The sequence below is a fragment of the Effusibacillus dendaii genome (genome assembly GCF_015097055.1).
Classification (GTDB): Bacteria; Bacillota; Bacilli; order Tumebacillales; family Effusibacillaceae; genus Effusibacillus; species Effusibacillus dendaii.
This window is the reverse complement of the sequence record NZ_AP023366.1, coordinates 3101029-3158280: the sequence shown is the minus strand read 5'-3', so window position 1 is coordinate 3158280 and position 57252 is coordinate 3101029. Positions and strand designations below refer to the sequence as shown.

The following is a 57252-nucleotide window of genomic DNA, read 5'->3' as shown; positions in this document are numbered from 1 at the left end:
CCAGTTGGTCTCGAACGCTGGCAGGGGAACCGGCAACAATAAACCCTTCCTCGATAAGCTCTTTCCATCCCATTCCGTCTTTTAGCATTTGTGCGGCACTTTTTTGGGTTCCATCAAACTGCGACCGCAGTCCTGCTCTCAGACTCTTCACGGTACGGTACCCAGGCGCTTCCGCAATGCGGGGATCGATGTGCAGACATTTATTGAAGAAATAACGGACATGTTCTTCGTAATCGGTTTGCGCCCGTTCATCCGTTTCCGATACGCAGATGATCTGGGCGTAACCGGCCTTATAAGGATTTCGATCCGCGCCAAGTTCATCATTTCGCTGCCAGAAAGGTCCCATAACCTTTTTCGCGTATTTGTGTCCGAAATAGCTGAGATAGGAGAAGGAGTAGTTATGTTTGATGGAAAAATCGTATGTTTCAACACTGCCACCACCTGGAATCCAAACAGGCGGATGGGGACGCTGCGCCGTCCGCGGCCATGGGTTGATATAACGGAACTGGTTGTATTTGCCGTTCCACATAATTAGGTCATCGCTGTTCCATGTCTTCATAATCAGATCATGTGCTTCATAGTACCGCTCACGAAGCTCCGCAGGGTTTATCCCGTACGCATAGTTTCCGTCCATCGAAGTGCCGACGGGAAAACCGGCAATGAATTTTCCACCGGACAGCACATCTAACATGGCGAATTCCTCCGCGACCCGAATGGGAGGATTATAAGCGGCAAGGCTGTTTCCAAGCACCATCAAACTGGTTTTGTCACTGCGGCGAACCTTTCGGGAAAGGATGGACGCCATTAGATTTGGCGACGGCATCATACCGTAGGCGTTGCTGTGATGCTCATTTACCCCGACCGCATCATAGCCCAGGTCAATACTGAATTCCAGCTCATCCAGATAATCATGATACATGCGATGACCCTTCACCGGATCAAATAATGTTTTTGGCGGCGTGACCCATACGCTTGGGTATTTTCCCTCAAAATCCGCCGGCAGCTCCCGATACGGCATTAGATTGAAAGAGACGAATTTCACTCCCGCATCCCCCTTACAATTGGATTTGTTTATCCGCCAGCAATCCAGGCTGCTTATTGCGGTGTTATATCAATGCTTTCCTACAGAATTACGTCGTACATCTGACACGCCATGCATACAATTAGTCCGAATTTTCGTAAAGTAGTGTATAGATTGCGTACGTTGTGGTTCAGAAAAAGTGAGGAGCAACTATGGATAACTGGAATGGCTGCGTGTACCGATCCATTCAACCACCTACCATTTCTCCATTTTTGGACCATTTCCGTATTATTATATTTAAATATTCTGATTTATATTAAAATTTATATTTTTTATGATCATACATGTCTTCGAGAATCTTTGCATAACATGAAAAGTTAGGCAACAACCCAGCTGAGACAAGTAGTATAAATTCGAGGATACGGCTTCTGTACCGGTTTCGGGATCAGGGAAGCGTCCTTAATCTAAGCCCACTTGCAGTCTTCCATGCGATATCATTTGATTTCATAACTATGAAACAAAATCTGAATCATACATCAACTATGCTGGTTGGAATGATTTTTTACTCAGGTATTTAACATATTCTTTGTATCTGTCGCCTTATGCCATTGACGTTGTGCCCACCCGTGACATCTACAACCCATCCAAACATCTCAATGGTAACCCAGTCACCGTATCTGGTTACGGCGCAGGACTGCCAATTAAAATGTATTGTACTAGGTACCTACCCAAAATACCGACATAAAATATAGAAATCGCTAAAAGTAAGGGAGTGTGTACCCACCATGTATCCTTATTTTTATCATTACGCGCCGTACGAACCTGACCAAAGTCTGCTCAGTGATATTGTTAAAGCTATCAATGGACAATACAACGCAATAGCTTGTTACGAACAGTTAGCCCGAATGGCCAAAAATGTCGTAGAAAGAGACCGGATTCTTGAAATCCGACAGGACGAGATTCGGCACTTTCAAGTATTCTCACAGCTTTATATAACTTTAACGGGCAGGCAAGTATACCCGCACATCATTGAGAAATGTCCAACCGATTATAAAAATGGATTGCAATTTGCGCTGGAAGATGAACAGGAAACCGTCGATTTTTATTTAACTGTCGCGGATAAAGCCCATGATAGTTACATTAAAGAGAGTTTTCGTCGTGCAGCAGCTGACGAGCAAAACCACGCTGTATGGTTTTTGTACTTTTATACCAAGCTATGTTGTGACAACACGTAAACCTTCGCAACGCAAGAATGGCATAGAAGAAGGAGTTTGCATGGACAAACTCCTTATTTGAAACCATTTTCTCACTTCAATTCTAATTCGACGTCTGACACCCCAAACTTTTGAAGCGTTTTCCGCAGTGCTTCTTTCATCAAACTCTCATTCAAATCCTTCACCTGTTCAGGAATTTTTAAAAATACTCTGGCGAGACTGCCATGAAACTCAATCAACTCCAAACGTGTACCTGGTGGAAAGGGATTGTAAAAACCCTCCAAATTCGCTTTTATAAGCTGTTGGATTGCTGTGATGCGAGGTGCTTTTACAGATGATTTGTTTTCATATGAGACTTCACATGGTACCAATTCCTGATTTTGATACAGAAAAATTTCATATTTTTCAATCGTAGTGGAATTCTCTTCGTATTGAGTTTGTAAGAAGATCTCCCCACTGTTTATCCGATCAATGATTTGCGTCATTTCATTTGTTTCTTTAAAACCTTCCACACGATACAGTTCATGCCCTTTATCGTTTATAAACAGCGTGGTTGGATTCTCTTTTATTCGAAACAAATTGGTTTCCTCTATCATAACATCGATGTATTTGGTTTCCACTTTGATCTGCGGATGAGATAATGCTAATTCCCGCAAAACGGTACCCATACTTCTCCCTGTAGGACAAGCAGAAAAGGTAAATAAAATGAGTTTGTTCACTCTCTGGTTCATAACGCTTCTCCCCTTAATTAGTTATTTGAAGAATTAATTGTTTGAAGCTGTTACTCTTTGAAGCAGCGAATCCAGCTGTTGCTCGTTCATAGCCCCGGGAGCCGTGTACACAATTTTCCCGTTTGCGTCAATCAGAAACGAGGTCGGGATCCCCTGTACTTGATAGAGCTTTGCGACTGTTCCATCTGTATCCATTAAGTTGGGATAGGGTACTCCAAATGATTGAAGAAAGGACTTCGCGTTTTCCGGTTCGTCATTCACCGTTAAATTAACCCCGTAAAAGCTCACTTTCCCTTCATATTTCTTTGCCATTTTCACTAAATCAGGCATCTCCGCTTTACAGGGAGGACACCAAGACGCCCAGAAATTCACAAATACGGGTTTTCCCTTGAGTTCGCTAAGAGTCGCTTTTTTCCCCTCAAAGTCTGTCAATGTAAAATCGGGAGCATGAAATCCCACAACCGGTGCGGCATTTTGTTTTTGTGTGTGTTTATTTTCCACGGCATTCGCACCAGTTGACTTGCCCGCACCGACTTCCGTTTTTCCGGTACTGTTTGCAAAAAGTATCCCGGCCGCCACTACAAGAATTCCTGCAGCACTAACGATCAATGTTGTTTTTCTACTCATAATCGTCCAACACTCCTCATAATTCTAAAATCCTACAAAACCGCCGAACAATCCTATTAACCATACAGTTAATCGGCTGATCCAATTGGTAAAGAGTAAAATGCCCATGGCGACCATCAGCCAACCTCCGATTCGACTGATTTTATCCGAATATCGGAGTATCCACCGCAAAGACCCGAGTGTATACGCGAGTATTAAAAATGGAAGGCCAAATCCCAATGCATAAAAGAACATTAATATCATTCCGCTCGAGGGATTGGTTGCGGCCAACACAAGTACGGATGCCAGGATTGGACCGACACAAGGCGTCCAGCCCGCCGCAAAGCTTATTCCAACCAGTACGGAACCAAGATACCCGGCCGGTTTTGAACGGATGACCCATTTTTTCTGCCGGTATAAAAAATCAGCCTTGATCACACCGGCAAGAAACAACCCCATAAGAATCACCAAGATCCCACCGACCTGTCGGACCTCATTCTTGTAAATCACAAACAATTGTCCTATCGCGCTGGCGGACATTCCTAAGGCCATAAAAATGATGGAAAACCCAACAACAAAGAAAACAGAATGAAGCAAAGCCTTTTTTCGTATTTTTTTGCGGTTTTCTGCTGATTTCATTTCGTCAAACGATACGCCGGTAATGTATGATATATAGGACGGATAAAGAGGCAAGCAGCACGGTGACACAAATGACAACAATCCAGCGACAAAAGCCAAATAAATAGTAGGAGTCGACATGTTTTTCCCCTTTCATATTAATGGTCGCCCTTACTATAGCCTAAAGATTTGTGTTTTTTTTGTGATTTCCTAGTACTTCCCCGCACTGATGACACATAGTCCAATATTCCAATGCTTTCGTCCCGCAATTTGGGCATGTTCTTTTTTTTCTTTGCATGAATGTATATATTGTTCGGCCAGCAAGCCCAAACAAGGTTGCGATTGCTAATATAGTGAGAATCCGAATGAAAGGTGGGATCCAACAAAACTTCCCATTTAACGAAAACCCCCACGGCCCATTAGCGGTGATACTTAAACAAACCGCACCTGCAACTATAAACAGGACACCGGCAAGACTGATCCATCTCCTCATAGGCGTTCCTCCGTTTGACTGTCTGTCCTATCGGGACGATACCTGGGGAGCACAAATGATACCAGTGTCCCTTCTCCCGGCTGACTGGTCATTTGAATTTGCCCGTTATGGGCTTCGATAATCTGTTTCGATATAGGTAGACCTAACCCAGTTCCTCCCAACGCACGATTTCTTGATTTTTCCACTCTATAAAACCTTTCCCATATTAACGAAAGCTCTTGTTGCGGAATACCCGGACCATTATCTTCTATAGATACAAATACCTGTTCTTCGGAAAACCGTGTTTTTATATCAACTCGACAACCCACGTCAGAATACTGAACCGCATTATGCACCAGGTTAAGCAATACCTGTTCTATACGATCCTTATCGACATACACCTGAGGAAGGTGTGGTGTTCCATGATACGTCAAAACCATCTGTTTTTGATTTGCAAATGGTTCCAAAGTGTGCAACGTCTTTTTTATTAGAGGAACGAGTTCTACGGGGGTTGGACGAATTTCCAATTTGGCTTCCTCAAATCTGACAGGGCTCATTAGGTCATTTAAAATCCCCTGCAGCCTCCCTATCTCATCCTGAATAATATCAAGGTATTTCTGCCTTTCTTCTTCCGATGCGGCTAGTCCTTCTCTCACAATTTGCGTATATCCTTGAATATAACTCAGTGGAGTGCGGATTTCGTGGGAAACGTTACTCAGAAACTCTGCACGCGATTCCTGCAGTATTTTCAAGTGAGCAGCCAGCTGATTCAGAGAACTGCCCAGTGTGGATAGTTCATCCGTTCCGGAAACCTTTGCTTTTTGTGAAAAATCGCCCCTCATAATTGCTGAGGCAACCTCTTGCATTTGTATTAACGGACGAGCCATTCGTTCCGAAACAATCAAGGCAGCTCCTAATGCAACCAGCAGGGCACCGACAACCCCAAATCCCAATACTTTATTTAACGTTTGAATCACCTGATCTCCCGTCGCAGCCGGCTCTAGTAAAAAAACCGCCCCGCGAACAGGAGCCCCCAGAGGAATCCCTGCCAAAAACACTGATTCATTTGAGGCAGAAAGAACGGTTTTAATAAGCAGGCGTTGTCCTTGCAAAACTTTTTCCTGACCGGGAATGGATTTCCCCTTTTCGAGTAGTCTCATGTCACCTGTTTGATACCTTACGTTTCCGGAAGAATCGATCACCATTAAGCTTTGTGATTCTCCCAGTTGAAGTGCCTTTTCTGACGGAGGATGAAAGTGGGGTGTTTGCTCGATTATCCTGGCGTATTGTTCCGCACTGTTACTTAAGTTTTCTAGTCGTTGACTCGTAAATACCGTCGTGAACAGATGAGAAAATGTAATCGCAAGAGAGAGAATCACCACAGCCAACAGGACCACTAAAATCAACAAAATTTTTCCTCGGATCTCTTTTTTCATTTCTCGCTGCCTCCGAACCGGTATCCCACCCCCCATACTGTTTCGATCGGGGAAAACGTGATATGTGCCTTCCTAAATTTTTCCCTGATATTTTTGACATGTGTATCAACCACCCGCTCATCTCCATCGTGTTCATTTCCCCATACCTGAATTAATAGCTCGTCGCGGGTAAATACACGTTCGGGACGGTGAAACAGGATATCAAGAATTTCAAATTCTTTTGGGGTTAGGATCATTTCCTTTCCTTGAACGATCAATTTCCAGGTATCACGATCAAGAAGGAAAGTGCCCATCGGCCGCTCCATTTCCATGTTCCCATTTGAGCGTCTTACAAGAACCTGGATACGTGCAACCAGTTCTCTCAAATCAAAAGGCTTTGTTAAATAATCGTCAATTCCGAATTGGAATCCACGCAGTTTGTCTTCTGTTTGCGACTTGGCGGAAATGACCAGTATCGGAATTGTACCTGTATACTGCTCCAAAAAAGCAAATCCGTCCATAACGGGCATCATAATGTCGAGGATAATCACGTCAAAATTCCCTTGCGCCAAAATTTCTTTCGCCTGTGAGCCATTTTCGGCTTCTATAACCGATATTCCATTCGCTTGTAAATAAACTTGAAGCATTTGCCGAAAGTTTTCTTCATCTTCCACTAAGAGCGCTTTTATTGTCATTTTTCACCCCGATTTAATGTCGCCTCACGTAGCTGTCTCATAAACAAAAAAATCCCCACAACAGCAATAATAAGGTACGCCCACTGCATGGGAGCCAAATAAAGCCAGAGATACTGATTATACTCACCCAATGAAATTAGTAGGCCCCCTGTCCCAAATGCCAGTAACCCTAGTGAACCTCTGCTTCCACAAGATTGCAAACGTATTTTTGACAAAAGGATACCTCCGCTGACTGCAAAAAATATTGCCCTATAGAGTTTGACAGGATGAAACTTTTCCCCTTCCATTATCGTTCCCCAAATCAAATCGGTTCTGATCCGTAGTCTGCCACGATTATTGAATATGCGCTCACGCCTAACAGAAATGGCGGAACTACAATATCAAGCAGGGTCATCAATGGAATCCGGTATTGAAAGATTCGAATTACGAAATAAAGCATTCCAACTCCGCTTCCAATCCATGAAGACAAACCGATTCCCGCAAACAATCCGATCCACTTTGAGGAAAGGGTCAAAAATCCCGCTTTACACGGCGGACACCATGAAACCCAGAAATTCAGCAGCAGCTTTTCCCCTTTTAACTCGCTTATCTTTACCTGCTTTCCATCCAGATCGTTCAAAACAAAATCAGGAGCCCTATTAGCCTGGTCGCGGCAAAACGGCAATCTCTGATTGATTTGTGTCGGTTTCAGGACTTCCAGAAGCCATGTCTTTTTTACCCTTTTGTGAATTTACAATCCCTGCGAGAATCCCTAGAGCAAGGATTACGACAAAAATGTGTGATTTTTTTGAAGAACAATTGGATAAATTATTCAGGAACCTTTGATCCTGGGGGGAACATAGTTGAAGCCTATTTATCAAAAAATACTCCTGTTGATCTTATCCATTATTTGCTTCTCATCTGATGGACTGCCTGTCTACGCAAATCGAGCCCCCGATTCCTTTGTGATTTATGAGGTTAAAACCGGGGACACGTTAACCAAAATTGCCAACGTGTATCACCAGTCTGTGGCTGCGATCAAGACAACAAATGGACTCTCTGGCGAGCGGATCGTTCCCGGACAATCATTAATTCTTTCCGGCAATGAATACATCCTTGCTGCCGGTGATTCCATTTGGAAGATAGCTGAACGACACGGAATTTCTCAAGAAGAGATTATCAGAGTCAATAATGTTCAAAACCCTTTGAACACCTGGACTGGGACTAAAATTGTGGTCCCCCAACCGCAAAAAACGAGTATTATGACTGGAGCCTATATGGTTCCAAAGAACAAGCTTTCTGATTTATGGCTTTTACGTCAGTATAGTCCACTGGTCACTCAAATTGGCATATTTGAATACCATCCAGACCATAACGGAACATTAAGCCCTTTGTATGCAACAACAGCAATTAAGGAAAGCTGGAAGCAACATTCGGAACCGGTTGCCGTAGTGACCAACTTGACTCAAAAAGGATTCGACCCTGAGCTGGCCCATCGTCTGTTAAAAACACCGAAACTTAGACGAAAGCTGATTCAAAACATCGATATCTTGCTGCGGACCCAAGGCTATAAAGGGGTTAATATTGATTTTGAACAATTATACCCTCAGGATCGGGAGTTTTTTAATCAATTCATGAACGAGCTCGCTCAGAAATTGAAACGTAACCATTTTACATTGTCTATCGCTGTGCCCGCAAAACAAGGAGATCAGACCCCCAGCTATCTGGCAGGTTACGATTATGCTGCCTTGGGTAAAGTAGTGGACTATTTTTTCCTCATGACTTATGATTGGCATTGGTTGGGAGGACCTGCAGGTCCAATTGCACCGATTCGGCAAGTTCGCGCAACACTTAACTATGCCGTAACCAGAGTTCCTAAACAAAAGCTGTTCCTAGGTATACCCATGTATGCATATGATTGGACCCTTTCACCAAACGGTAAAACGTCCGGAAAGTCCTACGCACAGAGCCAGGCCATCGAACTGGCAATGGATCACGGATCCCCCATACAATATGACAAGGAGAGTGAATCTCCTTATTTTTACTATACAGATGCTTCCGGCGGAAAACACGTAGTATGGTTTGAAGACGCCCGAAGCATCGTTAAAAAATATCGTTTGATTACAAAATATAATATAAAAGGTATGGGAGGCTGGAAATTAGGCCTGTCCTTTCCTCAAGCAGAGTCCATTGCCAGTCGAATGTTCCAAATAGTAAAACCCTAACCTATCACTTTGTCGGAAGGAACGCCTAAAAAGGTGCTCCTATCTTACATTAAATATCCCATCAACAATTACCGGACCTATCATTTCTGTTGATTTCAAATCCTTTACCTAGCCAAGAGCTCTTATAATTAATGTTTAATCCTTCCATGTAAGGGGATAATCCAGAATTATAAACAAATCGAATTCCATCAATTTCAACTGTCTGGTCATGTTCATCTGTTGACTCCTCCGGAGCCATTCCGTAAGACGGCCCCCCTCAGCCAACTCCCGCAATATATAACCGAATCATGCTGGCTTTTGGAAAATTAAGCAATTCCTTGAGTTTTGAAATAGCGTCATCTGAAACATGCAGCATTGGGTGTCCTTCCTTTCTTTAGTGCCTTCACTCATGTCGCCCCGATAGTCGTGCGTGTTATCCTCAACGAGAAGAAAATTGCTCCATACGTGTTCTTACCTGTTCAAGCGCCTGATCCGGAAGAGGCTTCTCTCCGCCAATCAGTCGAGCCTTTAGGATAAGCTCCGCTGCTTCATCCAGTGTCGCAATCAGTTGCGCTGTTTGTACTGGATCCTTCCCAAAGGCAAGAACTCCATGATTTGCCAGCATTACGGCCGGCACACCCGGGCGGTCGGTTACAATATCGACAATCCTCGAAACAGATTCTTGCGAACCTCTTGGAGCCCAGGATACCACCGGAATCGGTTCAGTTACGCCAAAACGAAGCAGGGGCTCATACGCAACAGGAAGAGGTTCTTTTGCTACTGCAAACACCGTTACGTTTGGCGCGTGGTTGTGAATGACCGCTCCCACTGTTGCCTTTGCACGGTATACGGCAGCATGCATATGAATCACTTCCGCTGTAACTGGATCCACTTCTCCTTCCACCACGGTTTCATCGAGCCGGACTACAGCAAAGCTGTCCATCGTAAGGTGACTAATATTCCCACCTCGAGTCATTACCATAGAGTCATCCCCTACACGAGCAGACAGGTTTGCATGCTCTCCTCGAAACATCACTCCGGCGGAAGATAACTTTTCGGCCGCTGCTATGAGTTGTTGTTTTGCTTGGTTCACTTGTTCGCGTTGCATCCTTCCTCGTACCTCCTGTTTGATTCATCTTCTGTGGATTTCAAATTCAATTTCGCAGGGAAGCTACCAATCGATGCGGATGGGTCAATAGTTCAAGTGCATTTCGCATATCCCTGACTACAATGTCGCTTGCCAAGAGTGCCTTTGGTGAACAGCCTTCGTCGGCAAGTACACAAATCGCCACATCAGCGGCATTGAACATTTTTACGTCGACAACGCCGTTACCGATAGCAATTGTGTGATCTCTTTGCGTTTCCTGCATTATCCGAGCCTTTTGTTCATCTTGTTCGCTAGCGGAAACGATCCGCACCTTGACTGGCAACCCCTTACACTGATTCTGGACCGTTCCATTATTATCTGCAGTGACAATAATAATCTCCAAGATTTCCGACAATTCAGAAAGTAATGGTTTCAGCGGTTCAGAAATGATGCCATCAGTAGCAATAGTTCCGTTGAAATCAATAAAAACATGAGAAAAATGAAACAGTCCCCGTCCTGGAATCTGAACCTCCAGCATTAGCGTGCGCCTCCCGTAATCCATCACTACTATGTCACTTAGGCCTGTTCATGTTCATACACGTTGGAAATCCAAAGGTCTGCACCATGTCACACTGCAAAAACCGTTTAATGGGATTCCGGAAAGCAGTGTATGATGTATGCATTACATCATTTATCGTTGCAACAACTGCTGAGTAATCCAAAAAGCACTATAACCGACTCCTAACAAGAGCAGTATTTTTTGTGATAGTCACAAACTTTTCCAAAATCGTTTCATATTTTTTCCTTTCCATTTAGCCGAGTCAACAACTCGGTGAATCATTGTCTTTTAGCGACTCTTAACCAGTAAATCGACTGCTTCTCTTATTACATTATCTGGCTGGTTGCCTTTTTTTAGTTCCATACGAATACATGATTCTAAATTGCTTGCTACCAACAGTCCAATTGTACGATCAACAGCAGATCGAATCGCTTGTAGTTGCGTCACAACATCTTTGCACTCTTTTTCCGAATCCATCATTGTGTAAACGCCTCTTATTTGGCCTTCAATTCGGCGAAGCCGGTTTTTAATTGCATCGTCGTACTGCATTGATCTCACTCTCCTTTAATGTCCCCAAATCCCCCCTCCAAATAGATAACAAGACGCCCAATGCCGGGCGTCAACTGTTATCCTTCAAGATATGACTTAATAGCAGCCTCCGGCTGAAATCCAACCAGTGGATTTTGGGGGTTCCCTTGTTTGAAAAGAATTAATGTCGGTAAACCCAAAACTCCATATCTTTGCGGGAGACTCGGTTGATCATCCGAATCCACATAAACAAAATGAACTTCTGGATATTGACTTTCAAGCTTTTCTACGACCGGAGCCAGTCGTTTGCAATAAGGTCACCAATCTGCGGTGAAGAAAGCGAGTGTAGGCCGGTCAGATTGAAGCAGTTGGTCAAATTTGGATTCATTTACAGATTCCATGTCAATCCCACCTTATCTTGTTATTTGACATCTTAATTATTTGGCGTCGTTAATGGCTTGAATTAACGTATTTTCCACTTCTTGAGCAATTTCCTTCAGGCCGGGGTCATTGACAACATCCACCAGAACGGTAGGCTTCGGAAGGCCAATTTTGGTTTTTCCGTTCTCTTCGTAGACAACAACTTTGCAGGGAAGGAAATATCCCATTAACCCGTTCTGTGACAATACTCTTGCCGCTTCCACAGGGTTGCACACTTCAAGCACCCGATACGGTTGCGTAAAATCAACGCCTTTTTCCTGAAGCTTGGAGGTGATGTTAAAATGCCACAGCACGCCGAACTTGTACTTCTTTAAGCTCTCCTCCACCGCTTGCACAGCATCCTCCACACTCTTACTGGTTTCCACTGTATAATGGAACATCCCAATCACCTCATTATTGTCCTTTTTTTACAAAAAACCGATAGACTCCGTTGTCTTCTTCCATCTTGATCATTTCATGCTTGGTTTGTTTCACCCAGCTCTGAAAATCATTGACTGATCCTTTGTCAGTTGCTTCCAACTCCATAATTTGTCCCGGCTGAAGCGCATCAATAGCTTTTTTGGCTTTTACAATCGGCATCGGACAGGACAGCCCTTTTGCATCTACAAAAACATCCGTGTTCATCTTTTTCAAAACCTCCTCCTATTTTCTTTATTAGCTATGGTGAACAGCACAACGATTTGGTCCAATTTCCAACTCCGTTGCTTTATCGGCTGTAACCTCCACAGTTCCACGGTTTATTTCTACTATCTCCTCGTAATTAGGCGGTGTAGCCGCTCCCGCTGTACCAGCCACTTTTTCCGTAAACTCTTCACGGTCTTCTGTACGCATGATTTCATTGCTTTGGCGAATTTCTCCCAGCGTTGCCCCGACAAAGCCGCCTTCATTAATTTCTTTGATATCCGCATAGTGCGTTGGGAGAACCATCGTGTCATCCGACAATCCAGCAATCGTTTGGAACACTGTATCGTACAACGATTGAGCCCATTCCCGAGCTTTTCCTCCGAGGTCAGGTCTTCCCAGCCCACCTACAAAAATGGTATCCCCTGACAGAAGAAATTTGTCGTTTACCAAGAAGGACACGCTTCCCGGTGTATGACCGGGGGTTGGAATCGCCAAAACTTTCACTTGCACATCTCCAAACTTGATTTCTTTATGACTTTCCAGTGGTTCATAAGGGATATCGCTTCCCTGCATCTCACTGGACGAAATATAGTAAGTAGCCCCTGTTTGTTCCGCCAGTTCCTGACCTCCGGAGATATGGTCAGCATGGAGATGCGTATCCATAATATGCATGATTTTTGCATTCTCCCTTTCCGCCAGTTCCAGATACTCATTGATGTGACGGTTAGGGTCTACAATCATGGCGTTCCCTTTAGAAATTACCATGTAGGACAAGCATCCCTTTGCCAAACGATTTACTTGAATCAACTTCATGTCTTCCCCTACATGAATCGTTACCGGATGATAGAAACGGCTCCATTCGAGCATCCCTTCTTCCAGGTAGCTTACGTCGTAGCCTTTTTCATCAAGAATTTCCGCGACCATCAAGGCTGCACCGCCTTTTGCGCAAACCACTGCAATTTCAGTATCCTTGGGCAGGTGCTTATAGTTTTTTTCATCCTCATCCAAGAAATCAAAGTAGGGAATGTTTATCGATTTAAGTTCTTTCCCTTCGATTTTCCAGTCGTTATATTCATCCGGGTTTCTTACATCCAGAATAAATACGGGATTTCCTCCATTTATTCTGCTGTGAAGTTCTTTCGCAGTTATGGTTTTTACTGCCATGTTTTCGTCACCCTTTCCGTGGTTATTTTTTATTTATCGGACCGCTCCATTGTGACATGCCAGGCATTACGTTTTTTACGTTCTGAAAGCCTTTTTCCGTAAGAATTTGACAAGCTACGTCACTTCGAGTTCCCGTACGGCAAATTACATGAATTTCTGTCTCACCAAGAGCTCTTAACTCTTCTATTGTTTCCTCAAGCCGACCAAACGGGATGGATCTGGCTCCCGGGATATGCCCGAAAGCGTACTCGGCAGGTTCGCGAACGTCTATAATAACGGGGTTTTCCCCCAACTTTTGCTGAAGTTCCTCATTCGTAACTACATGAGGGTGATTCCGTTCCGGTTTCACTTCACTCGGGTCCGATTTTCGGATATAGTGCTTAAATACTTCTTCGTGTTGTTCCGTTCCAATGAACTGATGTCCGGTTCTTTCCGCCCAGCTTTTAACATCTGACACAGAACCAGGGTCTGTAGCCTCGACTTCCAACACCTGTCCGGGAAGAATTTCTTCCATTGCCTTCTTGGTTCTTACAATCGGCATCGGACAAGACAAACCTTTACAATCTATGCTTTTGTCAACTGCAATGGTGCTCACAATGCTTACTCCTTTCTTTAGCTGAACAGAATATCAATCCATATTTTTACGGTTGTCGCTACAATCAGTAGCGACAAGATCACCTTAAGGATTTTTGTATTGACCCGTTTGCTCAATTTCGCTCCGAGCGGCGCTGCCAAAACACTGGCAACAACGATAACAACTGTAGACCAAAACGGAATATGGCCTGCCATCAGTTTTCCCACCATGGAACCAATTGATGAAATAAAGGTTACGGCGAGCGAGGAGGCAATTGTTACACGAGTCGGAATTTTAAGGATCACCAGCATGATCGGCACTAGAAGGAAGGCTCCTCCAGCCCCCACAATCCCGGAGGCAGCCCCTACTGCAAATGCCGAAATGATTGCCACAATTCGGTTAAATTGCAGCTCTTCAACTGATTCATCTTCCATCCCTTTCTTTGGAATAAACATCATGACTGCAGCAATCGTGGCCAGCACTGCATAAACCAGATTGATTGCATGACCGGAAAGGAATTTTCCCCCGTAGCCCCCCAAAAAGCTTCCCACAATGATGGAAATCCCCATGTATGTCACAAGCTTGAAATTAATCAGTTTTTCTTTCCTAAGCGCCAATACGCCTGAAAGAGTAGCGAAAAACACTTGTACCGCAAGAATGCCGGAAACCTCATGAGCCGTAAAACTCCCTACCCCTAACGCTGCCGGAATGTATAGCAGCATGGGGTAATTGATAATCGCTCCCCCTATCCCCAACATTCCTGATAAAAACGAACCGATAAACCCCAGAACGAACAACGTAATAAACAATCCGGTCGTCAAGCCCTTGATCCCCCTCTCCAAGAAGGGTGTAGAGGCAGTTAAGCTCCCCGTGGCGCATTAGAATGTTACAGTTGCATCCGCGTCATATGCAAAGTCCAAGAATGTAACGGCGCCTCCTACCTCAACCCCTTCGATAAACATGTCTTTGGTCATACCTGTTACGTCCATTGTCATTTGACAAGCGATCATCTTGACTCCGCTTTCCATTGCAATCTGCAACAGTTCTTGAATGGAAGGTACGTTTGCACGCTTAAATCCTTCCATGTAATGCTCTTTGCCAGGTCCCATGGTAAGCATGGCGGCAGAGTCCTTGTGAATAATAGCAAGCGCTTCAAAAGTAAAGAAAATGGCCACCTCTGCATCTGTTGCCGCTGCTGCAGTTGCAATGTTTAATACTTTGTACGCAGAATCCAATCCACCGTTTGATGCAATAATTGCCACACGACGTGCCATAATACAAATCTCTCCTTATCATTTTTATTTGAGAAAATTTTTGGGACGTTATTCAACATCGCCTTCCCAGGCGTTCATACCGCCCATCATATTTTTCACATTGCGATATCCTTGATTCATAAGAAATTCACAAGCTTTTGCGCTGCGGTTTCCGCTTCGGCATACCATAATCGTCTCAACATTTGGATCGATCTCATGTAATCGTGAAGGAATTTCCGAAAGTCGAATATGCTTGGCACCGGGAATTTTCCCTTGAGCGACTTCCTCGTTCTCACGAACATCGATGATGTTTACCTTTTCTCCTTTTTTTAGCTTTTCCTTTACATCCAAAGGAATGATGTTTATGATCCTGGGACTTGTTCGAAACATTGCAGGAATTGACCCCCTTAATACCCAACCGGGTATTTATTAGTTTATTTAAAAAGGAGAAGGCTCATGCATGTTCCTGTCTCCTTTTATTTGTTCCCTTTTACAAAACTGCTATGCCAACCGGAAACCCCGGATTTAAGATGGCTGATTGATTGGAAACCATTTTTCTTTAAAATACTTGCAGCTCTGCGACTTCTCATACCGCTTTGACAGGTTAATACCACCCGACTGTTGCGATCCATTTCTTGCACCCTTTTGCTGAATTCACTTAGAGGTATATTTTTAAAACCTTTTATGTGTCCCCCAGTAAATTCATGTTTTTCTCTCACATCAATAAATTGGCTTCCCTTTGGAGATTCTAACAGTTGTTCAAGTTCTCTGGGGGTGAGATTTTCTAAACCTTTAACCGGCAAGAATTTCTTAATGAGTAACAGAACCACGACTGCAAAAATAAGATACTGCAACCAAACCACACGCATCCCTTCTTTCCTTGATACGATACGGGATATATACCCTACTGGGTATTATTATAATGCTTATAAAATATTTGTCAACACCAAATAATAATTATCATCGGCCAATCGATGAATTTTGTTTTGAAATGTGGTAGAATAATATCCAAGTAATCTTATTGGATTAATAGGAGGGTAGAATTGTGCTTAACAAATTTATTTCCTGGATTCGTGAGGTTTGCCCCTATTGTCATAAAAAAATGGTATCTTATGATCGCGGTCATTATCACTCCAGAGCTTGTCCCGACGGTCAATACAAAATAGAAACTCATCCACATCTTGAAGTGGAAATTGAATACCATTCTGCTAAATAGATGTCCATGCCGCCAAAGCCAAAGCCAAACCCTCACCGCTTTCCGGTGAGGGTTTGGCTTTCGACGAATTTGATCCTATTCCCCGAGAATGATGTAGTGATTTGGATTCGGACGAATCACCCGGGTCAGAAACCCGAACGCTTGAATTCCGGTCTCCAGATCCATTGCATCGATCCGTTCCTCGACAGGCGGTCCGGATTCCGTCTCTTTCTTTTCCCACTCAAGCACGAGCAGCTTTCCGCCCGGGCGGAGAATTCTCCTGATTTCCGCCAACCCTTTTTCCAAATTCGCCAGTTCATGCAGAACAAGCGAACAGAAAACCTTATCGACGCTCGCATCGGGCAGGCTAATATTTTCCGCGTCGCTTAGGATCGGTTCAATATTCACAACACCGGCCTCTGCGGCTTTTGTTTTAAGAAGGCCAAGCATCTGCGGCTCCACGTCCACTCCATAGACAGTACCCCTTGTCATTTTGGCAGCCGGAATCGCAAAATAGCCCAGCCCTACACCGATATCCGCGACATCATCCCGCCCACCGATCGCAAGTGGGGCCAGAATTTCTTCCGGCGGCAGCAGTTTACGCCGCGCCGGATTATCCAGTTTATGCGCTTTTTTCGGATCAAACCGGTGCGCCATCTTATCCCTCCTTATCCGCTAGCGGCTTTTGACCAGCAGTTCGACCGCTTCTTTAATGACCTTGTCCGGGTCGTTTCCTTTTTCCAGTTCGTCCCGGATACAGGCTTCCAGGTTCCCGGCTACCACAAGACCGATTGCACGATCGACAGCGGTACGGATGGCAGTCAATTGGGTCACCACATCGCGGCAGTCCTTTTCTTGTTCCATCATACTCAAAACTCCCCGGACTTGTCCTTCAATCCGGCGGAGGCGGTTTTTCATCGCGCCATTGTATTCCATGCTGTATCACCCCCTGTTTGGCTTGTGGTTTGTATCCTTCATTATACCCTGTTGGGTATAAAGTCCGCAAATCCAACCCCTTTTCTCGCCAATCGCGGCAATCAGTACAGACCGAACAAATTGTATTTCTTTGCGATTTCCAGCCAGTCGCTTCGCTTCCGGACACAACTTCCGCAATTCCGCCAGCGTGGTGTCCTGCATCAACAATTTTTGAACTTTCAAACGTTCCTTCTGTGGCTGTGCTCCTGGGCGTGGCATTTGCTAATCTGTTTCGCGGGCTTCCCTTCACGAACGAAGGGTATACCGGAAGCCTGCTTACGCTCTTAAATCCTTACGGGAAAACTATGTCAGACAGCCTGCGCTCTGGCTGATCCCCGTTCTCTCCATGCTGTCAATCCTGCTTACACCTCTTTTGATGCGACAGAAAAAGAGGACAGCGGCGTTCGCAACGATCTCGGCTACGATCGGTACCCTCATGGCTGCCGGATTTGCCGGAATGTACCCGAACATGTTGATATCCTCGTTCGGCAAGGCTTACTATATCACGCTGTTTAGGCGGCAGGCAGCGAGTTAAACCTTAAACTGATGCTGGTTGTTAAATACCGTTGCCCAAGATGACCCGGACGCCCATCTGTCGCAATTCTTTTTCGATGTCCACCGTCATTTCCCGGTCCAACGGCGGCATGACCTGATCCGTTTTCTCCACCAGCGTAACCGCCACTCCCTGCCTCCGGAGATTCTCCACCGCCTCCAGTCCGATGAAACCGCCTCCGATAACCACCGCTTTTTTCGCTTTGCCGGATACGAGTAAATGCTTCAACTGTTCGGCGTCCGGCACGGTTCGCAACAACTGCACGTTGCGTGCGCTGATCCCTTCCAGCGGCGGCACGATTGGCCTGGCTCCCGTGGCTATGATCAACTTGTCATAAGGCTGAACAAAGACTTCGCCGCTGTCGAGATTTTTAACCGACACAAAATAGTTCTCCGGCTTGATCTCCAACACTTTGTGGCGGACAAAACACATCAAGGTTGAACCACTTTTTCAAAGAGTCAGGGGTATGCAGCAGCAGAGCTAATTTTTCGGTGATTTCATCACCCACGTAATAAGGCAGGCCACAGTTTGCAAAGGATACATAGTCCCCTTTTTCGTATGAATGGCCGCCTGTTCATCTTCGCGCCTCGCTTTGGCAGCCGCGCTGGCTCCGGCGACAACCCCGCCAATAACGACAATCGTTTGTTTGTCTCCCATCCCGATTCCCTCCCTGTCAATAATCTTTACACCGATTATATCCTGGTAGGTATAAAGCGGGTTTTAACAAATATGATCAGTTGGGGAATGGCATCTGGCAAAAGTTCATTGACCAGCCTTCGCCTGCTTAGCCTTGGTTTCGTAGGGCACGTCTGCCGGCGCGTCTCCGTTGGGCCAGTCGTTAGCTTTTAACGAAAAATCAGGCCGTTCCTGCGATAAAATGTAAGCGGCCAAATCGGCTGCCTGCTGATCGGTTAAAGTCCCTTGTTTAATGCCACCCATTTCGCCCAGCGGCATGTTGCGTTGGATGAAGGCTGCCGCCTTCCACTGCCTGCCCATACCTGCCCCAATGTTAAAGGAATCTTTGCCCCAAAGCGGCGGCCCCGAAAGCGGACCGGTTCCTTCTCCGTTAGCACCGTGGCATGCTGCGCAAGCTTGTTTGTACAATTTCTCTCCGTCTGCCGCATTTGCTTTCGGCGGATTTTTCATGTTGATTTCCGGTGCCCAGGGCCTTTCTTTTACACCTGTGGGAACTCCTTGCGAGATGTAGGACAAGTACGCGACCATAGCCCGCATTTGATCGCTGTCATACGGCAGCGGCTTCCCGTTCATGCTTCTCTGGAAGCAGCCGTTGATCCGGTCTTCAATCGTCAGCACTTTGCCAGCCCGGGAAATGTATTTCGGATAGACCGCCGTCACCCCGACCAGGCTTGCCGTCGAGTCGGTTCCGCCGGTGCCATGACAGCTTGAGCAAGCCATCTGGTTCCCCACGTATTCCTTCAACGCGGTATTGGTTTCATTCATCAGCTTATAGCCTAATTTAATAGCCTCTCCCTCCGGACCCTGCGGCACATCGTTCATGCTCGGCACTTTGGGTTGTGTCGCTTTCGTTTCCTTCGGCGTTTCGGCAGGCGTGTTGGATGCAACCGGCTTGTCTGCGGAACATGCCGCCGCAACGATCACAACACCTGCAAGCACAATACCTGTCCATACTCTTTTTTTCCATTTTGGCGTTTTCATAATAACTCCCTCCCAAAACAGATGTTAAGCAAAAATCATGCCAACAAAAAAGGCCGCAAACCGGATGTTGCTGTCCGGTGCCGCCGTTTGAACCCTGTCAAAATGTCACATTGAGCATCCCGTACTCTTCCAGTTTCCGGTACAAGTTCCGCACACTGATATCCAATATCTTGGCCGCCTGTGTCTTGTTCCCTTTGCATGCATTCAACACGCGCAGAATATGCTGTTTTTCCAGTTCAGGCAGGGAAATCAGTTGATCGGTGTCCACAAGAGAGGATTTTCCAATGCTCTCTTCCGGAATCAAGAGGTCGCGTGTCTCGATCACTCCGCCTTTCGCCAAAACCATCCCGCGTTCCAACATATGGAACAGCTCTCGCACATTTCCGGGAAACCGGTATCTGCAAAGAGCCTTCCGTGCATCTGCGGAAATTGCCACGTTTTGCCCTTTCCGGGACTTGGCAAGAAAATGATCAATCAGCAACGGAATATCCTCCATACGCTCGCATAAAGGCGGTAACGTCAATTTCATCACATTCAGCCTGTAGAACAAATCCTCCCGGAAATTTCCTTTTGCGACTTCTGTCTCCAAAATCCGGTTGGTTGCCACAACTACCCTTACGTCTACCCTGCGCAGCCGGGAATCCCCTACTCTCCGAAATTCCTGGCTCTCCAGAAACCGTAACAGTTTGGCCTGAAAAGCCAGCGGCATCTCGCCGATCTCGTCCAAAAACAATGTCCCCCGATCCGCCAGCTCGACCAACCCTTGTTTGTCGGATACCGCTCCGGTAAACGCGCCTTTCACATGTCCAAACAGTTCCGACTCCAGCAAACTTTCGGGAATGGCTGCGGAATTGACGGCAATAAAAGGATGTTCCCGTCTGCCGCTCCAAAAGTGCAGCGCTTTGGCAATCAATTCCTTGCCTGTGCCGCTTTCCCCCTCAATTAAAATGAGAATTCCGCTGTCCGCCACGCGTCGCGTCAAATCCAACAGATTTTGCATAGCCGGGCTTTGTCCGACAATGGCAAACTGGCCGGTTTCGGACAGCAGGACCTGCTTCAGCCCCCGGTTTGTTTCCCGCAGCCGATTCTTTTCGGCGGCTTTGGCCAAAACCGCCTCCAGTTCGGGGAGCGAGTACGGTTTGCGCAGATAATCATACGCCCCGAGCTTCATCGCTTCGATCGCGGTGTCCACCGTACCGTGACCGGTCAACATGATGACTTCCATGTCAGGGTTTTTGTGTTTGGTTTCCCTGAGCAGTTGAATGCCATCTACCCCCGGCAAATTGATGTCGTAAATTCCAACGTCAAAAGAGGCTGCGTCGAGCAGGCGCAACGCTTCTTCCGAGGAAGCCGCACCGCTGACGGTACACCCTTTTCTTTGCAAGCGTTGCAGGAGAAGATCCAGCAAATCTGTTTCATCATCCACAATCAATAGCCTGATGTTCTGCCACTCCATCTCCGGTTGCTCCCCCTTTTGAATCGATAACGGGCAAATCGATCACCGCTTCGGTTCCCTGCCCTTCCACACTGTTGAGCAAAATGACTCCGCCCATGCGAGTAATGATTCCGTAACAGATCGACAACCCCAGCCCCGTTCCCTTCCCCACTTTCTTTGTGGTAAAAAACGGGTCAAACACTTTGTTCAGATATTCTTTTGGGATACCCGTCCCATTGTCACAGAGGCGAATTTGCAAGCGACTGTTTGCAAAACCGACTGTCAGCTTGATGATTCCATTGTCGGATACAGCATCAAGAGAATTGTTCAACAAATTCACAATAACTTGCATCAATTGCAGCGAATCGCCTTTCACCCTTGGCAGGTCGGTTTCCCATTCTTTCTCAAGCCGCACCCGCTTTTTTGCGAAGGCATGGGCAAACAAGGACAGGCTTTCCTCCAATACGGACGGGACGTGAATATACTCCTGTTTCCACTCCGACTTGCGGGAAAAATTCAGCATGTGTTGTGTAACCTTCTTGGAACGTGAAATATTGTCGCGAATGATCCTCAAATATCTTGCAACGTCTTCGGAAGTCAATCCGTCCCTCTCGCTCCGCAGCCGGTCCTCCAGATCTTCGGCATAGGCCTGAATCGTCGCCAGAGGATTGTTGATCTCGTGAACAAAGCCGGAAGCCATCAGTCCCAGTGCGGACAACTTGTCGGCCTGCATGAGCATCTCTTCCATGCGCCGCTGTTCTGTGATATCTTCCACGACAATCAGATATTCGGGATCTCCCGGCCGAACATGTTCCAGATGGTAAATTTGATGCCGCAACACCTTTTGTTCCCCTTGTTGCGACAAAATGGTAATCTGCTGGTCCCACAGTTCGCGAGTATCCCGCTGCAAAATTATCGGGCAACCGGAGCAAGGATTTGGCGAGTTAACGAACATTTGATGGCAGGTGAACAACTGATTGTTCCGGTCGAATCGGACCCATTTTTCCAGAAGAGGATTCATCCAGGCCACCCGGCAATCCGGATAAACCAGCGCCAATCCCGCTCCAATCCCGTTCACAACCGCATCCAGCTGCTCTTTTTCCTGCAGCAGTTTTTCCGATTGCATCCGCAAGTGGGCGGTCATTTGATTAAACGCCGTCATCAAACTTCCCAGTTCGTCCTTCCGCCTTGTAGAGATGCGAATATCCAGTACCCCGCGCCCCACTTGGCGAACCGTTTTTTCTAATTGTTCAATCGGCTTTGTGAAGAATAAACCGAAAAAAACGCTCAGCAAAACGGCGCCCGCTACAATAAAGAACAGGAACCAGGCCAGTTTGCCAAGCAATGAATAAATGGAGGCAAACGCCGCCGAAACCGGTTGTTCGACGACAGCCGCCCACCCGGTTCTGGCAAGCTTGCTGTATACGCCCAGCACTTCCTGTCCCGCGTAATTCTGGTAGCGGTTGGGGGAAGGCAGTCCGCCCGGGTTTCCATCCTCCAGAAAATGCCGGACGGTAAAACTTTTGGCGACATCCGTTTGTTGCAGGACTTTCGTAAAATCGTCGTGGGCGATCAGAGTGCCGGATTGATCGACCAAAAACACCTCTTCCTGCTTTCCCGCATGCCTTGATCCGACGAGTTCAAACAAACTGCGCAGGCGGATCTGCACCCCGATTCCGCCCCAAAACATCCGCCTGTCCGGTGAAAAATACGGAACAACGACTTTGACGGAAGGAATTCCGTTATTCGCCAACAGAACCGGACTGTAGTACACACTTCCCTCTCGCAGCCGGGAAATGATAGCGGGATCTTGCCAATCCGGCCGGGCCAGATCGTCCATTATTTTGAAACGGTTCGCCCCCAGCTTTACGGAACCGGCCGCGTCCAACACCACGGCTTCATCCGCCATCGGCAATTCCCCCAAGATTCGGTAAATCCGGGTTATCGCCGCATCTTCTGTCTGCTGCAAAGCCTGGTCAAATTCGGCCTCCCGCAACGCGGCTTCCACCCGAACCAGCAAAGCGTCAACTTCTTGCACGACCCGCTCCGCAACAATTTTTGATTATTAAATGTGATCATTCGTTTACAAAGAATCGAACAGGAGGGGGCGGCTAACCCCCTCCTGTTCGATTGTATATATACTGAGTCTAACAGCCTTGGTCTACAACTTTATTTACTTCGAACAACCTGTTACTGCGGTAATTTCCAGGTTTGCACAATCTTTAGGATATCTTGTTTCGTAGACGTTTGCCGAGTCCCAAATTTTTGTTTTTCCCGTTTATGATAGGGAACACAAACGAAACGGTGGTGAAAGCGGAGTCCACCCAATCCAAACAGCGTGACAAACGGTAGCAGAAAAAATACTGGTTCCCCTTTCGCCCTACCCGGTTTATCTGCCGTCATCACTTTTAACTCGTCAATTGCGGCCCCAAGTAGTTTCTGGAAAAAGTTAGATAATAGCCGTTTCGCAAAACTTCCCCTGCGTATAGTTTATAAACGACAACTGCAAGGGGGGGATGGCGTAGTGTACGGTGTATTCGGTGGATATACCCGTTGGGCGGTCGTATTCCTTATTATCTTTGTTCTGTTTTTCCTACTTGTACCTGGTTACGGCGCCGACGTAGGATCTGCCTACGGAAGATACGGAGTATACGGCCGAGGCAAAGTTTGGTAGTTGTACCATAATAATCTTTCACGCCTCTGTAAATAAACATTCTAACTCTAACAAACGGCCTGTTGAATAAAGAAGACTATCGGGTACCAACCAAAACCGGTTCTCCAATTTGGCCAAAATCATACGTGAGACGATTTTGGCCTTACAATGTATAAACGTCACCGCAAAGGTAAATTGCTCCTTTTACTCCTTACTCCATATCCGGCTAATTTCTTCTCGAATACTGACAGGGAACTCTATAAGATTGGAGTTTGTTTGCAGAAAGTTTTGATCTGTTAGCTGAAAGTCAAAAATTCATCCGTAAAAAAGACCAAGATATCCATTTGCATAAATATGCAAAACAATGAATATCAAGGTCTCTTTCTCACTAATTATGAAAAATCACAAAGGATTTACTGATTCAGGTAATTCTAGTTCGCCCTAACACTTACTGTATCCGCACGCTTCACATTCGTGGCAGCCGCCGTGGCGAACCAGTGAATGCTGGTGGCAGTTCGGGCAAAGGTCTTTGCCAACCGTGAACTCTCGCAGAGACACCCGTTCTGTTGGCAGTTGCACGGAGGCAGCCGTTTCCAGATGATTCAGGCGGCGCAGCGGGAATGTTTCCGAATGCTCGATCAGCGCTTTGGCAATCGCGTCCGGAACTGATGTGATGCGGCGGTCACCGAAGCCGACCGCGTTTGATCCGCCAATGCCGGAGAAATGCTTGACCAGCACGGCCTCTTTGTCCGGATTTTGCGAATCCCGCAGGTACAAGGTGATGGCTCGTCCCAACGCTTCGTTTGACGCATAGACGTCCGAACCGGCTTTTCCGATGTTTACAAAAATCTCATTCGCCGTTTGCGTTTCCGGATCGTCATTAATCGTAATATAGGCGGTACCGAGCGGCGTTTCCTTCCGGTAAGTAGCTCCATACAGCACATCCGGACGGGACTTCGGCACATACGCCCTCTCTTGATCGCCTGATGCGGTAAACAAATCGACGGAAGCTTGGGCAACAACCGGGTTCGACTTCCCTTCCTCAACCAATTCCTGGGCAACCGTTTCTTTCGCTTTGTCCGGCTCGTCTTTCAACGACAATACCTGCTCGGAACGGGAACCGTCCCGATAGATGGTCACGCCTTTGCACCCCAGCTCATATGCCAGATCGTACAATTTCTTCGTGTCTTCCACCGTATAATTGTTCGGCGCGTTGCACGTTTTCGAGATGGACGAATCGATCCATTTCTGCAGTGCCGCCTGTACGCGCACATGTTCTTCCGGCGTCAGATCCATCGCCGTCACAAAGTAATCAGGCAGTTCCGCACCCGGATGCTGCTTCAAAAATTCATCTACGATCTCCGCATTTTCCTCAAACATACCGAGTCTCGAATTGCGGAAGTAGGACCAGGCGTAATATGGTTCACAGCCGGTCGAACAACCCACCATGGTGCCTGTCGTGCCGGTCGGCGCAATCGTCATCGTCGTTACATTGCGCACACCGTGTTTGGCGATTGCTTCTGTCACGTGCGGTTTTTCAGCAGACATCAACTGCATGTAACCGGACTGCAGGAATTTCTTTGCGTCAAATGCCGGGAATGGTCCATTTTCCTTCGCCAGTTCCACAGATTCAAGATAACACCATTCGGCCATCATGCCCATTAACACGTCGCACAACTTCGTCGATTCTTCTGAACCGTATCGGATGCCGCAGTGGATCATCAGATCGTGCAGACCCATGATGCCAAGTCCCACACGTCGCTCGTTCATTTGGTTTTTGCGGTTTTCTTCAAACGGATAGTAGGTAGCGTCGATAATCGCATCCTGGAACCGTAAACCGACGCGTGTCGCTTCCTCCAGCTCTTCCCACCGGATGTGGTTCAGCAAAAATTCCGCTTTGTCCTGCGAAAAATGTTTCCGCAATTGGCTATAGATATAGTCTGCCTGTTTTTTGTTTTTAAAATCGGTCTTTTGCTTCGACCGGTCGAATCCGTTTGTGAATTGACTGAGCACTACGGCCCCCAGGTTACAGATGCCGAATGCCGGGAGACCCTGTTCGCCGCACGGATTGGTGGCGATAATGGGATTAAAATAGTGGGAATTGGACATATAATTATAACGCCCCAGGAACACCACACCCGGTTCTGCCGATTTCCAGGCGGATTCCATGATTTCGTCCCATAGTTCCTCAGCCGGAATTTCCTGCGCGATCTCCAGTTTATGGCCTGCTGCTTCCCATTCCTGGAAATTGCCGTTAAACTGCATCATTTCGCTCAGTTTTGGATAACCAATCGCCCATTTTTCTCCATTTTGTTTGGCTGCCATAAACTCTTCCGAAATACCTACCGAAATGTTGGCGCCAGTAATCACGCCATCGACTTGTTTACAGGAAATGAACTTGCGAACATCCGCATGCTTATCATTCAGAATCAGCATCAATGCGCCGCGCCGCGATCCGCCCTGCAGCGTCAACTGACAGCCGACACTCATGATCTCACCCACACCGACCGGTCCAAATCCATCGCCAAATACTTGGTTGCCTTTATCAAACAGTTGGCCCCATGTGTACGCACCGGAACTGCGGCCGTTTACACCGCGCACATAGCTGTAACGGGGACGCAGCGAAGAGAGGATAATCGAAACGCGCTTACCGTCCATCATCGCTTCCCACATGTCTGCCAACGTAGAAGCGATCGTACCCCGCTGATCGCCTGGAATCAGCGTTACGCCCAGTACATCCTGCATAACAAGAACGCCGCTCGATAATATCTTCTCATACAGTTCGGCGGCCGGGTACGTTTCACCCTGTTTGACAGGCAACCCTTTGTCGAGCCAGTCCTGCAGACTGCCTGTCCAATTTTGGTCATATCCTTCCGTTTCAAAATCGGGGAAATAGAATGTCCAGTCGTTTCCTTCTTCCACCGCCCGCAAAAACTGGCTGTTGATGCGGACCACTTTCGTGCTGTGCTTGTACTCTTCTGCCAGGAAGTCAAGCAAATCGGCATGCCAAACGTCCAACACCAGCTGCAATTCGCGGGTGCGCGGCCGATCCGTTACAGGCACCAGCGTTCCCTGTGGCGGTACCTGTGACAGATTCATGCCGACACCGCCGGAACGGGCCTGGATTTCCAATGTCTGCCCGAACGAATTGGCATAGTCACGGGGGGTCGGTCCAACGTTCGGAATCACAAAACAGTTATAGCTGGTGGTTTTGATGCCGGTACCCATCGAAGCGTTGATGCGGCCGCCCGGTACGTATTTCCACCCGCTTTGCAGTTGATAAAATTTTTCTTCCCACTTGGCCGGATCTTTCGTTACAGCTGCCGCCCCTTTCGCGATACGTTGCCACATTTGGCGGGGAGCGGTTTCTTTCAAAACATCGATATGATCATAGGGAAGTTCCACCTGATATCCATCACGCAGTTCTACTGTAGCAAGACGCTGCTCCGGCTTTAATGAAACAACTCTTGCCAATTCATGCAGGGCCCGCTTCTTATCAATAACAGCGACGACCAGACTGCCAATCTGCAGCGTTTCTTTCTTTACGTCTTTCAGCAGATAGCGGTCTGCTACAATTCGCTCACCTGTTGGGGAAAGAAAGTCTTCCGCAGTAAACGGCAACATACTGTTCATCTCAGTTTTCATGTTTTTTGCCTCCTATTTTTTCGCTGTCCAGCAGATGTAAAATTTCCTGCGCAAATGTCTCGACATCGCGAAATTGTCTGTATACGCTTGCAAAACGGACATAGGCCACCGCATCTATGGCGCGTAGTTTTTCCATCACTTTTTCCCCGATTCGTTCAGCCGGCACTTCCTTGTCGTATTCGGAGCGGATTTCCCGCTCGATCGCATCGACCGCCTGCTCAATCGATTCCATCGCGATAGGCCTTTTTTCGCACGCCTTGAGAATGCCGCGAAGCAGCTTTTCCCGCGAGAATTCTTCCCGTCGGTTGTCCTTTTTGATGATTAACAGCGGAGCCATTTCGACTTTTTCGTACGTAGTAAAACGTTTCAGACAGGCCGGGCATTCACGCCTCCTGCGGATTGACGCATGATCTTCGCTGGCGCGCGATTCCAGCACACGCGAATCATTATGGTAACAATATGGACACCGCATCACGGTCCTCCTTGGCTCGATTGTTGCCGAAACCGCTCGTTTGACGAAGTGGGTTTATGTAACCTACACTACATCTAGTGTGCTTCGCTGTCTCAAACAAATTATATACACCATATATAGGAGGGTCAAGGGGCTCTTTTCCTATCGGCAAAAACAGGTCTTTCGACTCATTCCTCAGCAATAATCCGTAAAAAATCGGTCAGGTCATTCATCACAAAGTCAGGTGGATACTCTGCTTGTTCCGCATCCTCTCGCGAGGAATACCCACTCAAAACGAGCAATGTTTTCAATCCGGCCTGTCGGCCAGCCCGGATATCAGTTTCCAGATTGTCGCCAATCATCACGGTCCGTTCCGGTTGTGTGCCAATCCGTTGCAGACTGTACCGCATCATGCGGACTTCCGGTTTGCCGATCCAAACCGGTTCCTGACCGGATGCGGCGGACAGCGCTTGGCAAAGCGAACCGGCTCCCGGCAGCAGACCCCGTTCCGTCGGCAGCCGTTTGTCCGCATTGGTCGCCAGAAAAATCGCCCCATTTTGGATAGCGAGGCTGGCGGTCATTAATTTTTGATAGGTAAACTGCCGATCGATTCCGACTACGACAAAATCGGGTCGCGCCAGCCTAAGAGCCTCGTCTTCGCGATCGGCAAGCCCTGTATCGGCAACCGTCTCGGCATCATCCATGCGATTCACGATTCGGCAGCCGACTTCCCGCAGAGCGGTGTACAACCCTTCTTCACCGATAATATAGACAGACGGTTGATCGGCTGCCGCCTGTTCACGGATATACATAGCGGTTGCCTGGCTGGATGTAAACAGATGCTCCGGCCCCGCCGAAATACCCATCTGTTGCAGTTTTTGCGCAAACTGTTCGTTTGTGCGAGACGAGTTATTTGTCACAAACAGATAGGGCTTGCCGATCCGCTCCAACCACGCGATAAACTCCTTGGCGCCAGGCAGCAGTTCATTGCCTCGGTATATCGTTCCGTCCAGGTCGATCAGAAAACCGTCGCAAGCCAATAGGGATTGTATTGATTCAGTCATTTTCTGACTCCTTTTTGTGATTTATAATAAAGTAAACTTGGCTTCGCCAAGCCTCTTGCATAGGCAAGCCTTACACTCTATTTGCATTTTTATTGTTTCTGAGCGGGCAAATTAAAATTCTGTAAAAAGGGGATTCCGCCATGAGTGAAACCGGTTTGATGCACCGTTTACCTGTCTCGACCCCCACACTGTATCCGGCTACCACGACGAATGTGTACATCATTGCGGATCAAGGCGAAGCGCTGATTATTGACGGAGGATACGAAAATCCAGCAGCCGCCAAGGAAATTATCGATTATGTAACAAAGCTTGGCAATCCCAAAGTAACCGGCATCCTGCTCACCCACTATCACCAGGACCACAGTCCGGGGGCGAAAGCGCTGGCCGATTTTTACCAATGTCCGATCGCCTGTCATGCACTTGAAAAAGAAGCGGTCGAAAAACAAATTTCGCCTTACACCGTACAGATTACATATCAGGAAGGCGACATGATCACAGTCGGCAGCAAACAACTGCAAGTTTTGCATACGCCCGGCCACACGCGCGGTCATCTGAGCCTCTGGCTGGAAACGGAAAAACTGTTGGTCACCGGCGACAACATTGTAGCGGAAGGCACCACCTGGATTGGACCGCCCGACGGCGATTTGACCGATTACCTGCAAACGCTGCACCGCTTTTTGGAGTTGAAACCCGCCTTGATTGCTCCCGGTCACGGTGAATGGGTTCATGACACGATGGCCAAAATTGAATTTTTCATCCAACGCCGCCTGGAGCGCGAACAGCAGGTTTTACGTTTATTGGCGGAACAGCCGCGAAACGCAGCCGAACTGGTGCAAGCCATTTATGCGGGGCAAGTCCATCCAAGCGTGCTGTGGGTAGCAGAACGAACCGTACTGGGACATCTGGAAAAACTCATGCGCGAAAATAAAATTGCCAAAACGGAAGACGGCTCGTATCGGACAGTCTGAAAGACACCCAAGCAACAGCCTGTCAACTGCGTCCATAATCGTTTTATCACTTGGAAGCCATTTGATGCGACAGCAATGTTCAAACACCTGTCAGCGGCAGAATACAACCCGTTTAGGCCAGTTCGTGCGGGCGCGGAGTGCCGACACCTTGACCGTTTTGGAACGCATCGTATGCGCTGTCGAAACGCGCCAGATCGGTCAATGCGTCTTTTGTCGGAAACACCATTTTAAAGATACCTTTTTCCGCCTGTTGCAGGGCGTAGAGTGGATCCATCCAAGCGGCCCGCGCCACTTCTTTTTCGGAGGGAATCAGTTCGATGCTGCGGGGAAGAACGGTCAAAAAATAACGGGTATCAAACCGCCGGGGCGACACGGTGCGAGGGGTGATACGATGCCCGTAATAACGAATTTTATCGGTCTGCAAATGAATCTGCTTTTCGACCACCCACTCGCGAAACTGGAGTTGGCCTGCTTCCAAGCGTGTGCGTATTTCAGAAAGAGGCCTCGTCTCTTGATGAGGAACAAAATCAGCCAGTAAATAACCGACTTCTTCAAAACATTCGCGGATGGCGGTCACCGCATAGGACAAATCCACTTCCAACCGCTGTTTGACGCAGAGTCGATGAATCTGATCATCCCGATCTTCCGGCTGCATGACGCCGCCCGGAAATACATAAAAACCAGGCAAAAATTTCATCGTATCCGGGCGCTGCGTCATATATACTTCGATACCCTGGCCGTTTTCGCCGTTCCGGATAAGAATCATCGTCGCCGCCTGTTTGATCGTTTCGTTCACGTTGCATGCCCCCTTGTCTTTATGGTAGCAGACGGGGCGATTTGTGAAAACCAAAAATGCATTCCCTATAAAACAGGGGGGCATCCCATTGAAAATCCGATTGATTCGTCACGCGACCTTACTGCTGCAATTCGGTTCCAAAACGATACTGATTGACCCGATGTTCAGCCCGGCAGGCGCTATGTCGGCAACACCCAACACGTCCAACCAGAAAGCGAATCCGCTGATTGATTTGCCGTGTGCTGTCGAGGAGCTGACTTCACCGGATGCCATTTTATTGACGCACAGTCACCGCGACCATTTTGATGATGCGGCGGCCAATCTGTTGCCGCGCGAAATCCCATTTTTCTGTCAACCGGAAGATGTTTCGTACATCCAAAAATACGGTTTCTCAAACGTTGTCCCTATTGAACATGAGACAATCCGGGAAAATATCCGTATCATTCGCACAGGCGGGCGCCACGGACTCGGTGAAATCGGGCAAAAAATGGGCCCTGTATCCGGCTATATTCTCTCCGCAGAGAAGGAGCCTGCTGTTTATTTTGCGGGCGATACCGTATGGTGTCCGGAAGTGGAGTCGGCGTTGGATCGGCAACCGGATGTTGTCGTTCTGTTTGCGGGAGCCGCTCAATTCCTGGAAGGCGGTGCAATTACTATGACCAAAGAAGATGTCGCGACCGTCTGCCGGAAAGTGCCGACCTCCAAAGTAGCGGTCGTTCATATGGAAGCGTGGAACCACTGCTTGCTAAGCAGGCAATCGCTGCAGGAGTACCTGGCCAAAGAGGGAGTGATGGATCGGGTTGTGATCCCCGCCGACGGAGAATGGTTCTAAATGACGATCTCTCCTGTCAAGATCAACGTCTGCAAAGTCAAAAAAGTTGATAATTAACGATGGGGTTGCGAAGCTCTTGTCCGATCAAAGTTTCAATCTTTTGAATCCGATATCGCAACCCGCTCATCGATAACGAAAGATCATTCGCTGTCTGCTCAAGATTTCCCCCATTTACCAAAAATACGTAGAGGGCTTGAACTGTAAACATTGATTCTGCCTAAAACTGACTGTATACTATCAATATGGACAGATTAGTAACGATAGGCGAAGCTTCAAAGGTGTTGGGAGTATCGATTACAACACTCCGGCGATGGGAAAAAGAAGGCCGTTTGCAACCGGATGAAATTACCCCCGGCGGCCATCGGCGATACGATCTTGTGAAACTGCGGCCTGAATTGTTCCGGCTTCAGCGCAGCGACAGAACAACCGTGGCCTATGCCAGAGTATCAAGCCACGATCAGAAAGAGGATTTGGAGCGACAGAAACAAGTCCTTGAAATGTACTGCGCTTCGCAAGGGTGGACGTTTGAAGTGGTTTCTGACCTTGGATCGGGAATGAACTACCACAAAAAAGGTTTGAAACGCCTCTTACACGCCATCTTGCAGGACGAAGTAGGCAGACTGGTCATCACACACAAAGATCGCCTCCTTCGTTTTGGTGCGGAGCTGGTCTTCGCCATTTGTGAGGCGAAAGAGGTGGAAGTGGTGATTCTCAACCAGGGCGAAGACACTACGTTTGAAGAAGATCTCGCCAAGGATGTTTTGGAGATTATCACGGTGTTTTCTGCACGGCTCTACGGTTCGCGTTCACGCAAGAACCAGAAGCTCATAGAAGGGATGAAGCGGGTGGTTGAGGATGCTGAGAAGCCATAAGATTGCGCTTCAACCGAATAACAAGCAGTCCACCTACTTCGCAAAAGCGTGTGGTGTGGCTCGCTTTGCCTTCAATTGGGGCTTGGCAGATATGAACACTACATCACGTATAAAACAAAATGGAAGAATCGAACAACTGAGCATACAAGATATTTGCGATTTAAAATAGACCCGCAAAAATATTTAAGTAACCCTTGAAAGTCGTTCGCTCAACGATTAATTGCGTTAGTTATTCCGTCTAAGAAAAAAACCTTGGTTTCTCAAGGTTTTCAGTGGTGCGGCTAATAGGAATCGAACCTATGACCCCCACCGTGTCAAGGTGGTGCTCTCCCTCTGAGCTATAGCCGCATTTTAAACGTATGCACATTACCGACAATCGATATAATAACACGTTCGAATCAAGCTTTGCAAGTGGTAATCTATGCAAACTCCGTTTGTACCCAGACAGAGGATGGGTTCCGAGGTTTTCACCGCTGGAGATGATTAGGCCGTTACGGCGATCCAAAACGTACAAGTTGCGGTCTGCTTGACAAGGATTATATTCAATTATGAGGACCGCTCCAACTCACCGGGGTTTTATTCTAAGTGAAAAAAGTAGACCTAAAGTAAAATAAGGGTTATTATACAATATAATTCAATATTTGTACTACTGGGGGAGTCTTTGACTCAGACTGAGATTGGAACGTTAGGTTCCTAAACCCCTCGAACCTGAACTGGCTGATACCAGCGTAGGAAAGTAGTGATGCCGCAACTTGAATGTGATTCTATTTTCATAAGGAACGGGTCCCTACTACGGACCCGTTTTTTTTAATTCTAATTTAGAACGGAGGATTTTTACATTGGAAATTAAAGATCAAGTCGTTATTGTTACAGGGGCAAGTCGCGGACTCGGAACTGCCATTGCAAAGGCATTTGGATCTATTGGGGCCAATGTAGTAGTTAATTATTATCAAAACCGCGAAAATGCAGTTCAAGTAGCAAAAAGTATCGGCGATCACGCGCTTCCCATTGGCGCTGATGTACGAGACAAACAACAAGTTGAAAAAATGGTGTCCCAAGCCAAATCTCATTTTGGAAAGCCTGTTACTACTGTTGTTAACAATGCATTGGTGAATTTTCGGTTTGATCCGGTAACCCGAAAAGATGCATTCCATATTGATTGGGATGATTATCAAAGACAGTTTGAAGGAAGTGTCCAAGCAGCTTTAAATACAACTCAGGCTGTGCTAGCCGATATGAAGGAAAACAGGTTTGGGCGAATTATTAATATCGGAACAAACCTCTTCCAAAATCCTGTTGTGCCTTATCATGATTACACCACAGGGAAGGCTGCTTTACTAGGTTTTACACGAAATATGGCCAATGAACTTGGACAATATGGCATTACGGTTAATATGGTCTCCGGAGGACTATTGAAAACCACAGATGCCAGTTCAGCTACTACAAAAGAGGTGTTTGAGCTAATCCAATCGATTACGCCTCTACGCAATGTAACTTCACCGGAGGAAGTGGCGGATGTTGTATTATTTTTTGCTTCCAAATGGGGTAGGGCTGTAACTGGTCAAAATCTTGTTGTTGACGGTGGTTTAGTTATGGACTAGGAATTAACCAGGCCTTAGATTGAAAATTTAGCCGGGTTAACTAGTTAGTTCCCCATGAAAAAGTCCTACTTAAAATGGTTTCTACTAAAAAACGGAATTCCGTTTTCCAGTCGAGAATTGGTAAGAGACGAACAAACCAATCGAAAGGCAACGGAATTCCTGCTTCTTAAGATTCGACCTAAACCCGTGCCTTCCTTCTTAAGGAGGCCATTTTTATGATACGTACACAACACGCTCAGTTAGATTTATTTGAAGCTCTTCTTCCGCCTGAATTATTGACTCTCAACGAAGAACTCACCCACATTGTCAAGTTACTGCAAGACGACAGGTTCATGGAGCCGTTCATGAAACGCTTTCGCAGTAAGATGGGCAGACCCACCATCCCCATGCAGACGTTTCTGCGCATGATGTACCTTAAATTTCGTTATCAACTCGGCTTTGAATCCTTGGTAAAAGAAGTGGGGGATAGCCTGATGTGGCGTCGTTTCTGCCAAATTCCGCTTACCAAGAAAGGCGCTGTTCCGCACCCCACCACCCTTAGTAAACACGCCCAGGTATTTGGTGATGAACTCATTCGGGAACTGAATCACCTTCTGGTGCAGAAAGCGAATGAAGAGAAGCTGATTCGCGCCCGAAAACTTCGGGTTGATACCACTGTGGTGGAAACCGACATTCACTATCCTACCGATGCAAGTTTGCTGCAGGATGGTGTACGCGTCATCACCCGTATTGCAAAAGCTATGAAGGAAAGCAGCACTGAACTGACCTCTCAAATCAAGGACCGCAGTCGGACGATTCGTAACAAGGTATTTTCCATTAGCAAGGTTCTTAAGCGCCTCACACAAGAAGCTATTTCGGAAGTCCGCCAGATTACAGGCGAAATTCTGGACGTAACTCAGGATGTGGTGCGCTCGGGTTGGACGCTTTTGCAGGAGACAACCGAGAAGGCGAAGTCCCTTCCATCCAAAGTGATCAACAGGTTATTACCGCTTCCGCAATGCTCTCCAATTCTTTGGCAACTTGTTGCTGCAATTCGGAAGCCGGTGTTCCATCAGTGATCTGATGCCATTTTGTTTGTTTCATAGTAAAACTTTCGCGGGATTCCTCTAGCTTTCTTGTCAGCCTTGTAAGTTCCACCAACAGATCACTAGCCTGTTTTTGTCTTTCTTGTATCTCGAGTCTCAGTTGGGACAACTGGCCCTGCAGTTCTTTTTCCTCTTTACAATGCCTTAGCAACACGTTTGTCTTTGGTTTGTATATCTTGTACGGCTTGATCAACTGTGTCGGCTCCGATGGAGGCAAGAGATTCCTTAAGCGCGAGTTCCGCCTTTTTCACCGATTCCTCTTTTTCAAGTAAGGACTGTATTACCGTAGTATGTTCTGCTTGTGCCAACTCAGTTTTTTGTTGATACCCGGCCATTTTGGACGAAGAAACGCCGATCTCTTCCTTCAGTCTCCCGATTTGTCTCTCTAATTCCTCAATTGCCTGTTTCCACTCAGCCAATTGAGCCCGTTTCTGCTCAATGTTACTTCGCTGCTCTTCAATCAATTTCAAGAGTTGTTGACCTGAAGCAGACAGGCCACGCCAGCACAGAGATCTGCCGCCAGCTTGGCTGCCATTGCCCGTTTGTCCTGCATCACGACTTCTTTGTGCTGTTGGCGCAGTATAGCCAGTTGTTCCTGGGCATTCCCCAACTGTTGGGTTGTATTTTGTAGTGAATCCGACTCCTTTTGCAGATTCTTTTCCAATTGAGCAAGTTGGTCGACTTCGATGGAATTTGCTTCTTCCAACCGTACTAAATAGTCTGCTTTCACCTTTCCTTCCAATAACCGGTTTTCATCCTTTGAGAGTTGATCCGGATCAGCTGGCGGCTTGCCCTGGAGTTCCAGACGCTGATTCTCGTAAATCGGCATTTGCTCCGTGAGGGTGTGGTCCTGTAAACGTTGTGTGTTTAACTGCTTTTCAGCATCCGTTAGATCTTTCGTCCGCCGATCCACTTCCGACTGTTTCTCCTGCATTTCTTTGACGGCATTCTGATAAGCGTCATATTTGCTTACTGCGGCTTGAACTGCCTCCCGATGCTCAGGTGGTAAGGAGTTTTGTTCGATAATCTCTTTTTGCTTCAGCAGTTTGTCATCGATTGTGGCTTGCTGTTCAACTAACTGGTTAATAGCCGCCATAATTTCCGTGTGTTCTGTCTGTTTCTGATTGTTTCGCAACTGCAATTGGCCGATTTTTTCATTCAGTTCTTCCATCTCTTGTTCCAACACAAGAGCAGACTCAAGTTGGATGCAAGGATTTCTAAACCGGATCGTTCTTTTTCTAAATGCTGTTGTTCACTTTTGATATCCTCAAACTGTTTAACGAACGGAAGCACTTTTTCAGCCTTTTCCGATGCTTCAAGCTTCTGTTTGATCAGCTGAATTTCCTGGTCGGATGCTTATGCTGCACCAGTTGGTGGTTTGTTTTCTTCAGTTGCTCCTGCCATTCGACGATTTTTTTGCGGTCTCATATCGGGACTGTATTTCCCAATGTGCTTGGAAAGCCTGCTTTTCTTTGTCTGTCGCTTCCTGAAGCAGTTTTTCCGCCTGCTGCAACGCTTCCTGCGAACAGTCTCCCATGCCGTTTTGTTCCGCCACAATCACTTCAAGGGACTGTTTCGTCTTTTGATGGCGCTCATTCAGCTTCTTGCTCAAGTTCATTCCATACCGTTCCAAAGCGAATAACCTCTGTAGTATTTCCCGCCGTTCCCGGCCGCCCAACTGCAAAAAATCAGCAAACTTCCCCTGCGGGAGAACAACAGCCCGGGCAAAATCCTCCGGTTTCAGTCCTAATATCTCCTGCACGACTTGTGAAACTTCTCCGTCTTTGTCAGCCAATACGACCAGTTCTTCCTGATTGGCGTCCAGTTCGTAGATTCGGCTGTATTTGTTTTTGATCGTAATTTCGGTATTTCGCTCGTACCTCCGGTCGATCCGGTAGATTTTGCGTTCTGCCCCTGCCCCGATCTCAAACTGAAATGAAACGGTAAGACTGTTTTCAGTATGATTCAGGATGCCCTGGGTTCTGTTTTTCGCACGTCCTACAGATCCAAACAATGCCAGGGTGATCGCGTCCAAAATCGTCGATTTGCCGCTGCCCGTAGGACCAAAAATACTGAACACTCCCGCATCGGACAACTGGTTAAAATCTACGGACTGTTTCTCGCGGAAGCTGTGAAGACCTTCAATCGTCAAAAAAATCGGTTTCATCCGGCCATCTCCTCGCTTTCCGCAATTGGTTCCTCGTCCTCCGATGTATCAGATGTCAACTCCAGGAAAAGTTTCACAAGTTCCGGGTCTGGTGATACACCGATTTGCCTTTCATAGAAACGGATAAACATTTGTTCATCTGACAAATTGCTTAGTTCCGATTCGGATAAACTGTGCTGCATATCCGGTAAAATCGGCCAGATGTTGACGATACCTTCGTGCATATTACGCAGTAACTGAACGTCCTCCATGGTAAGAGGTTTGTCCATGTGAAGCGTCAAATCGATCCACGCATTCCCATCTTTTCCCTCGTCCACCCATGTTTGAACCTGACTGGTTCCTTCCTTGGCAGCCCATTTGATAAGCGGTTTGCCGGACGACAACAGAATCTCGGTTATTTGTGCGGGTTTCCCAGGTTCCACATCCACCAGTACAACCATTTTTTTCTGATTATGTTCAGAGAAACTGTACGCTAGCGGGGAGCCGGAATACCTTGTAGGAACGGGGGAAGAATGGACCACTTGCGGACGATGCAGGTGTCCAAGCGCCACATACTGCGCCATTGCCGGGAAACATTTTGGATGAACCGAATAGGCTCCTCCGACTTGGATCTGATGTTCGGAATCGGACATTTACCCGCCTTGCACATAGAGGTGGCTCATCGCTAGATTGATCGTATCTGCCCGGTAGTGGGAAGCCAGATTTTCAAATATGTAGGCGATCTGTGCATTGTATTCTTTACGCAGCTCGGCGTCCTCCGTACTCTGAGTCAGAAGCTGACGTAATCGGGCCCCGGATGGGTATGGCAATGCCGTTATCACCGCAGAATGGTCACATTCAGGAATCCGCAGTTCCACTCAGGAGGGCCCTGCTTCCACAATTTGCACCCTGTCGGCATTCTGGCTGGAAGTCCACACAATATCTTCGTGCGGTCGGCCTATCAAAACAATTCCATGCCTATGGGCTAACGGAGATGCCGCAACAAGCCGGTCCGGATTGTCATGGTTCCCCGAGATAACCACCACTCCGCGTTTTCCGTTTGCCGCCAACCGATCCATCGAGTAGTAAAACAAATCTTCTGCCATGGCGCTGGGGTTCACCGTTTGGTACACATCTCCCGCCATGAGAACCCAATCTACTTTTTCTCTCTCACAGATGTCACACAATTCCTCAACAAATTGCTCCTGTTCGGGAAGTCGATCCCGCCCCTCCAACGTTTTGCCAAAATGCCAGTCTGCCGTGTGCAAAATACGCATTGGAATCCCCCTTTTCCGTGCCCCACGTAATCACATATTTCTATTTTCACTTTACCACAGAGTGTGAAAAATGCCGCCCATAAAAAAACCTGCTCCTTTGCGAGCAGGTGGAGATGATGTTTTGGGTAACTGAAATCAGGAGATGAACCATTTTTTCGAACGTGAGTTGTAATTTGTATAACAATTCTATCATAAACACCTGTTCTTGCCTCTCCCCCGTAGACGGCAACTGTTCCCAAGGATATTAATAACATGGGAAAGGAGTTTGTTTCAGATTTCGATCAAATCACACACCTCTCCCCTCCAGATGAATCGACTGCAAGGAAGCCCTGGTGTTGATGTAATCCTCCAGATTCACCTGATCATAACCGGGAATTTGAATCCGCAGGTATCTCATCGGGTCGCTGTTCAATGGCACGGTGCAATCCAGTCCCATTTTCGAGCCGACTCCGTCGTTGTTGGAAGGGTCAAGTTTCGAACCCTGCGCGCCATGCACCACCACGAGATCTTTATCCGCCTGAAAGCGGGTAGCAATCGCCCATTCCACTTCTTCCATGTTGAAAATATCCACTTCTTCGTCCACAACCACCACATGCTTGATGTCAAAGCTGTTGGACAGGGCGGCGAAAATCGCGTTCTTTGCTTCCCCCTCGTTCCGTTTCTTGATGGAAACAATCGCATGATAACGGCACGTTCCGCCTGGACTCATATAGACCGCTTTCACAGTCGGTACGGTCTGCCGGATGGTCTGGAACAGACTGGCCTCGCGAGGCAGGCCTCCCAGCAGCAAATGTTCATACCCGGCCGGCACAATGGTATAAAAAATCGGATGGTTCCGGTGCGTGACTGCGGTGATCTGGACAACTTCCTTATCGCTCCTGGGACCATAGTATTTCGGAAACTCGCCAAAAGGCCCTTCCGGTTCACGCACATTCGGCAGGATCTTGCCCTCCAGCACAATTTCCGCAAACGCCGGAACATCGATGTCGACCGTCTCGCAGCGAACCACTTCCAGTGGCTCTCCCCGAAGGGCCCCCGCAATCTCCAATTCATCAACGCCAAACGGTGTGCTTGCTTGCGAAGCAAGCAACGTCGCCGGTTCGACTCCGATTGCGATGGCGCACTCCAGAGGCCTGCCCACTTCCTCCGCCTGCTTATATAGATGAAATGTATGACGCGGCAGTAGCAAAACACCCAATTTGTCTTTTCCCGAAATTTGCAGGCGGTGAATGCAGGCGTTTTGTTTTCGTGTGGCGGGATCGCGAACGATAAACAGCCCCGCAGTGATGTAGTTGCCGGAATCCTTATCATGATGAACCGGGATCGGGAAGAGTTTCATCAGATCAATATCTTCCCGGATGATATTTTCTTTCACAGGAGCTTGCTTGTTGTCCACTAATCGGTACGGAATCGGGGCAGCAACCGCCTCGGTGAACTTCGGAATCACCCCGTACGGGTCTGTTTCAAGCGCTTCCGCAAAGTCCTCGCGCGTAGAACAAATCCCGGACACGACCGGAATCGTGTAATCTTCGACCTGGGTAAAATAGGCCGCCTGTTTCCCATCCAATTTTTTAGCGATGGCCGCCACTTCATACTGCAAGCTGACCTTTTTGTCGATTACGGCCAAACGGCCTGTGGATTGGAGATGCTCGATCCAGGTACGAAACGTCTTCGCTTTCATCTGCTGAAATCCCCCTTAAACAACAACTGGCGTTCCGAATATATCCTTCAGTCGACGCTCGAACATTTTCGTCAAACGCTCACGTCCCTGAACCTCAGGCGGGGTGGGATATTCCTTTCCATCGACAAGGACCGGCTGCTCATAACGAATCAGGATATGCGGCAGATACTCATCGAACAAGGCGCGAATCCGGTTTGCATGTTCCGGCTTACGGGCGTACAATTTCAACATGCGGAGACCAAAGCCGACATGACGCCCTTCGTCCTCCTTGATTCGGGCAAATCCTTCGGCCAATCCCGGAAATAACCCTTTGCTTCCGAATACCGCCTCAAACACATCGTACCCTGACATCGCCTGTACGCCTTCAATGATGCCCTGATAGTGGGTCAGCCCTTCCACCAGTGCCGACTCCCGGTCCTCCGGTTTTTGTTCCAGTGCCGCCAGCATTCGCATTACCCGTTCATCGAGCTTCTGCTGGACAATATTTTTCACGCCGGGAATTCTTTCGCGCCCCAGCACCTCTTTGAAATAACGCATGAAAAACTCGGTATGCTTAAATTCCTCCAGTAACTGCGTGCTGAGAAAAGCCTGTTGTTCAGTAGAGGAACCCAGCATGATCCAAGGACAAAACTTCAACGCGACATTTTCTTCCGCGTCGAGAAATCCTGTGCAAAAATGAATCAGATATCCCTTCAGGTCTTCATCCAGCGACTCAAAATCTGCCTTGTCTTGCTTCAAGTCGATCTCTGCCGGATCCCATGTCCCAAACCGGATCGCTTTGCGATACAGATCCCATGCGACTTCATCAGTAGACTTATCCAGGCCCGGAATTAATTCATCCGCCATACTTTGATTCAGATTTCCGCTCATTTCCTATCCCTCCGAAAAATAGATTGTCAATCAAAACATCTTCTTCAAGATTTCCAGCACTTCCGCTTCACTCGGCTGGCGAGGATTCCACTTCATCATTCCGCTCTTGAACGAATCCCTGGCTATGTCGGCAAGCTTCTCTTGCGGAACCCCAACCTCACGCAACCGGGTGGGAAGTCCGATGTCCTGCACCAATTGCGCGACAGCGGGAGCTGCCCCTCCCGCCAATTCCTTTGCTCCACCCGTTTTGACGCCCATGAGTTCAGCGATCTTGGCCACTTTTTCGGGACGTACAGGTGTGTTGAATTCCACCACATGCGGCAGCAGCAAACCGATTGCAATCCCGTGCGGCACGTGACAGTGTCCTGACAGAGCGCTTCCTATCGCATGAGCGAGGCCAAGGAAACCGTTATTAAACGCCATGCCGGCCAATAAGCTTCCATGCGACATCCCGACCCGCGCGTCGATGTCCGATCCGTCCTGAACCGCCCGGCGCAAGTTCGCATTCACAACAGAGATCGCTTCCATCGCCAAAGCGTCAGACACCGGCCGGGACCGCAGGGAGAAGAATGTCTCGATCCCGTGCGCCAAAGCATCAATCCCTGAAGCCGCTGTCATTTTGGCTGGCAGAGTACCCGTCAGTTCCGGATCGACCAACGCGATGGATGGGGCCATATAGGGACTCGTCACCGTTACTTTTACGTTGTTGTGCCAATCGGAGTAAACCCCGAAGATCGTGACTTCACTTCCGGTACCCGAAGTGGTCGGAATGGCGATCAGGGGGATGGCGGAGGCGGCCGGGATGCGGTTTACTCCGGCATAGTCCCCGATACTTCCCCCATTTGAGGCGACAACCCGGATGCCCTTTGCGGCGTCGATTGGGCTTCCGCCGCCGACTGCCACAATACAGTCATACCGCTTGACTTGAAATGCCTCAGCCCCTCTGTTGATCGTTTCAATACTCGGATCCGGTTCCACATCCGTATAGATGTCAAATTGGATGCCGGTTGCTTGCAAGGACTCCGACAACCGATTCAGGATTCCGGTCGACTCCACACCTTTATCAGTCACCAAAAACACGTTGTTGACGCCGAGCTGCAGCAGACGTTCACCCAGGCGGGACGCTTTCCCGTAACCGAATTCGATTAACGACGGGAGATGAAATGAAAACTCGAAATCAATCGATGTAACTGGTTGGCTCAGACTCATTTTTACCCTCCTCCCCTTGCCCATTACTCCATCTCGAAATGGATGTGCTTGGTTTCACAGTACTCCATGAGACCGTCGATTCCCCTCGTGCGCCCCAAACCGCTCTGTTTGTATCCGCCAAATTCGGCCTCAGGGAAGTTTTTATTGTACGTGTTAACCCAGACGGTTCCGGCTTTGATTCCTTTCGACATTCGCATCGCGCGATTTAGGTTGGTGGTCCAGACCCCTGCCGACAGTCCGAAATCCGTGTCGTTCGCCAGGGCAAGCGCTTCTTCGTCACTGGAGAATGATTGAACGGCCAGCACGGGACCAAAAATCTCCTCGCGTACCACACGGCAATTTACAGGCAGATTGTCAATAATGGTCGGCGCGAAGAAATAGCCTTTATCGTATTCCCCGCCTGTTAACCGGTACCCGCCGGTGATGATGGTTCCTTCCCGTCTGCCGATTTCACAATATTCTTCCACCAGTTCCAACTGGTTTTGAGAAACCACAGGCCCCATATCGGTAGACTCCAACAGGCCGTTTCCTACCTGCAGGTTTTCGGCATACTGTTTGAGACGGGTGATCACTTCGTCCTTGACAGACTCATGCACCAACAGCCTGGATCCGGCCATGCAGATCTGACCGGCAGAAATAAAAATACCGCGTCCAATCACCGGAATCGCTTTCTCCAAATTCGCATCCGCAAAGACTACATTGGGAGATTTGCCGCCCAGTTCCAAAGCCAGTTTCTTGATGTTGCTCGCCGCAAGCTCCATGATCGTTCTGCCGGTCGATGTATCCCCCGTAAAACTGATCATGTCTATTTTTTTGCTGCTTCCCATCGCGGCTCCAATCGATTTTCCGGGCCCTGTCACAATACTTGCAATCCCTTTCGGAAAATCCGGTATCTCATCAATCAGTTTAAAAATTTCCACAGAGACGCCCGGTGTCAGACTCGCCGGTTTTACAATCACACCATTTCCTGCTGCCAAAGCAGGTGCCAGCTCCCGGATCATAAGCAGCGCAGGCCAATTCCACGGCGTGATAAGCCCGACTACACCGATCGGCTCTTTCACAATGACTCCAAAATTGGCCGGTTCCAGTTGAACCGATCTGCCAAACACCGTTCGCGCCGCACCGGCAAAATATTTTAAGGTATCGACGCAACCCGCCAATTCCACACGTGATTCGCGAATCGTCTTGCCTTGTTCCAAAGTGAGGACCCGGGCCAAATGTTCTAGGTTTTGATCGATTTTTTGGGCCAGAGCCAACAAAGCTTCATACCGTCGTTTCGGGTTATATCCCCAATCGCTCTTTTGAAAGGTGTCGTAGACCGAATCGATGGCCTGTTCGATATCCGAAACGGTTGATTTTTGCGAAAATCCTATGATTTCCCCCGTGGCCGGATTTCGTGATTCCAGGCGCTCCCGGGACGAAGATTCGGTCCATTCGCCTCCTACATAGTTGTAATAAAGCGCCGGTTTCTGTTCGGTTAGAGATGACATGTTTCTCCCCCCATATCCTGGTTGTTCATACCTTTCCACCGCTCAAACAGGTTCGCATCCAGATCAAATTGATCCAATGCCTTTTGCACGCTTTGATTGACGATGTCGTCAATGGTTTTTGGCAGATGATAAAAAGAGGGGACTGGCGGCAGTATGATCCCGCCCATATGCGTCACATTTAACATGTGTTGGATATGTCCGAGATGCAAAGGAGTCTCGCGTACCAGCAGCACCAGCTTTCGCCGTTCCTTTAACTGGACATCCGCCGCTCTTGTCAATAGCTCGCTGTTAAAGCTGTTCGCTATACCAGCCAGTGTCTTGACGGAGCACGGTGCGACAATCATTCCGCTTACCCGAAAAGAACCGCTTGATATGGCAGCCCCGAGATCACGGTTGTCATACACCTGCGATGCCATGGCGCAGACGTTTTCCACCCGGTAGTCGGTTTCGAACTCAATTGTTTTCTTTGCTGTTTCGCTGAGCACCAGATGGACTTCCACCCCGAGACTGTGCAGAGCCTCCAACGTTCTTACACCGTAAATCGCTCCGCTTGCCCCCGATATCCCAACCACGAGACGCATATATTTACCCTCGCTATTCATCCGTTTTTATTTAAAGTCGCCTTTTGTTTCCGGAATGACAAAACTGCCTATCAGGTACAAAACAAATACCCCGACTGAAAAATAGCCAAGCGTTGAAGGAATATTTTGTGTGGTTCCGCTCGCCAGGGAAACGAAGGTCGGCATCATGCCTCCGACTGCAAAACCCATATTCCAGGACAGCCCGGTGCCGGTCGAACGGATGACCGTAGGAAAACGCTCGTTTAGGAAAATCAGTATCGGCGCATACGCAGCGTTGCCTAAAAACGCAAGCGCCAGCGCATAGAATGTAATGGCGGACACTGTCGTCGCATTTGCCAACCCGGAATACAGTAAAGGGAGTCCGATAAGGTCTACAACGCCCATGATCATAAATGTTTTCTTGCGGCCGATATAGTCACTCAGGTTTCCAATCAGGACTGCCGAGACAATCGCAACCACACTTGCCGCCATCAAAATGATCGAGGCGGTCCCGGCAGGCGTCTTGTTGATCACCTTCAGGAAAGTGGGAAGGTATCCGGAAGTCAGATAGTAAGCCGTTCCCCCGCCAATCACAATCATAAGATTGACAAGCACCACAGGGAGATACTGGCCGGAAAACACCTCCCGTACGGGTGCCTTCTTAACTGGCGCATCTGTTTTTTTGGCTTGTTGCAGTTGCATCCAGGCAGGAGATTCCTCAAGTGATTTGAATACAAAAAGTCCGAGAATGGAGCTGAGAATCCCTGCGAAAAACATAAATCGCCAGCCCCAACCACTGAATTCCGGTCCTGGGAATGCAGCCGACACGATATAGTAAACAATGGAAGCCATCAAGGCACCCAGGCCGGCTCCACCGCCGCCGATAAGGCCTGACATCAATCCGCGCCACTTCGGGGGGACGGTTTCGGTTCCAATCGTGTGGGTGGAAGCCACCACACCGCCAACGAACACCCCTTGTACCAATCGTAAAATCAGGAACATGATCGCTGCGCTTACACCGATCTGACCGACTGTCGGAAGCGTTCCTAACAGTGCGGTCGAGATGCCGACACCGGTTACCGCGATAATCATTGCTTTTTTTCTTCCTTTTCTGTCCGCGTAAGATCCAAACAGACCGGAACCGACCGGACGCATTAACAGGGTAACGGCAAACGATGCATAGACCGCTGCCAATGAAAGCGTCGGAATACTGGTCGGGAAGAAAAGCTTTCCTATCTCAGGCGCCACATACAGGAGGATAAACAGATCAAAAAGATCCAACGACCATCCCAAAAGCGACGCGACCGAAGCAGTTACCATTTGGCGCCGATTGACTCCAAAATGCGATGTGCCGGTTGTATTCGTGCTAGTCATGATAGACATATAGAATCCCTCCAATAGGATAGATCAAGCAGGCAACTGCAAAATACTATCAATTCAGAAAATTTTACCGGTAATGGATGGGGATGGATGATGTCCAATCCCCCAACCATATTGTAGTGGGTCATTTCCCTTATTTAGTGGGTTATTTGCCCTTAAAATTCGGCTTGCGCTTGTCGTAGAACGCTTCCACCCCTTCTCTAAAATCATCCGTACTCCTGAGCATTCCATAAGCATATCCCTCAATCTCAAGCCCGGCGCTTAGGGGACCTTCCTGGGATGCGTTTAAGACCTGCTTCAATACCCGCAAGGCAAGAGGCGAGTACTGCAGCAGTTCATCCACCAGGTTTTGCACAGCAGATTCCAACTCTGCTTGCGGCACTACTGTCGTTAGCAATCCCCATTGGTAGGCCTCCTCCGCTGGAATGCGACGGCCTCGCATAATCATGTCTTTCGCCCGGCCAAGTCCTGCAATTCGAGCGATCCGCTGCGTACCGCCGCTTCCGGGAATCATGCCCAGTTTAATTTCCGGCAGAGCCAGCAGGGTGGTTTCCGAAGCAACCCGGAAATCGCACGCCATGGCGATCTCAAGTCCTACACCGAACGTGTAGCCTTGCAGTTGAGCGATGACCGGTTTTGGCGAACGTTCAGGCGCAGCCACATTTTTATGCAATACGGAAAGTTCCTCCGGGTGCCGTTCCATGAACTGTGCGATGTTTCCGCCGGAGGTGAACGCCTGGGTCCCCTCGCCTTTCATGATAATGACCCGTACTTCGTCATCCTTATTTAACTGTTCAAATATTTGGTTCAGATGGAACCGCGCGATATAGCTCAAATTATTCATTTTTTCCGGGCGGTCCAGAATGATGGTTGCCGTTTTTCGTTCCGGATTCTTTTCGACCCGAATGTGATCCCATTCATTAACAGCCGTTTGTCCTTGATTTTGTTGTTCCATTACGATGCACTCTCCCTTTTCATAATCAGTTCTTCATATTCCCCGCTGCGGAGCTTGCGGCGAAGGATTTTCCCAACCGGGCTCTTCGGTATGGCGGACACCAATACATACTTCCTGGGGCGTTTAAAATTTGATAGTTGATGGCTGTCCCTGCAATACTCATCCAACTCTTCCACCGTCAACGACGGATCTTTCGGTACGATAAAGGCGGTAACAATTTCACCCCAGCGCGTATCGGGCAGCCCGACCACAGCCACTTCGGCCACTTTCGGGTGTTTGGCGACCACATCCTCCACTTCAAGCGGGTGAATGTTTTCGCCGCCCGAAATAATCATGTCATCGACCCTCCCCAGCACATATAAATCCCCTTCCTGGTCGATCATCCCCATATCACCCGTAAAATACCATCCGTCGCGGATTGCCTTTTTCGTTGCATCGGGCCGGTTCCAGTACCCCTGGAACGCTTCGCTCGATCGGAGGTCAACAATGATTTCACCGGGAATCCCAGCCGGGACCAAATCGTCAGGGGTTGAATGACCGTCCGGGTCAGGCACCACGATCCGAATACGCTGATGAAATCCTGCTTTTCCCGCGCATCCCGGTTTTTTATCCAGATAATTGCAGATCGAAAACGTATACACCTCGGATGAGCCGTAATGGTTGACAAAGATCTCCGGGCGCAATTTTTTGATGATCTCTTCCGTCAATGCCTTGGTCATTGCGGCGCCGGCGTATCCCAATTTTTTTAGTGGAGAAAGATTATATTTTGCAAAATTGGGATGGTATACTAGATCATGGAATATGGTAGGCACCAGATATACACAGGTGATCTTTTCTTGATCCAGTGCCTGAAGTACGGTTTCGGCGCTGTAATCGGGTGTCATGACCAATTTCCCGTTCAGGAAAGCCATCGATAGGAGGGAACGCATGCCCATGGTGTGATACAAAGGCATGACGCCTATGGTGCTTTCCTGAACCTCATACTGATTTTGGACGATATGGGCAACTGCCGCGCTGTACTCGTTCAGATGCGTGCGCGGAACCCCCTTAGGCCGGCCGGTCGTGCCTGATGTATATAACATCAGACAAACGTCGCCATCATGTATTTGGGGTCTATCAGGTTTGCCGGTTCCTTTTTTCTGCAGTTCCCCGTAGGTGACATCGACTCCTTGGGCGCCTTGCACACCGATTTTCAATGTTTTCAGTTCATGGATCGCTTCCCGTACCGCATGTTCACTTACCGGTTCATACACAACCGCTGCGGCGCCCGCATCCTGTACGCAATATTTGATTTCTTCGGGCGACAACCGGAAATTGATCGGGGTGAAGACGGCGCCAATTTTTTGTACGGCCCAGTAAAGCGTTACCATTTCCAATCTGTTTTTCAGTACGAGGACAACCCGGTCTCCTTGTTTGATCCCAAGAGCCTGTAAACCTGAGGCAAGCCTGTCAATCTCCCGGTTCAATTCCTGATAGCTTAACCGGGTATTTTCTTCAACCAGCGCTTCATAATGAGGGTGCCGTTCGCAAGCAAATTCAAACAGTGTCCCCAGATCCATCGATTTTCTCACCTTCCTTCTGCCTGCTCGCCACTTTTTCAATCGCTTCGATAATTCCTTTGTAGCCAGTGCATCTGCACAAATGACCTGACAACATCTCCTTGATCTGATCTGTGGTCGGATCGGAGTGAGAGTTCAGAAATTCTACTGACGACATCAGGATGCCAGGGGTACAGAAGCCGCATTGCAGGGCATGACACTCGGTGAAAGCCTGTTGCAGGGGATGGGGGCGATTGTCTGCTGCAAGCCCTTCCACTGTCATGATCTCGGTGTCCGCCGCCTGTACGGCAAACATCAGGCAGCTCCTTACAGCAGAGCCGTTAACCAGTACTGTACATGCCCCGCATACGCCATGCTCACATCCGACATGTGTTCCGGACAACCCGCAGTCTTCCCGCAAAAAGTCACTGAGAAGTTTTCGCGGTTCCACTCGTTCCTGATACACTTTGCCGTTGATTTTCAGCCGGATTTCAACCGTTTGATCTCTGGACACTTGGATCACAATGCTCCCTCCTTTCCGGTTGCCCTGATATAGGCGGTTTTAACGGCTCTTTTGGCAAATACCCCGGCCAGATGTAGTCTGTACTCCCTGGTCGCGTGAAGATCGCCCTCCGGATCGACATTCATGGCAGCCATCCGCCCGACCTCTTCCAATAGGGTGTCCGTAAGCTTTTCGCCGATTAAAATTCCGGCTGCATCCTCTGCCAGAACAGGAATCGAGTCAACACCACCCAATGTAATCCGGGCCGTGAGAATACGCCCTTGCGGGTCGCTGTCAAGAACGCAAGCTGCCGCTACCAACGCAAAATCTCCATGTCTTCTGCTGAATTCGTGAAACGAATATCCCTTTGGCACCGAATCTACAGGGACCTTTACTTCGGTCAGAAGTTCACCTGGCATAATATCGGTTGTCAAATAGGTAATAAAAAATTCTCTTAAATCCACCTCCCTTGTTTCATCAGCGCTTTGAATCACGGCACTCCCGTTTAACGCCAGCAAGGACAGAGGGAGTTCCGCTGTCGGGTCGGCATGCACGATGCTGCCGCCAATGGTGCCCCGGTTGCGGGTCTGCATGTGTCCGATAAACGGAACCGCTTCCGAAAGCAAGGGAATTTTTTCCCTGATCAAGCGGGATCTTTCCACTTCCCTCTGGCGGGTTAAAGCGCCGATCCTGAGCCATCCGTCCTCATATCGAACATAGTCCAACTCCTGCAGTCCATTGATGTCGATCAGACACTCAGGAGCGGACAGCCGCATGTTCAAAATCGGGACCAAACTCTGCCCCCCGGCGATCAGTTTCCCTCCCTGACCGTGCGCAGACAGCAGTTGCAGCGCTTCCTCCAGCGTGGAGGGACGGAAGTAATCAAACAATGCCGGTTTCATTTCTTCACCTCATTCATCTTCCGACCAAATTTTTTCGGTACTAGGCAGATCGTTGAGCGGTTTCTATTTCCTTTTTGATTTTCTTGAAAAAATCATTGATTAATAATTTGGCTACACCGCCAAGCATCCTTTGCCCGATAGCCGCCACTTTCCCGCCAACTTCAGCCGTATAGTTATATGAGAGAGCGGTTTTTTCTACCTCAATCGGAGTTAGCTCGATCAGGCCTTCCGCGTCAACAAAACCTGGTGCGCCTTCCCCGTGAACTACCAGTTTGTAGCTTTTCGGAGCCTGTATATCCACAAGCGAAACCGTTGCATCATATTTTCCCTTGACTGCGGCAATCCCAATGGAAAGATCGGCGCGGTATTTGCCTTCCTCAATCAATTCCAGCTGCTTGCAGCCCAAAATACATTCGGTGAGTACGTCCGGATCCATCAATTTCTGCCAAACCTGTTCGATCGGTGCGTTCAATTCAATAACGCCGCTGCCGGTCATATCAATTCCTCCTTCAACTGCTGTTTGTTTTGGGCTTCCTGTATCAGGGACCAAATCCGGTTCGGCGACAACGGCAAGCTGTTAATTGTAATACCCAAAGGGGAAAGAGCATCCGCAACCGCATTCGCGATCACCACGGGAGCGCTCATCGTATTCCCTTCTCCTAGCCCTTTCGCCCCAAGAGGCGTCAGCGGAGACGGAGTCTCAAAATGCTTGATTGTCACTGGCGGCATTTCGGTTGCTGTCGGGCACAAATAATCCATAAAACTCCCCGTTAAAAACTGACCGTTTTTGTCATAAGCCAGTTCCTCATACAGCGCGCCGCCAAGGCCGTGCGCCAATCCGCCCATGATTTGGCCATTTGCAATCAGCGGGTTCAACAGCTTCCCCGCATCATGAACCGTGATGTAATCGAGAACTTTGACTTCGCCCGTATCTGCATCCACTTCGACAGTCACCGCGTCCGCAACAAATCCATATGCGGCCGAACCGTTCACCTGATCGTTCTCATCTGGTGGCAGAGCGGTTGGAATGGTATAGAAAGCGGTTTCATGAATTCCCGGTTCGATTCCCTCCGGCAGCCCTTGCGGGTTCCAATGTACCGATCCGATGATTCTGCGCAAAGAAATTTGCTTGTCAGGTTGGTCCCGGACCACAACTTTTCCGTTCTCGAAGTGAAGCTCGTCAACCGGTACTTGCAGCTGGTCGGCTGCAATTGTCCTCAGTTTCTCACGCACCTTGACAGCCGCCTGATATACGGCGCTTGAACCGATCGGCGCAAAACGGCTCGAATAGCTTCCTGAGGCCACCGACCAAGGACTGGTTAGTGTATCCATCTCAGCAATCACTTTCACCGATTTCGGATCTACTCCAAGCACTTCCCCTACCACCTGGGCAGCGACCGTTTCATGCCCCTGTCCGGTTGGAACGGTACTGATCCGTACACTGATGCTTCCTGCCGGATCGATCGAAACCGTAGCTCCTTCCGCACATCCTGATTTCGGAAGCGACTTCGCCCTCTGCTCCGGTGTCAACGCCAATGTAATATACCCCATATTCGACCCGGAAGGTTCTACGATACAGGTCAACCCGATTCCCATGTATTTCCCCTGCTGTCTCGCTGACTGTTGGCGCTTGCGAAATTCGTCATAATGCACCAGTTCCAGCGCTTTTTCAAACGCCGTCCGGTAATCCCCGCTGTCATAAATGCCTCCTGACGCCGTTCGATAAGGGAATTCTTCGGTCCGAATCAGGTTTCGCCTGATGACTTCCGCAGGGTCCATAGCCAGTTTTTCCGCAACCATATGCATGATCCGTTCCAGCGGAAAATACATCTGCTGGCCTCCATACCCGCGAATCAAACCCGTTGGACACTTGTTGGTCATTACCGCAATCGTTTCCATAAACAGGTTCTGAATCCGATACGCCCCCGTGCTGTTCGAATGGGTTCGGTACAAACAGGCTGGCTCGGGTGCACGGATATAGGCACCCACGTTATCCACCATTTTCATTTTTAATCCCGTTACCGTACCGTCATTTTTGATGGCGGCTTCGATCCAGGTAACACGATCCGTTCCACTGGAGCTGGCCATCAGATGTTCCTGGCGGTCTTCGATCCATTTCACCGGCAAACCGGTTTTCCTCGATACCACTCCCATCAGCACCATGTACGGGAGAACACCTGCTTTTATCCCGTAACTGCCGCCGATATCCTTCGGTATGATGATTCGCAGATGATTGCTCGGGATTTGCAATGCGGCTGCCATCACCGATTGCAATGTAAACGGACCGTGAAAGTTGGACCAGATCGTCAGATTGTTGCCACTCGCCTGGTAGTGGGCAATCACTCCGTATGTCTCGACCGGAGTGGCGCTGTATTTTGGAAAATGAAACTTATGTTTCAGCACCAGATCGGCTTCGGCAAATGCGTTGTCCACGTCGCCGTAGTTGAATACACGGTGATTGGCAATATTGCTGCCGACTTCCTCATGCAGGACCGGAGCGTCCGCTTCCATCGTCTTTTCAATGTCCACCACGACTGGAAGAGGTTCATATTCCACTTCGATGGCCTCGAGCGCATCCTCAGCCAGATACCGGTTTTTGGCTACTACTACCGCAACCGGTTCACCGACAAAACGAACTTTGTCCACGGCAAGCGCATAGTACTTGACCGGGGCGGTCACCCCTACCGGAAACGGCTGGGTCATTTCGATAATGTCCAGCCCAGTCACTACCCCTTTGACTCCCGGCATTTGTTCCGCTTTGTCAGTTCGAATCGATGTGATTCTCGCATGCGCATAAGGACTGCGCAAAATGGCAGCGTAGTGGATGTTGGGAACCGGACTCAAATCTTCGATATAACTGCCCTGTCCCGAAGTCAGACGCGAATCCTCGACACGTGGCATCGGTTGGCCAATACTGTTTTGTTTCAACTGCGAACTCCTCCTTTCATAGCGAGACCTTGCGGCTATGCCGCAATGGCGAGACTTGTGCTCTATGAGTGCGTAGCGCGACCTGGCATCTTTGATGCCTTGGCACGACTTGTGCCCTTTGGGTACTTGACCCCTTTGGGGGTGGGTGCATAACAACTCTTTGATAATCTTCAAATGTATCCAGTTTTCGAGTCATGCGAGTACCGGCTTCCACTCGCCTGCCGGTCTCGCATGCAAGGGGTGCTTTCGCAACTTTAAAAATTGGCCGTTCCGGCCATTCTTCCGGCAAAGCAGTTCCGAGAGGATACTTAAAGCGATTTCCTCCGGCGACTCAGCCCCTATATCCAAACCCACAGGGGAATGCAGCTTTTCCAACAACTGCTCATTTAAATTGACACCACCCATTTGAATTTCCTGAAGCATCCGCTCCATTCGTTGATGGGAACCGAGTACTCCCAGATACGGAATGGGACAGGAAATCAATTGTCCGACCAGCATCCGGTCTAACTCATAATTGTGTGTCATCACGACCACGTACGATCCATAGTAGACCGAAAATTGTAAATATTCACTCTTAAATACTGTTACACGTTCGTCCACATCCGAAAAATACGGTTGGTTTAGATGATTCTGTCGATGATCTACTAAGCTTACATGCCATTCAAGCGCTTTAGCTCCCCGGACGAGCGGTACGGCGTCCGGTCCCGCTCCGAAAATCACCAGTCGCGGGCGGGGCTTTACCATCTCGATAAACAACTTCACTGCCACACCTTCAACTATCATGTCTTGCAGTCCACATGTTAACCCGTCGGATGCGTGAATCCTATCAACCGGCGGCCCCAGAAGAAGTTCAGTTCCGACCGGAACCTGCAACGGATCATCGGATTCCACCACAAGTCCTGTCAGATAAGTGCTGTTGCAGGATGTTCCCTTTCGAAAAGACGAAATCATATTTTCTGCTTCTTCGGGAGATCGTATCGGATCAAACGCCTGAAGCCATATGGTGATGGCGCCGTTGCAACCTACCCCTAATCCCCAAAACAGATCGCCATCCATCCGGAAATCATACCTGATTTGCTGTGGAATGCCGGTCTTTATCACTTCCCGTGCATGCTCGAGAAGATCCCCTTCCACACAACCTCCGCTCAGCGTTCCTACGATGCTTCCGTTTTCTAAAATCAGGCACCGGGCCCCTTCACGTCTGTATGCGGATCCTTCCACTTGCAAGATCGTTGCCACCACCGCACGATCTTTTGTTTGCAAACACCGTTGCAGCTCCTCCAGAATATTCAGCATCTGTCCTGTCACCTCACTGAACCCGAACGACTTATTTAAATAATAGATACTTTTTGAATTATGCAGTTCAATATTTATTTCAAGACGGGTTCAACATTTTTGCTGATCTGAAGAGGCTTATTTTTCCCCGGAAGCAGACGTATGCAATAAATTTGAAAATAAGCTCCTGTATTCTTTTGGCGTTTTTCCCTCCAATCGTTTAAAGGTCGTGGCAAAATAACTTGCGTTTGCAAAACCGGTATTATTGGCGATTACCTCTATCGGCAGTGATGTCATTTTCAGCAGTTTCTTCGATTGTTCCAGCCTGTATCTGGTGAGGTATTCAATAAACGTAACCCCCATTTCCGCCTTGAACAGTCGGCTGAAATGAGAGGCGCTCAGATATACACGGTCGGCAACTTCGTTCAATGTGATCGGTTCGTGAAAATGACTGTGAATATAACCGGTTGCGCTTTCAATTGGATTGCCGAGGTCGACCTCGAAATCATTGGAAGAGGAAACTTTCCTCAGATAGCTGGTTTCTTTGACGAGATCCGGGATTAATAACTTGTCTAACGCGGAAAGCAGATCCACTTTTGAAAGCGGTTTCAAATAATATCTGGAAAAACCGGCATTCATGCAAGCTTGCACCAAATCGAACATTTTCAGGTGGGTCAGCACTATGATCGAGACCTGCGGGTTCAATTCAAGAGCCTTTTTCCCCAATTGGATCCCGTCCATATCTGGCAGGGACAAGTCCAGTATGACAATCCCCGGCTGATTTTGTTTCAACAGCATCAGGCCCCTCTCGGCGGAACCGGCTTCACAAACCGAAAAGTAGTTATATGAACTTTCCTCAATCATCAATCGGATTTCCTGGCGAGTTTCCACTTCATCATCGATAATCAGCAGCCCGGACACAACACTCCCCCCTTAATGCGCGCAGGCAATTCACTGCCCCACTTGTTCAATGTTTTCACTCCGCAATTGACGCCGCAGAATTTTCCCGGCAGGACTCTTTGGAATTTCATGCACGAATACATATTTTCTTGGTCGCTTAAAGTTTGACAGTTTCGGATGCTCCTTGCAGAATTGATCCAGTTCCTGCACCGTCATCGTTGGATCTTTCGTAACGATAAATGCGACCACAATCTGGCCCCAGCGATCATCTTCTTCCCCCAAAACCGCCGCCTCCAAGACTTTCGGATGATGCAGCAGCACTTCCTCAATCTCAACAGGAGATATGTTTTCGCCGCCGGAAATCACGATTTCATCAACTCGACCGACAATAAACAGATCCCCGTCTTCATCCAAAATCCCAAGATCCCCCGTAAAATACCAATTGTTCCGAATCGCTTTTCGGGTCGCGTCCGGCCTGTTCCAATATCCTTTAAATGCTTCAATCGATCCGGCGTGAACAATGATTTCACCCACTTCCCCGGGTAAAACGATGTCGTCAGGTGTAGAAGCAGCGTTTGTATCCGGAACGACAAGCCGGATTTGCTGATGAATTCCCGGTCTTCCGGCACATCCTGGCTTCTTGTCCAATACAGAGCAGGTGGTGAAAGTATAGATTTCCGTACTGCCGTAATGGTTCACAAAGTGCTGCGGTTTCAACATTTGAAAACATTTTTTTGTCAATGGTACGGACATCGGAGCGCCCGCATACCCGATTTTTCGTAACGCTGACAGGTCAAAATCAGAAATTGACGGATCGTTCAGCAGTTCGTGGTACATTGTAGGAATCATATACAGACAGCTGATTTTTTCTCTGGACAAAAGTGTGAGCGCCGTGCGCGTGTCAAAATCGGGAAGCAACACGTATTTCCCGTTTAATATGCAGGTTGCGAGCAGCGATCGTACCCCCATCGTGTGGTACAAAGGCATAGCCCCCAACGTACTTTCAAACATTTCATAATGATTTTGCAAAATGTGGGCCATCGTGGACCCATATTCGTTTTTGTGTGATCTCGGCACCCCTTTGGGCACTCCGGTAGTTCCCGAAGTGTAAAGCATGACAGCGATATCGTCATCGTCACTCGGTACACAATCAAAATCACTTGCGCCCCTGACCGCCAATTCCCGATACGAAAGATCTCCCCCGTCTTGCTCCAAACTTATTAAAATCGGCCTTTCATTAAATCTCGCTTTGATCACGGAACGTTCGCTGAATTTTTCGTAAAAAACAACCCTCGGCTCCGCATCGTTGATACAGTATTGTGTATCCTCTGGCGAAAAGCGCAAATTGATCGGTGTGTATATCGCGCCCAATTTTTGAATGGCCCAGAATAAACAAACTGTCTCCATCCGATTTTTCATCAGAACCATGACCCGGTCCCTTTTTTTCACGCCCAGTTTACGCAGGGCAGAAGCCAATCGGTTTACTTCTTCATTCAGTTGCAAAAACGAAACGTATTTTTTGTCTTGTACAAGAGCGATTTCATTCGGATATCTGCCTACAGCACATTCAAAGACCGTTCCCAAATTCAACACGATCATCTCCCCGGTCGCAGCAAAAATCTTTTCTTTTAAAAAATCATATAATTTTTCGAAAATAAACACTTTTGTTTTTTTGTGATTAAAATTTTTGTAAATCGATCATAGAAAACAAAAAATCCCACCTTTGAGGTGGGAAGTCCGAGGGATCGTACCCGCTGCAATCTTCTGCCTGGCGTCCGCACATCCTGTCACATACTTGCCGTCCCTGACTTGCCTGCAGCATGCTGAACCGCTTTCGTGGAAATCCCCAGAACGAATAAGCAGCTTGCGACCAGCAGAACACCATCGAGGATCAGCGGCGTCCCCCAGTTGCCGGTGCTGTCACGAAGAACTCCGGAAACGACGGGCGACAGAACCGCCCCGCTTTCGGAGATAAAGTTATGCATGCCAAACGCGGCCCCCCGGTTTTCTTCCGGAGCGATTTCCGCATTGAGAGCGTGCGACACGGGCTGCAGGGCAAAGAAGAACAAGCCCGAAATAAACAGGATCATAGACATAATCACCGGATTATGGTGTCCTGTTATGATCTGAAATTCTGCCGCCAATCGGAAATCCGACAATTCCGGCAGCACCGTTGAAAGAAGCAACCAAGGCGGCTGCTACCAAGGCTCCCCCGCCAAAATCCTTCACAATCGAAACCGACCAGAATCCGTACAGCCAAAGATGCCAGATAATCGGAATGAAAGGCAGATACAGAAAGACCGGATTTTTATTCACCAAAATAGGCTGCACATCCGATTTTCTGACCTTGTACAGATAAAGAATGAAAAACGGACAAAGGCAGACCATGATAAAGGCGATCGCAATATCTGACAGCCCCACTCTCGTGGCGGCAAAATAAATACCCATGATAATCACCAGAAATACCAGAGCGTACATCGACAGATGCAGCAGCGCCTTCCCATACATTTCCTTAAAGGCGGGGGAATTAAGCTCTGCATGCTGCCCCGGCCGCTGCTTCGGCCTCATGAATTTAAACATGAGCAGCACAACGATAATGGTGAAGGCTCCCATGATGATAAAGGGGGAACGCCACGCTTCCTTTCCCATCAA

Annotated in this window: 62 protein-coding genes, 1 tRNA gene, 2 pseudogenes and 1 riboswitch (2 of these 66 cut by a window edge); of the genes and pseudogenes, 9 read left to right on the top strand and 56 right to left on the bottom strand. The window is 48.2% G+C overall.

Annotated features, from left to right (window positions below):
* Positions 1–1042 carry the 5' portion of an LLM class flavin-dependent oxidoreductase gene (locus skT53_RS16765; protein ID WP_200758929.1) on the bottom strand. The gene continues 212 nt to the left of window position 1, outside the view, so the window shows 1042 of its 1254 coding nt (coding positions 1–1042); the start codon lies at positions 1040–1042; its stop codon lies beyond the left edge, outside the window.
* 764 nt (positions 1043–1806) lie between these two features.
* Here skT53_RS16765 and skT53_RS16760 point away from each other — a divergent pair.
* A complete protein-coding gene (locus skT53_RS16760; RefSeq protein ID WP_200758928.1) occupies positions 1807–2256 on the top strand; it encodes a ferritin-like domain-containing protein in 450 nt (149 codons plus the stop codon).
* A gap of 71 nt (positions 2257–2327) precedes the next feature.
* Here skT53_RS16760 and skT53_RS16755 read toward each other — a convergent pair whose 3' ends face one another.
* The 6 genes from skT53_RS16755 to skT53_RS18910 form a co-directional block, all read right to left on the bottom strand.
* The gene (locus tag skT53_RS16755; protein WP_200758927.1) at positions 2328–2954 is read right to left on the bottom strand and encodes a thioredoxin family protein; all 627 of its coding nucleotides are present in this window, start codon (positions 2952–2954) and stop codon (positions 2328–2330) included.
* 45 nt (positions 2955–2999) lie between these two features.
* Entirely contained in the window at positions 3000–3593 is a 594-nt protein-coding gene (locus skT53_RS16750; protein WP_200758926.1) for a TlpA family protein disulfide reductase, read from the bottom strand.
* Between the two features lie 24 nt (positions 3594–3617).
* The gene (locus skT53_RS16745; RefSeq protein WP_200758925.1) at positions 3618–4331 is read right to left on the bottom strand and encodes a cytochrome c biogenesis CcdA family protein; all 714 of its coding nucleotides are present in this window, start codon (positions 4329–4331) and stop codon (positions 3618–3620) included.
* 348 nt (positions 4332–4679) lie between these two features.
* Positions 4680–6098: a HAMP domain-containing sensor histidine kinase gene (locus skT53_RS16740; protein WP_200758924.1), complete on the bottom strand. Its 1419-nt coding sequence runs from the start codon at positions 6096–6098 to the stop codon at positions 4680–4682.
* Positions 6095–6772: a response regulator transcription factor gene (locus skT53_RS16735; RefSeq protein WP_200758923.1), complete on the bottom strand. Its 678-nt coding sequence runs from the start codon at positions 6770–6772 to the stop codon at positions 6095–6097. The genes skT53_RS16740 and skT53_RS16735 overlap by 4 nt, the downstream gene beginning before the upstream one ends.
* Before the next feature lie 301 nt (positions 6773–7073).
* Positions 7074–7436 carry a peroxiredoxin family protein gene (locus tag skT53_RS18910; protein ID WP_318978568.1) on the bottom strand — a complete coding sequence of 121 codons (363 nt, stop codon included), beginning with the start codon at positions 7434–7436 and terminating at the stop codon, positions 7074–7076.
* A gap of 178 nt (positions 7437–7614) precedes the next feature.
* Here skT53_RS18910 and skT53_RS16725 point away from each other — a divergent pair, with 178 nt between their 5' ends.
* Positions 7615–8976, top strand: a complete 1362-nt coding sequence (locus skT53_RS16725; RefSeq protein WP_200758922.1) for a glycosyl hydrolase family 18 protein — start codon at positions 7615–7617, stop codon at positions 8974–8976.
* A gap of 418 nt (positions 8977–9394) precedes the next feature.
* On the opposite strand, the gene skT53_RS16720 is transcribed toward skT53_RS16725, so the two are convergent.
* From skT53_RS16720 to skT53_RS16665, 12 genes and pseudogenes are all read right to left on the bottom strand, one after another.
* Positions 9395–10063: a class II aldolase/adducin family protein gene (locus tag skT53_RS16720; protein ID WP_200758921.1), complete on the bottom strand. Its 669-nt coding sequence runs from the start codon at positions 10061–10063 to the stop codon at positions 9395–9397.
* Between the two features lie 46 nt (positions 10064–10109).
* Entirely contained in the window at positions 10110–10580 is a 471-nt protein-coding gene (locus tag skT53_RS16715; RefSeq protein ID WP_200758920.1) for an HAD family hydrolase, read from the bottom strand.
* Positions 10581–10889: 309 nt separating this feature from the next.
* Positions 10890–11150 (bottom strand): metal-sensitive transcriptional regulator, encoded by a 261-nt coding sequence (locus skT53_RS16710; protein ID WP_200758919.1) that lies wholly within the window; start codon positions 11148–11150, stop codon positions 10890–10892.
* 77 nt (positions 11151–11227) lie between these two features.
* Positions 11228–11434, bottom strand: a pseudogene (locus tag skT53_RS19275) (thioredoxin family protein); the annotation flags it as partial.
* Positions 11435–11566: 132 nt separating this feature from the next.
* The gene (locus skT53_RS16700) at positions 11567–11950 is read right to left on the bottom strand and encodes a DUF302 domain-containing protein (protein ID WP_200758918.1); all 384 of its coding nucleotides are present in this window, start codon (positions 11948–11950) and stop codon (positions 11567–11569) included.
* Positions 11951–11963: 13 nt separating this feature from the next.
* On the bottom strand, positions 11964–12194 hold the full coding sequence (locus skT53_RS16695) for a sulfurtransferase TusA family protein (RefSeq protein ID WP_200758917.1): 231 nt from the start codon (positions 12192–12194) through the stop codon (positions 11964–11966).
* A 30-nt stretch (positions 12195–12224) separates the two neighbouring features.
* Complete coding sequence (locus skT53_RS16690; protein ID WP_200758916.1) at positions 12225–13358, bottom strand: MBL fold metallo-hydrolase; 1134 nt, start codon at positions 13356–13358, stop codon at positions 12225–12227.
* Positions 13359–13380: 22 nt separating this feature from the next.
* A complete protein-coding gene (locus tag skT53_RS16685) occupies positions 13381–13953 on the bottom strand; it encodes a sulfurtransferase TusA family protein (RefSeq protein WP_226375263.1) in 573 nt (190 codons plus the stop codon).
* A 17-nt stretch (positions 13954–13970) separates the two neighbouring features.
* Positions 13971–14753 (bottom strand): sulfite exporter TauE/SafE family protein, encoded by a 783-nt coding sequence (locus tag skT53_RS16680; RefSeq protein WP_200758915.1) that lies wholly within the window; start codon positions 14751–14753, stop codon positions 13971–13973.
* A gap of 57 nt (positions 14754–14810) precedes the next feature.
* A complete protein-coding gene (locus tag skT53_RS16675; RefSeq protein ID WP_200758914.1) occupies positions 14811–15206 on the bottom strand; it encodes a DsrE/DsrF/DrsH-like family protein in 396 nt (131 codons plus the stop codon).
* 48 nt (positions 15207–15254) lie between these two features.
* Positions 15255–15575, bottom strand: coding sequence for a rhodanese-like domain-containing protein (locus skT53_RS16670; protein WP_200758913.1), 321 nt, complete (start codon positions 15573–15575; stop codon positions 15255–15257).
* A gap of 86 nt (positions 15576–15661) precedes the next feature.
* Positions 15662–16048: a rhodanese-like domain-containing protein gene (locus skT53_RS16665; RefSeq protein WP_200758912.1), complete on the bottom strand. Its 387-nt coding sequence runs from the start codon at positions 16046–16048 to the stop codon at positions 15662–15664.
* Between the two features lie 182 nt (positions 16049–16230).
* Here skT53_RS16665 and skT53_RS16660 point away from each other — a divergent pair, with 182 nt between their 5' ends.
* Positions 16231–16401 (top strand): hypothetical protein, encoded by a 171-nt coding sequence (locus skT53_RS16660; protein ID WP_200758911.1) that lies wholly within the window; start codon positions 16231–16233, stop codon positions 16399–16401.
* 75 nt (positions 16402–16476) lie between these two features.
* Here the strand turns inward: skT53_RS16660 and skT53_RS16655 are convergent, their stop codons facing one another.
* The 12 genes from skT53_RS16655 to skT53_RS16600 all read right to left on the bottom strand — a co-directional run bounded on the left by skT53_RS16655 (position 16477) and on the right by skT53_RS16600 (position 28833).
* Positions 16477–17037: a class I SAM-dependent methyltransferase gene (locus skT53_RS16655; RefSeq protein ID WP_200758910.1), complete on the bottom strand. Its 561-nt coding sequence runs from the start codon at positions 17035–17037 to the stop codon at positions 16477–16479.
* A gap of 18 nt (positions 17038–17055) precedes the next feature.
* A complete protein-coding gene (locus tag skT53_RS16650) occupies positions 17056–17316 on the bottom strand; it encodes a metal-sensitive transcriptional regulator (protein WP_200758909.1) in 261 nt (86 codons plus the stop codon).
* Positions 17317–17322: 6 nt separating this feature from the next.
* Entirely contained in the window at positions 17323–17538 is a 216-nt protein-coding gene (locus skT53_RS16645) for a hypothetical protein (RefSeq protein ID WP_200758908.1), read from the bottom strand.
* A gap of 120 nt (positions 17539–17658) precedes the next feature.
* On the bottom strand, positions 17659–17826 hold the full coding sequence (locus skT53_RS16640) for a hypothetical protein (RefSeq protein WP_200758907.1): 168 nt from the start codon (positions 17824–17826) through the stop codon (positions 17659–17661).
* An 85-nt stretch (positions 17827–17911) separates the two neighbouring features.
* On the bottom strand, positions 17912–18340 hold the full coding sequence (locus skT53_RS16635) for an NAD(P)/FAD-dependent oxidoreductase (protein WP_226375464.1): 429 nt from the start codon (positions 18338–18340) through the stop codon (positions 17912–17914).
* 48 nt (positions 18341–18388) lie between these two features.
* Complete coding sequence (locus skT53_RS16630) at positions 18389–18565, bottom strand: hypothetical protein (RefSeq protein ID WP_200758905.1); 177 nt, start codon at positions 18563–18565, stop codon at positions 18389–18391.
* 105 nt (positions 18566–18670) lie between these two features.
* Positions 18671–19585: a c-type cytochrome gene (locus skT53_RS16625; RefSeq protein WP_200758904.1), complete on the bottom strand. Its 915-nt coding sequence runs from the start codon at positions 19583–19585 to the stop codon at positions 18671–18673.
* Between the two features lie 97 nt (positions 19586–19682).
* A complete protein-coding gene (locus skT53_RS16620) occupies positions 19683–21041 on the bottom strand; it encodes a sigma-54-dependent transcriptional regulator (RefSeq protein ID WP_200758903.1) in 1359 nt (452 codons plus the stop codon).
* Entirely contained in the window at positions 21004–23058 is a 2055-nt protein-coding gene (locus tag skT53_RS16615; protein ID WP_200758902.1) for an ATP-binding protein, read from the bottom strand. The genes skT53_RS16620 and skT53_RS16615 overlap by 38 nt, the downstream gene beginning before the upstream one ends.
* A 1056-nt stretch (positions 23059–24114) precedes the next feature.
* Complete coding sequence (locus skT53_RS16610) at positions 24115–27318, bottom strand: adenosylcobalamin-dependent ribonucleoside-diphosphate reductase (RefSeq protein ID WP_200758901.1); 3204 nt, start codon at positions 27316–27318, stop codon at positions 24115–24117.
* On the bottom strand, positions 27308–27790 hold the full coding sequence (nrdR, locus tag skT53_RS16605; RefSeq protein WP_200758900.1) for a transcriptional regulator NrdR: 483 nt from the start codon (positions 27788–27790) through the stop codon (positions 27308–27310). Before nrdR ends, skT53_RS16610 begins: the two co-directional genes overlap by 11 nt.
* Before the next feature lie 167 nt (positions 27791–27957).
* The gene (locus skT53_RS16600; RefSeq protein ID WP_200758899.1) at positions 27958–28833 is read right to left on the bottom strand and encodes a TIGR01457 family HAD-type hydrolase; all 876 of its coding nucleotides are present in this window, start codon (positions 28831–28833) and stop codon (positions 27958–27960) included.
* 140 nt (positions 28834–28973) lie between these two features.
* Between skT53_RS16600 and skT53_RS16595 the strand changes: the two genes are divergently transcribed.
* Positions 28974–29801 (top strand): MBL fold metallo-hydrolase, encoded by an 828-nt coding sequence (locus skT53_RS16595; protein ID WP_200758898.1) that lies wholly within the window; start codon positions 28974–28976, stop codon positions 29799–29801.
* A gap of 112 nt (positions 29802–29913) precedes the next feature.
* On the opposite strand, the gene skT53_RS16590 is transcribed toward skT53_RS16595, so the two are convergent.
* A complete protein-coding gene (locus skT53_RS16590) occupies positions 29914–30597 on the bottom strand; it encodes an NUDIX hydrolase (RefSeq protein WP_200758897.1) in 684 nt (227 codons plus the stop codon).
* An 88-nt stretch (positions 30598–30685) separates the two neighbouring features.
* On the opposite strand from skT53_RS16590, the gene skT53_RS16585 reads away from it, so the two are divergent.
* Positions 30686–31429 (top strand): MBL fold metallo-hydrolase, encoded by a 744-nt coding sequence (locus skT53_RS16585; protein WP_200758896.1) that lies wholly within the window; start codon positions 30686–30688, stop codon positions 31427–31429.
* Positions 31430–31466: 37 nt separating this feature from the next.
* Here the strand turns inward: skT53_RS16585 and skT53_RS16580 are convergent, their stop codons facing one another.
* Positions 31467–31637, bottom strand: a complete 171-nt coding sequence (locus skT53_RS16580; protein WP_200758895.1) for a helix-turn-helix domain-containing protein — start codon at positions 31635–31637, stop codon at positions 31467–31469.
* 34 nt (positions 31638–31671) lie between these two features.
* Between skT53_RS16580 and skT53_RS16575 the strand changes: the two genes are divergently transcribed.
* Both skT53_RS16575 and skT53_RS16570 read left to right on the top strand, forming a co-directional pair.
* On the top strand, positions 31672–32301 hold the full coding sequence (locus skT53_RS16575; protein WP_200758894.1) for an IS607 family transposase: 630 nt from the start codon (positions 31672–31674) through the stop codon (positions 32299–32301).
* Complete coding sequence (locus tag skT53_RS16570; RefSeq protein ID WP_200758893.1) at positions 32285–32470, top strand: helix-turn-helix domain-containing protein; 186 nt, start codon at positions 32285–32287, stop codon at positions 32468–32470. The genes skT53_RS16575 and skT53_RS16570 overlap by 17 nt, the downstream gene beginning before the upstream one ends.
* Before the next feature lie 104 nt (positions 32471–32574).
* Here the strand turns inward: skT53_RS16570 and skT53_RS16565 are convergent.
* Positions 32575–32649: transfer RNA gene (locus tag skT53_RS16565), tRNA-Val, on the bottom strand.
* Positions 32650–32942: 293 nt separating this feature from the next.
* Positions 32943–33053, top strand: a riboswitch (TPP riboswitch).
* Positions 33054–33140: 87 nt separating this feature from the next.
* Here skT53_RS16565 and skT53_RS16560 point away from each other — a divergent pair.
* Both skT53_RS16560 and skT53_RS16555 read left to right on the top strand, forming a co-directional pair.
* Positions 33141–33902: a 3-oxoacyl-ACP reductase gene (locus skT53_RS16560; RefSeq protein ID WP_200758892.1), complete on the top strand. Its 762-nt coding sequence runs from the start codon at positions 33141–33143 to the stop codon at positions 33900–33902.
* A gap of 215 nt (positions 33903–34117) precedes the next feature.
* On the top strand, positions 34118–34960 hold the full coding sequence (locus skT53_RS16555; RefSeq protein ID WP_200758891.1) for a transposase: 843 nt from the start codon (positions 34118–34120) through the stop codon (positions 34958–34960).
* 161 nt (positions 34961–35121) lie between these two features.
* Here skT53_RS16555 and skT53_RS16550 read toward each other — a convergent pair whose 3' ends face one another.
* The 22 genes and pseudogenes from skT53_RS16550 to skT53_RS16445 all read right to left on the bottom strand — a co-directional run.
* On the bottom strand, positions 35122–35457 hold the full coding sequence (locus tag skT53_RS16550) for a hypothetical protein (RefSeq protein ID WP_200758890.1): 336 nt from the start codon (positions 35455–35457) through the stop codon (positions 35122–35124).
* Positions 35454–36173, bottom strand: a complete 720-nt coding sequence (locus skT53_RS16545) for a hypothetical protein (RefSeq protein ID WP_200758889.1) — start codon at positions 36171–36173, stop codon at positions 35454–35456. The genes skT53_RS16550 and skT53_RS16545 overlap by 4 nt, the downstream gene beginning before the upstream one ends.
* 201 nt (positions 36174–36374) lie before the next feature.
* Entirely contained in the window at positions 36375–37154 is a 780-nt protein-coding gene (locus skT53_RS16540; RefSeq protein ID WP_200758888.1) for an AAA family ATPase, read from the bottom strand.
* A pseudogene (locus skT53_RS16535) lies at positions 37151–38410 on the bottom strand (exonuclease SbcCD subunit D). Before skT53_RS16535 ends, skT53_RS16540 begins: the two are co-directional and overlap by 4 nt.
* A gap of 286 nt (positions 38411–38696) precedes the next feature.
* On the bottom strand, positions 38697–40091 hold the full coding sequence (locus skT53_RS16530) for a UbiD family decarboxylase (protein ID WP_200758887.1): 1395 nt from the start codon (positions 40089–40091) through the stop codon (positions 38697–38699).
* A gap of 15 nt (positions 40092–40106) precedes the next feature.
* Positions 40107–40961, bottom strand: coding sequence for a R2-like ligand-binding oxidase (locus tag skT53_RS16525; RefSeq protein ID WP_200758886.1), 855 nt, complete (start codon positions 40959–40961; stop codon positions 40107–40109).
* A 30-nt stretch (positions 40962–40991) separates the two neighbouring features.
* Positions 40992–42170 (bottom strand): iron-containing alcohol dehydrogenase family protein, encoded by a 1179-nt coding sequence (locus skT53_RS16520; protein WP_226375262.1) that lies wholly within the window; start codon positions 42168–42170, stop codon positions 40992–40994.
* A 23-nt stretch (positions 42171–42193) separates the two neighbouring features.
* Complete coding sequence (locus tag skT53_RS16515; protein ID WP_200758885.1) at positions 42194–43660, bottom strand: aldehyde dehydrogenase family protein; 1467 nt, start codon at positions 43658–43660, stop codon at positions 42194–42196.
* The gene (locus skT53_RS16510) at positions 43648–44241 is read right to left on the bottom strand and encodes a UbiX family flavin prenyltransferase (protein WP_200758884.1); all 594 of its coding nucleotides are present in this window, start codon (positions 44239–44241) and stop codon (positions 43648–43650) included. The genes skT53_RS16515 and skT53_RS16510 overlap by 13 nt, the downstream gene beginning before the upstream one ends.
* Before the next feature lie 27 nt (positions 44242–44268).
* The gene (locus skT53_RS16505; protein ID WP_200758883.1) at positions 44269–45603 is read right to left on the bottom strand and encodes an MFS transporter; all 1335 of its coding nucleotides are present in this window, start codon (positions 45601–45603) and stop codon (positions 44269–44271) included.
* Between the two features lie 142 nt (positions 45604–45745).
* Complete coding sequence (locus tag skT53_RS16500) at positions 45746–46555, bottom strand: enoyl-CoA hydratase/isomerase family protein (protein WP_200758882.1); 810 nt, start codon at positions 46553–46555, stop codon at positions 45746–45748.
* Positions 46555–48114 carry a class I adenylate-forming enzyme family protein gene (locus skT53_RS16495; protein ID WP_200758881.1) on the bottom strand — a complete coding sequence of 520 codons (1560 nt, stop codon included), beginning with the start codon at positions 48112–48114 and terminating at the stop codon, positions 46555–46557. The genes skT53_RS16500 and skT53_RS16495 overlap by 1 nt, the downstream gene beginning before the upstream one ends.
* Positions 48092–48616, bottom strand: a complete 525-nt coding sequence (locus tag skT53_RS16490; RefSeq protein WP_200758880.1) for a (2Fe-2S)-binding protein — start codon at positions 48614–48616, stop codon at positions 48092–48094. The genes skT53_RS16495 and skT53_RS16490 overlap by 23 nt, the downstream gene beginning before the upstream one ends.
* Positions 48613–49497 carry an FAD binding domain-containing protein gene (locus skT53_RS16485; RefSeq protein ID WP_200758879.1) on the bottom strand — a complete coding sequence of 295 codons (885 nt, stop codon included), beginning with the start codon at positions 49495–49497 and terminating at the stop codon, positions 48613–48615. The genes skT53_RS16490 and skT53_RS16485 overlap by 4 nt, the downstream gene beginning before the upstream one ends.
* Positions 49498–49537: 40 nt before the next feature.
* Positions 49538–49993: an SRPBCC family protein gene (locus skT53_RS16480; protein ID WP_200758878.1), complete on the bottom strand. Its 456-nt coding sequence runs from the start codon at positions 49991–49993 to the stop codon at positions 49538–49540.
* On the bottom strand, positions 49990–52425 hold the full coding sequence (locus skT53_RS16475; protein ID WP_226375261.1) for a xanthine dehydrogenase family protein molybdopterin-binding subunit: 2436 nt from the start codon (positions 52423–52425) through the stop codon (positions 49990–49992). The genes skT53_RS16480 and skT53_RS16475 overlap by 4 nt, the downstream gene beginning before the upstream one ends.
* A 192-nt stretch (positions 52426–52617) precedes the next feature.
* Positions 52618–53721, bottom strand: a complete 1104-nt coding sequence (locus skT53_RS16470; RefSeq protein ID WP_200758877.1) for an XdhC family protein — start codon at positions 53719–53721, stop codon at positions 52618–52620.
* Positions 53722–53838: 117 nt separating this feature from the next.
* A complete protein-coding gene (locus skT53_RS16465; RefSeq protein ID WP_200758876.1) occupies positions 53839–54621 on the bottom strand; it encodes a response regulator transcription factor in 783 nt (260 codons plus the stop codon).
* A 30-nt stretch (positions 54622–54651) separates the two neighbouring features.
* Positions 54652–56190, bottom strand: coding sequence for a class I adenylate-forming enzyme family protein (locus skT53_RS16460; protein WP_200758875.1), 1539 nt, complete (start codon positions 56188–56190; stop codon positions 54652–54654).
* A gap of 197 nt (positions 56191–56387) precedes the next feature.
* A complete protein-coding gene (locus skT53_RS16455; RefSeq protein WP_200758874.1) occupies positions 56388–56690 on the bottom strand; it encodes an MFS transporter in 303 nt (100 codons plus the stop codon).
* Between the two features lie 16 nt (positions 56691–56706).
* On the bottom strand, positions 56707–57249 hold the full coding sequence (locus skT53_RS16450; RefSeq protein WP_200758873.1) for a hypothetical protein: 543 nt from the start codon (positions 57247–57249) through the stop codon (positions 56707–56709).
* Positions 57249–57252, bottom strand: the end of a protein-coding gene (locus skT53_RS16445; protein ID WP_200758872.1) for a hypothetical protein. 314 nt of this gene lie beyond the right edge of the window; 4 of the gene's 318 nt are visible here — the last part of the coding sequence; the start codon falls outside the window, past its right edge — the gene reads right to left on this strand; it ends in the stop codon at positions 57249–57251. Before skT53_RS16445 ends, skT53_RS16450 begins: the two co-directional genes overlap by 1 nt.

What these genes read in the sequence shown, in the direction of transcription:
- nrdR (WP_200758900.1), bottom strand. Translation starts at nt 27,790, where the DNA reads ATGCGGTGTCCATATTGTTACCATAATGATTCGCGTGTGCTGGAATCG.
- skT53_RS16555 (WP_200758891.1), top strand. Translation starts at nt 34,118, where the DNA reads ATGATACGTACACAACACGCTCAGTTAGATTTATTTGAAGCTCTTCTT.
- skT53_RS16595 (WP_200758898.1), top strand. Translation starts at nt 28,974, where the DNA reads ATGAGTGAAACCGGTTTGATGCACCGTTTACCTGTCTCGACCCCCACA.
- skT53_RS16510 (WP_200758884.1), bottom strand. Translation starts at nt 44,241, where the DNA reads ATGCGTCTCGTGGTTGGGATATCGGGGGCAAGCGGAGCGATTTACGGT.
- skT53_RS16670 (WP_200758913.1), bottom strand. Translation starts at nt 15,575, where the DNA reads ATGTTTCGAACAAGTCCCAGGATCATAAACATCATTCCTTTGGATGTA.
- skT53_RS16690 (WP_200758916.1), bottom strand. Translation starts at nt 13,358, where the DNA reads ATGGCAGTAAAAACCATAACTGCGAAAGAACTTCACAGCAGAATAAAT.
- skT53_RS16640 (WP_200758907.1), bottom strand. Translation starts at nt 17,826, where the DNA reads ATGTTCGGGTACATTCCGGCAAATCCGGCAGCCATGAGGGTACCGATC.
- skT53_RS16695 (WP_200758917.1), bottom strand. Translation starts at nt 12,194, where the DNA reads ATGAACACGGATGTTTTTGTAGATGCAAAAGGGCTGTCCTGTCCGATG.
- skT53_RS16610 (WP_200758901.1), bottom strand. Translation starts at nt 27,318, where the DNA reads ATGAAAACTGAGATGAACAGTATGTTGCCGTTTACTGCGGAAGACTTT.
- skT53_RS16715 (WP_200758920.1), bottom strand. Translation starts at nt 10,580, where the DNA reads ATGCTGGAGGTTCAGATTCCAGGACGGGGACTGTTTCATTTTTCTCAT.
- skT53_RS16470 (WP_200758877.1), bottom strand. Translation starts at nt 53,721, where the DNA reads ATGCTGAATATTCTGGAGGAGCTGCAACGGTGTTTGCAAACAAAAGAT.
- skT53_RS16495 (WP_200758881.1), bottom strand. Translation starts at nt 48,114, where the DNA reads ATGGATCTGGGGACACTGTTTGAATTTGCTTGCGAACGGCACCCTCAT.
- skT53_RS16735 (WP_200758923.1), bottom strand. Translation starts at nt 6,772, where the DNA reads ATGACAATAAAAGCGCTCTTAGTGGAAGATGAAGAAAACTTTCGGCAA.
- skT53_RS16675 (WP_200758914.1), bottom strand. Translation starts at nt 15,206, where the DNA reads ATGGCACGTCGTGTGGCAATTATTGCATCAAACGGTGGATTGGATTCT.
- skT53_RS16710 (WP_200758919.1), bottom strand. Translation starts at nt 11,150, where the DNA reads ATGCAGTACGACGATGCAATTAAAAACCGGCTTCGCCGAATTGAAGGC.
- skT53_RS16700 (WP_200758918.1), bottom strand. Translation starts at nt 11,950, where the DNA reads ATGTTCCATTATACAGTGGAAACCAGTAAGAGTGTGGAGGATGCTGTG.
- skT53_RS16575 (WP_200758894.1), top strand. Translation starts at nt 31,672, where the DNA reads ATGGACAGATTAGTAACGATAGGCGAAGCTTCAAAGGTGTTGGGAGTA.
- skT53_RS16625 (WP_200758904.1), bottom strand. Translation starts at nt 19,585, where the DNA reads ATGAAAACGCCAAAATGGAAAAAAAGAGTATGGACAGGTATTGTGCTT.
- skT53_RS16525 (WP_200758886.1), bottom strand. Translation starts at nt 40,961, where the DNA reads ATGAGCGGAAATCTGAATCAAAGTATGGCGGATGAATTAATTCCGGGC.
- skT53_RS16650 (WP_200758909.1), bottom strand. Translation starts at nt 17,316, where the DNA reads ATGGAATACAATGGCGCGATGAAAAACCGCCTCCGCCGGATTGAAGGA.
- skT53_RS16720 (WP_200758921.1), bottom strand. Translation starts at nt 10,063, where the DNA reads ATGCAACGCGAACAAGTGAACCAAGCAAAACAACAACTCATAGCAGCG.
- skT53_RS16450 (WP_200758873.1), bottom strand. Translation starts at nt 57,249, where the DNA reads ATGGGAAAGGAAGCGTGGCGTTCCCCCTTTATCATCATGGGAGCCTTC.
- skT53_RS16600 (WP_200758899.1), bottom strand. Translation starts at nt 28,833, where the DNA reads ATGACTGAATCAATACAATCCCTATTGGCTTGCGACGGTTTTCTGATC.
- skT53_RS16480 (WP_200758878.1), bottom strand. Translation starts at nt 49,993, where the DNA reads ATGACCGGCAGCGGCGTTATTGAATTGAACGCACCGATCGAACAGGTT.
- skT53_RS16515 (WP_200758885.1), bottom strand. Translation starts at nt 43,660, where the DNA reads ATGTCATCTCTAACCGAACAGAAACCGGCGCTTTATTACAACTATGTA.
- skT53_RS16580 (WP_200758895.1), bottom strand. Translation starts at nt 31,637, where the DNA reads ATGTTTACAGTTCAAGCCCTCTACGTATTTTTGGTAAATGGGGGAAAT.
- skT53_RS16740 (WP_200758924.1), bottom strand. Translation starts at nt 6,098, where the DNA reads ATGAAAAAAGAGATCCGAGGAAAAATTTTGTTGATTTTAGTGGTCCTG.
- skT53_RS16520 (WP_226375262.1), bottom strand. Translation starts at nt 42,170, where the DNA reads ATGAGTCTGAGCCAACCAGTTACATCGATTGATTTCGAGTTTTCATTT.
- skT53_RS16455 (WP_200758874.1), bottom strand. Translation starts at nt 56,690, where the DNA reads ATGATCCTGTTTATTTCGGGCTTGTTCTTCTTTGCCCTGCAGCCCGTG.
- skT53_RS16540 (WP_200758888.1), bottom strand. Translation starts at nt 37,154, where the DNA reads ATGAAACCGATTTTTTTGACGATTGAAGGTCTTCACAGCTTCCGCGAG.
- skT53_RS16635 (WP_226375464.1), bottom strand. Translation starts at nt 18,340, where the DNA reads ATGTGTTTTGTCCGCCACAAAGTGTTGGAGATCAAGCCGGAGAACTAT.
- skT53_RS16620 (WP_200758903.1), bottom strand. Translation starts at nt 21,041, where the DNA reads ATGGAGTGGCAGAACATCAGGCTATTGATTGTGGATGATGAAACAGAT.
- skT53_RS16500 (WP_200758882.1), bottom strand. Translation starts at nt 46,555, where the DNA reads ATGGAACAACAAAATCAAGGACAAACGGCTGTTAATGAATGGGATCAC.
- skT53_RS16655 (WP_200758910.1), bottom strand. Translation starts at nt 17,037, where the DNA reads ATGGCGCACCGGTTTGATCCGAAAAAAGCGCATAAACTGGATAATCCG.
- skT53_RS16485 (WP_200758879.1), bottom strand. Translation starts at nt 49,497, where the DNA reads ATGAAACCGGCATTGTTTGATTACTTCCGTCCCTCCACGCTGGAGGAA.
- skT53_RS16630 (WP_200758905.1), bottom strand. Translation starts at nt 18,565, where the DNA reads ATGGGAGACAAACAAACGATTGTCGTTATTGGCGGGGTTGTCGCCGGA.
- skT53_RS16570 (WP_200758893.1), top strand. Translation starts at nt 32,285, where the DNA reads ATGCTGAGAAGCCATAAGATTGCGCTTCAACCGAATAACAAGCAGTCC.
- skT53_RS16750 (WP_200758926.1), bottom strand. Translation starts at nt 3,593, where the DNA reads ATGAGTAGAAAAACAACATTGATCGTTAGTGCTGCAGGAATTCTTGTA.
- skT53_RS16505 (WP_200758883.1), bottom strand. Translation starts at nt 45,603, where the DNA reads ATGTCTATCATGACTAGCACGAATACAACCGGCACATCGCATTTTGGA.
- skT53_RS16745 (WP_200758925.1), bottom strand. Translation starts at nt 4,331, where the DNA reads ATGTCGACTCCTACTATTTATTTGGCTTTTGTCGCTGGATTGTTGTCA.
- skT53_RS16760 (WP_200758928.1), top strand. Translation starts at nt 1,807, where the DNA reads ATGTATCCTTATTTTTATCATTACGCGCCGTACGAACCTGACCAAAGT.
- skT53_RS16530 (WP_200758887.1), bottom strand. Translation starts at nt 40,091, where the DNA reads ATGAAAGCGAAGACGTTTCGTACCTGGATCGAGCATCTCCAATCCACA.